The sequence below is a fragment of the Reyranella aquatilis genome (genome assembly GCF_020880995.1).
GTDB lineage: Bacteria > Pseudomonadota > Alphaproteobacteria > Reyranellales > Reyranellaceae > Reyranella > Reyranella aquatilis.
The window spans coordinates 115343-169775 of record NZ_JAJISD010000005.1; the positions used below are offsets into that span (position 1 = coordinate 115343).

Annotated in this window: 58 protein-coding genes (2 of these 58 cut by a window edge); 34 read left to right on the forward strand and 24 right to left on the reverse strand. The window is 67.4% G+C overall.

Translation table 11 applies throughout. From position 1 onward, the window contains the following. From LJ725_RS13040 to tldD, 3 genes are all read left to right on the forward strand, one after another. Positions 1 to 628, forward strand: the 3' portion of a protein-coding gene (locus LJ725_RS13040; RefSeq protein WP_230551101.1) for a zinc-binding dehydrogenase. The gene continues 344 nt to the left of window position 1, outside the view; 628 of the gene's 972 nt are visible here — the last part of the coding sequence; its start codon lies beyond the left edge, outside the window; it ends in the stop codon at positions 626 to 628. Positions 629 to 638: 10 nt separating this feature from the next. After that, positions 639 to 1562, forward strand: coding sequence for an NADP-dependent oxidoreductase (locus LJ725_RS13045; protein WP_230551102.1), 924 nt, complete (start codon positions 639 to 641; stop codon positions 1560 to 1562). 196 nt (positions 1563 to 1758) lie between these two features. Continuing rightward, positions 1759 to 3120, forward strand: coding sequence for a metalloprotease TldD (gene tldD / locus LJ725_RS13050; protein WP_230551337.1), 1362 nt, complete (start codon positions 1759 to 1761; stop codon positions 3118 to 3120). 62 nt (positions 3121 to 3182) lie between these two features. On the opposite strand, the gene LJ725_RS13055 is transcribed toward tldD, so the two are convergent. The 6 genes from LJ725_RS13055 to LJ725_RS13080 form a co-directional block, all read right to left on the reverse strand. Next, positions 3183 to 3587 carry a DUF1801 domain-containing protein gene (locus tag LJ725_RS13055; protein WP_230551103.1) on the reverse strand — a complete coding sequence of 135 codons (405 nt, stop codon included), beginning with the start codon at positions 3585 to 3587 and terminating at the stop codon, positions 3183 to 3185. A 17-nt stretch (positions 3588 to 3604) separates the two neighbouring features. Beyond that, a complete protein-coding gene (locus tag LJ725_RS13060; RefSeq protein WP_230551104.1) occupies positions 3605 to 4591 on the reverse strand; it encodes a ketopantoate reductase family protein in 987 nt (328 codons plus the stop codon). Between the two features lies 1 nt (position 4592). Next, on the reverse strand, positions 4593 to 5141 hold the full coding sequence (locus tag LJ725_RS13065; protein WP_230551105.1) for a hypothetical protein: 549 nt from the start codon (positions 5139 to 5141) through the stop codon (positions 4593 to 4595). Continuing rightward, on the reverse strand, positions 5138 to 5992 hold the full coding sequence (locus LJ725_RS13070) for a VOC family protein (protein ID WP_230551106.1): 855 nt from the start codon (positions 5990 to 5992) through the stop codon (positions 5138 to 5140). Before LJ725_RS13070 ends, LJ725_RS13065 begins: the two co-directional genes overlap by 4 nt. A 14-nt stretch (positions 5993 to 6006) precedes the next feature. Next, the gene (locus LJ725_RS13075; RefSeq protein WP_230551107.1) at positions 6007 to 7371 is read right to left on the reverse strand and encodes a glutamate--cysteine ligase; all 1365 of its coding nucleotides are present in this window, start codon (positions 7369 to 7371) and stop codon (positions 6007 to 6009) included. Positions 7372 to 7515: 144 nt separating this feature from the next. Next, entirely contained in the window at positions 7516 to 8304 is a 789-nt protein-coding gene (locus LJ725_RS13080; protein WP_230551108.1) for a 16S rRNA (uracil(1498)-N(3))-methyltransferase, read from the reverse strand. Positions 8305 to 8353: 49 nt separating this feature from the next. Between LJ725_RS13080 and ubiA the strand changes: the two genes are divergently transcribed. The 7 genes from ubiA to LJ725_RS13115 all read left to right on the forward strand — a co-directional run bounded on the left by ubiA (position 8354) and on the right by LJ725_RS13115 (position 13903). After that, positions 8354 to 9277: a 4-hydroxybenzoate octaprenyltransferase gene (gene ubiA, locus LJ725_RS13085; protein WP_230551109.1), complete on the forward strand. Its 924-nt coding sequence runs from the start codon at positions 8354 to 8356 to the stop codon at positions 9275 to 9277. 5 nt (positions 9278 to 9282) lie between these two features. Beyond that, positions 9283 to 9954 (forward strand): class I SAM-dependent methyltransferase, encoded by a 672-nt coding sequence (locus tag LJ725_RS13090; RefSeq protein ID WP_230551110.1) that lies wholly within the window; start codon positions 9283 to 9285, stop codon positions 9952 to 9954. 60 nt (positions 9955 to 10014) lie between these two features. Further along, on the forward strand, positions 10015 to 10767 hold the full coding sequence (locus LJ725_RS13095) for a hypothetical protein (RefSeq protein WP_230551111.1): 753 nt from the start codon (positions 10015 to 10017) through the stop codon (positions 10765 to 10767). 181 nt (positions 10768 to 10948) lie between these two features. Next, positions 10949 to 11851, forward strand: a complete 903-nt coding sequence (locus LJ725_RS13100) for a DMT family transporter (protein WP_230551112.1) — start codon at positions 10949 to 10951, stop codon at positions 11849 to 11851. 1 nt (position 11852) lies between these two features. Continuing rightward, complete coding sequence (locus tag LJ725_RS13105; protein ID WP_230551113.1) at positions 11853 to 12320, forward strand: CreA family protein; 468 nt, start codon at positions 11853 to 11855, stop codon at positions 12318 to 12320. Between the two features lie 21 nt (positions 12321 to 12341). Next, the gene (locus LJ725_RS13110) at positions 12342 to 13226 is read left to right on the forward strand and encodes an HpcH/HpaI aldolase/citrate lyase family protein (RefSeq protein WP_230551114.1); all 885 of its coding nucleotides are present in this window, start codon (positions 12342 to 12344) and stop codon (positions 13224 to 13226) included. Between the two features lie 17 nt (positions 13227 to 13243). Beyond that, positions 13244 to 13903, forward strand: coding sequence for a glutathione S-transferase family protein (locus tag LJ725_RS13115; RefSeq protein ID WP_230551115.1), 660 nt, complete (start codon positions 13244 to 13246; stop codon positions 13901 to 13903). A gap of 45 nt (positions 13904 to 13948) precedes the next feature. Here LJ725_RS13115 and LJ725_RS13120 read toward each other — a convergent pair whose 3' ends face one another. Beyond that, positions 13949 to 14671 (reverse strand): hypothetical protein, encoded by a 723-nt coding sequence (locus LJ725_RS13120; RefSeq protein WP_230551116.1) that lies wholly within the window; start codon positions 14669 to 14671, stop codon positions 13949 to 13951. 30 nt (positions 14672 to 14701) lie between these two features. Here LJ725_RS13120 and LJ725_RS13125 point away from each other — a divergent pair, with 30 nt between their 5' ends. The 3 genes from LJ725_RS13125 (at position 14702) to LJ725_RS13135 (ending at position 18405) form a co-directional block, all read left to right on the forward strand. Beyond that, a complete protein-coding gene (locus tag LJ725_RS13125) occupies positions 14702 to 16219 on the forward strand; it encodes a UbiD family decarboxylase (RefSeq protein ID WP_230551117.1) in 1518 nt (505 codons plus the stop codon). A gap of 27 nt (positions 16220 to 16246) precedes the next feature. After that, positions 16247 to 16822, forward strand: coding sequence for an HD domain-containing protein (locus LJ725_RS13130; RefSeq protein WP_230551118.1), 576 nt, complete (start codon positions 16247 to 16249; stop codon positions 16820 to 16822). Between the two features lie 161 nt (positions 16823 to 16983). Beyond that, positions 16984 to 18405, forward strand: coding sequence for an MATE family efflux transporter (locus LJ725_RS13135; protein WP_230551119.1), 1422 nt, complete (start codon positions 16984 to 16986; stop codon positions 18403 to 18405). Between the two features lie 16 nt (positions 18406 to 18421). On the opposite strand, the gene argC is transcribed toward LJ725_RS13135, so the two are convergent. Next, the gene (gene argC, locus LJ725_RS13140) at positions 18422 to 19399 is read right to left on the reverse strand and encodes an N-acetyl-gamma-glutamyl-phosphate reductase (RefSeq protein ID WP_230551120.1); all 978 of its coding nucleotides are present in this window, start codon (positions 19397 to 19399) and stop codon (positions 18422 to 18424) included. A 337-nt stretch (positions 19400 to 19736) separates the two neighbouring features. Between argC and LJ725_RS13145 the strand changes: the two genes are divergently transcribed. Beyond that, positions 19737 to 20375: a TetR/AcrR family transcriptional regulator gene (locus LJ725_RS13145; RefSeq protein WP_230551338.1), complete on the forward strand. Its 639-nt coding sequence runs from the start codon at positions 19737 to 19739 to the stop codon at positions 20373 to 20375. Between the two features lie 96 nt (positions 20376 to 20471). After that, the gene (locus tag LJ725_RS13150; protein ID WP_230551121.1) at positions 20472 to 20891 is read left to right on the forward strand and encodes a DUF2852 domain-containing protein; all 420 of its coding nucleotides are present in this window, start codon (positions 20472 to 20474) and stop codon (positions 20889 to 20891) included. Between the two features lie 60 nt (positions 20892 to 20951). Here the strand turns inward: LJ725_RS13150 and LJ725_RS13155 are convergent, their stop codons facing one another. From LJ725_RS13155 to LJ725_RS13170, 4 genes are all read right to left on the reverse strand, one after another. After that, on the reverse strand, positions 20952 to 21659 hold the full coding sequence (locus tag LJ725_RS13155; protein ID WP_230551122.1) for a hypothetical protein: 708 nt from the start codon (positions 21657 to 21659) through the stop codon (positions 20952 to 20954). A gap of 191 nt (positions 21660 to 21850) precedes the next feature. After that, positions 21851 to 22843: a Bug family tripartite tricarboxylate transporter substrate binding protein gene (locus LJ725_RS13160; protein WP_230551123.1), complete on the reverse strand. Its 993-nt coding sequence runs from the start codon at positions 22841 to 22843 to the stop codon at positions 21851 to 21853. 139 nt (positions 22844 to 22982) lie between these two features. Continuing rightward, positions 22983 to 23972, reverse strand: a complete 990-nt coding sequence (locus LJ725_RS13165; protein WP_230551124.1) for a Bug family tripartite tricarboxylate transporter substrate binding protein — start codon at positions 23970 to 23972, stop codon at positions 22983 to 22985. Between the two features lie 41 nt (positions 23973 to 24013). Beyond that, positions 24014 to 25219, reverse strand: a complete 1206-nt coding sequence (locus tag LJ725_RS13170) for a CaiB/BaiF CoA transferase family protein (RefSeq protein ID WP_230551125.1) — start codon at positions 25217 to 25219, stop codon at positions 24014 to 24016. 121 nt (positions 25220 to 25340) lie between these two features. On the opposite strand from LJ725_RS13170, the gene LJ725_RS13175 reads away from it, so the two are divergent. From LJ725_RS13175 to LJ725_RS13200, 6 genes are all read left to right on the forward strand, one after another. Then, on the forward strand, positions 25341 to 25643 hold the full coding sequence (locus LJ725_RS13175) for a hypothetical protein (protein ID WP_230551126.1): 303 nt from the start codon (positions 25341 to 25343) through the stop codon (positions 25641 to 25643). 429 nt (positions 25644 to 26072) lie between these two features. Beyond that, positions 26073 to 27776: a 2-isopropylmalate synthase gene (gene leuA, locus LJ725_RS13180; RefSeq protein WP_408015738.1), complete on the forward strand. Its 1704-nt coding sequence runs from the start codon at positions 26073 to 26075 to the stop codon at positions 27774 to 27776. 75 nt (positions 27777 to 27851) lie between these two features. Continuing rightward, positions 27852 to 28094 carry a hypothetical protein gene (locus LJ725_RS13185; RefSeq protein ID WP_230551127.1) on the forward strand — a complete coding sequence of 81 codons (243 nt, stop codon included), beginning with the start codon at positions 27852 to 27854 and terminating at the stop codon, positions 28092 to 28094. A gap of 22 nt (positions 28095 to 28116) precedes the next feature. Then, positions 28117 to 28386, forward strand: coding sequence for a hypothetical protein (locus LJ725_RS13190; RefSeq protein WP_230551128.1), 270 nt, complete (start codon positions 28117 to 28119; stop codon positions 28384 to 28386). A 16-nt stretch (positions 28387 to 28402) separates the two neighbouring features. Continuing rightward, positions 28403 to 29962 carry a metallopeptidase TldD-related protein gene (locus LJ725_RS13195; protein WP_268990641.1) on the forward strand — a complete coding sequence of 520 codons (1560 nt, stop codon included), beginning with the start codon at positions 28403 to 28405 and terminating at the stop codon, positions 29960 to 29962. Positions 29963 to 29975: 13 nt separating this feature from the next. After that, on the forward strand, positions 29976 to 31196 hold the full coding sequence (locus LJ725_RS13200) for a lytic murein transglycosylase (protein WP_230551129.1): 1221 nt from the start codon (positions 29976 to 29978) through the stop codon (positions 31194 to 31196). A gap of 51 nt (positions 31197 to 31247) precedes the next feature. Here LJ725_RS13200 and LJ725_RS13205 read toward each other — a convergent pair whose 3' ends face one another. Continuing rightward, a complete protein-coding gene (locus LJ725_RS13205; RefSeq protein ID WP_230551130.1) occupies positions 31248 to 32174 on the reverse strand; it encodes a diacylglycerol/lipid kinase family protein in 927 nt (308 codons plus the stop codon). A gap of 122 nt (positions 32175 to 32296) precedes the next feature. On the opposite strand from LJ725_RS13205, the gene LJ725_RS13210 reads away from it, so the two are divergent. The 4 genes from LJ725_RS13210 (at position 32297) to LJ725_RS13225 (ending at position 34979) form a co-directional block, all read left to right on the forward strand. Then, complete coding sequence (locus LJ725_RS13210) at positions 32297 to 33112, forward strand: UDP-2,3-diacylglucosamine diphosphatase (RefSeq protein WP_230551131.1); 816 nt, start codon at positions 32297 to 32299, stop codon at positions 33110 to 33112. A 4-nt stretch (positions 33113 to 33116) separates the two neighbouring features. After that, positions 33117 to 34169, forward strand: a complete 1053-nt coding sequence (locus LJ725_RS13215; protein WP_230551132.1) for a glycosyltransferase family 4 protein — start codon at positions 33117 to 33119, stop codon at positions 34167 to 34169. Positions 34170 to 34255: 86 nt separating this feature from the next. After that, positions 34256 to 34516, forward strand: a complete 261-nt coding sequence (locus LJ725_RS13220) for a hypothetical protein (RefSeq protein ID WP_230551133.1) — start codon at positions 34256 to 34258, stop codon at positions 34514 to 34516. Positions 34517 to 34598: 82 nt separating this feature from the next. Beyond that, the gene (locus LJ725_RS13225) at positions 34599 to 34979 is read left to right on the forward strand and encodes a VOC family protein (protein ID WP_230551134.1); all 381 of its coding nucleotides are present in this window, start codon (positions 34599 to 34601) and stop codon (positions 34977 to 34979) included. On the opposite strand, the gene LJ725_RS13230 is transcribed toward LJ725_RS13225, so the two are convergent. The 3 genes from LJ725_RS13230 to xseA form a co-directional block, all read right to left on the reverse strand. Continuing rightward, complete coding sequence (locus LJ725_RS13230) at positions 34976 to 35341, reverse strand: hypothetical protein (protein WP_230551135.1); 366 nt, start codon at positions 35339 to 35341, stop codon at positions 34976 to 34978. The two genes, LJ725_RS13225 and LJ725_RS13230, sit on opposite strands and share 4 nt — an antisense overlap. Positions 35342 to 35365: 24 nt before the next feature. Further along, positions 35366 to 36097, reverse strand: a complete 732-nt coding sequence (locus tag LJ725_RS13235; RefSeq protein WP_230551136.1) for a ribonuclease activity regulator RraA — start codon at positions 36095 to 36097, stop codon at positions 35366 to 35368. A 126-nt stretch (positions 36098 to 36223) separates the two neighbouring features. Next, positions 36224 to 37756 (reverse strand): exodeoxyribonuclease VII large subunit, encoded by a 1533-nt coding sequence (gene xseA / locus LJ725_RS13240; protein WP_230551137.1) that lies wholly within the window; start codon positions 37754 to 37756, stop codon positions 36224 to 36226. A gap of 57 nt (positions 37757 to 37813) precedes the next feature. On the opposite strand from xseA, the gene purD reads away from it, so the two are divergent. The 5 genes from purD to pncA all read left to right on the forward strand — a co-directional run bounded on the left by purD (position 37814) and on the right by pncA (position 43132). Beyond that, positions 37814 to 39091 carry a phosphoribosylamine--glycine ligase gene (gene purD, locus LJ725_RS13245; RefSeq protein ID WP_230551138.1) on the forward strand — a complete coding sequence of 426 codons (1278 nt, stop codon included), beginning with the start codon at positions 37814 to 37816 and terminating at the stop codon, positions 39089 to 39091. Positions 39092 to 39195: 104 nt separating this feature from the next. Beyond that, complete coding sequence (locus tag LJ725_RS13250; RefSeq protein WP_230551139.1) at positions 39196 to 40323, forward strand: MBL fold metallo-hydrolase; 1128 nt, start codon at positions 39196 to 39198, stop codon at positions 40321 to 40323. Positions 40324 to 40343: 20 nt separating this feature from the next. Next, positions 40344 to 41387 (forward strand): tRNA preQ1(34) S-adenosylmethionine ribosyltransferase-isomerase QueA, encoded by a 1044-nt coding sequence (gene queA, locus LJ725_RS13255; RefSeq protein ID WP_230551140.1) that lies wholly within the window; start codon positions 40344 to 40346, stop codon positions 41385 to 41387. Then, positions 41384 to 42520 (forward strand): tRNA guanosine(34) transglycosylase Tgt, encoded by a 1137-nt coding sequence (tgt, locus tag LJ725_RS13260; protein ID WP_230551141.1) that lies wholly within the window; start codon positions 41384 to 41386, stop codon positions 42518 to 42520. Before queA ends, tgt begins: the two co-directional genes overlap by 4 nt. 3 nt (positions 42521 to 42523) lie before the next feature. Beyond that, positions 42524 to 43132 (forward strand): bifunctional nicotinamidase/pyrazinamidase, encoded by a 609-nt coding sequence (gene pncA / locus LJ725_RS13265; RefSeq protein ID WP_230551142.1) that lies wholly within the window; start codon positions 42524 to 42526, stop codon positions 43130 to 43132. Between the two features lie 105 nt (positions 43133 to 43237). Here pncA and pcaF read toward each other — a convergent pair whose 3' ends face one another. From pcaF to LJ725_RS13280, 3 genes are all read right to left on the reverse strand, one after another. Next, entirely contained in the window at positions 43238 to 44440 is a 1203-nt protein-coding gene (pcaF, locus tag LJ725_RS13270) for a 3-oxoadipyl-CoA thiolase (protein WP_230551143.1), read from the reverse strand. Positions 44441 to 44549: 109 nt separating this feature from the next. Beyond that, positions 44550 to 45206: a class I SAM-dependent methyltransferase gene (locus tag LJ725_RS13275; protein WP_408015739.1), complete on the reverse strand. Its 657-nt coding sequence runs from the start codon at positions 45204 to 45206 to the stop codon at positions 44550 to 44552. Continuing rightward, positions 45203 to 46432 (reverse strand): DUF3419 family protein, encoded by a 1230-nt coding sequence (locus tag LJ725_RS13280; protein ID WP_230551342.1) that lies wholly within the window; start codon positions 46430 to 46432, stop codon positions 45203 to 45205. The genes LJ725_RS13275 and LJ725_RS13280 overlap by 4 nt, the downstream gene beginning before the upstream one ends. Positions 46433 to 46559: 127 nt before the next feature. On the opposite strand from LJ725_RS13280, the gene LJ725_RS13285 reads away from it, so the two are divergent. The 3 genes from LJ725_RS13285 (at position 46560) to LJ725_RS13295 (ending at position 49216) form a co-directional block, all read left to right on the forward strand. Further along, positions 46560 to 47111: a methylated-DNA--[protein]-cysteine S-methyltransferase gene (locus LJ725_RS13285; protein WP_230551144.1), complete on the forward strand. Its 552-nt coding sequence runs from the start codon at positions 46560 to 46562 to the stop codon at positions 47109 to 47111. A 10-nt stretch (positions 47112 to 47121) separates the two neighbouring features. Beyond that, entirely contained in the window at positions 47122 to 47760 is a 639-nt protein-coding gene (locus LJ725_RS13290) for a DNA-3-methyladenine glycosylase family protein (protein ID WP_230551145.1), read from the forward strand. 64 nt (positions 47761 to 47824) lie between these two features. Next, positions 47825 to 49216 (forward strand): malonyl-CoA decarboxylase domain-containing protein, encoded by a 1392-nt coding sequence (locus LJ725_RS13295; RefSeq protein WP_230551146.1) that lies wholly within the window; start codon positions 47825 to 47827, stop codon positions 49214 to 49216. Between the two features lie 45 nt (positions 49217 to 49261). On the opposite strand, the gene LJ725_RS13300 is transcribed toward LJ725_RS13295, so the two are convergent. The 3 genes from LJ725_RS13300 to paaG (LJ725_RS13310) are packed head-to-tail and all read right to left on the reverse strand — an operon-like array spanning position 49262 to position 51826. After that, complete coding sequence (locus LJ725_RS13300) at positions 49262 to 50194, reverse strand: SMP-30/gluconolactonase/LRE family protein (protein ID WP_230551147.1); 933 nt, start codon at positions 50192 to 50194, stop codon at positions 49262 to 49264. A gap of 31 nt (positions 50195 to 50225) precedes the next feature. Beyond that, positions 50226 to 51014: a 2-(1,2-epoxy-1,2-dihydrophenyl)acetyl-CoA isomerase PaaG gene (gene paaG / locus LJ725_RS13305; protein WP_230551148.1), complete on the reverse strand. Its 789-nt coding sequence runs from the start codon at positions 51012 to 51014 to the stop codon at positions 50226 to 50228. 14 nt (positions 51015 to 51028) lie between these two features. Beyond that, a complete protein-coding gene (gene paaG / locus LJ725_RS13310; RefSeq protein ID WP_230551149.1) occupies positions 51029 to 51826 on the reverse strand; it encodes a 2-(1,2-epoxy-1,2-dihydrophenyl)acetyl-CoA isomerase PaaG in 798 nt (265 codons plus the stop codon). A gap of 81 nt (positions 51827 to 51907) precedes the next feature. On the opposite strand from paaG (LJ725_RS13310), the gene LJ725_RS13315 reads away from it, so the two are divergent. Beyond that, on the forward strand, positions 51908 to 52354 hold the full coding sequence (locus tag LJ725_RS13315; protein ID WP_230551150.1) for a flavodoxin domain-containing protein: 447 nt from the start codon (positions 51908 to 51910) through the stop codon (positions 52352 to 52354). A 129-nt stretch (positions 52355 to 52483) separates the two neighbouring features. Here the strand turns inward: LJ725_RS13315 and LJ725_RS13320 are convergent, their stop codons facing one another. Continuing rightward, positions 52484 to 53617 (reverse strand): adenylate/guanylate cyclase domain-containing protein, encoded by a 1134-nt coding sequence (locus tag LJ725_RS13320; protein ID WP_230551151.1) that lies wholly within the window; start codon positions 53615 to 53617, stop codon positions 52484 to 52486. A 65-nt stretch (positions 53618 to 53682) separates the two neighbouring features. Beyond that, positions 53683 to 54433: the 3' portion of an SDR family NAD(P)-dependent oxidoreductase gene (locus LJ725_RS13325; RefSeq protein ID WP_230551152.1), read on the reverse strand. The gene runs 161 nt beyond the window's last position; only the last 751 of its 912 coding nucleotides appear in the window; its start codon lies beyond the right edge, outside the window — the gene reads right to left on this strand; the stop codon is at positions 53683 to 53685.

The following is a 54433-nucleotide window of genomic DNA, read 5'->3' on the forward strand; positions in this document are numbered from 1 at the left end:
CTGCATGCCGGTCGCCGTGCAGACCATGCACAACGCGCTGGTCGGCGCCGGGCGTCTCAAGAAGGGCGAGACCGTGCTGATCCAGGGCGCCAGCTCGGGCGTCGGCCTGCTCGGCATGCAGATCGCCAAGCTGATGGGCGCCTCGGTGGTGCTCGGAAGCTCGACCAACGACGCCCGCCGCGCGCGGCTGGGCGAGTTCGGCTGCGACGTGGCGATCGACACGCGCGATCCGAAGTGGCCGGACAAGGTCAAGGAAGCGACCGGCGGCAAGGGCGTCGACCTGATCGTCGACCAGGTCTCGGGCGGCGTGATGAACCAGAACATGGAGGCCGCCGCCATCCTCGGCCGCATCGTCAATGTCGGCCGCCTGGGCGGCATGAAGGGCGAGTTCAACTTCGACCTGCATGCGCTGAAGCGCATCGACTATATCGGCGTCACCTTCCGCACGCGCAGCGCCGAGGAAGTGCGCGACATCGTCCAGGCGGCCCGCAAGGACCTGTGGACGGCGATCGAGGAAGGCAAGCTCAGCCTGCCGATCGACAAGACCTTCCCGCTGTCGGAAGCCGCCGCCGCGCTGGCGCACATGAAGGCGAACGCGCATTTCGGCAAGATCGTCCTGGTGGTCTGAGAGGTCCCTCATGAAAGCCGCTTACATCGAGAAGTTCGGCGGACCCGAGGTGCTGAAGATCGGCGAGCTCCCCGATCCCGTCGCCGGCCCGGGCCAGATCGTCGTCGAGACGACGGCCGCCAGCATCAACGGCGCCGACGCGAAGGTCTGCGCCGGCGAGTATCCCGGCCAGCCCCGCTTTCCCCTGAGCCTGGGACGCGACTTCTCCGGCACCGTCGCGGCGCTCGGCGAGGACGTGTCGGACCTTCGTGTCGGCGACGCGGTGTTCGGCGTGCTGGAGACCGGCCGCGACGGCACCTACGTCGAGAAGCTGGCCATCGGCGCGGCCATCGTGGCGAAGAAGCCGGAGACGCTCACGCATGTCGAGGCCGCGGCCCTTGCGCTCATCGGTCTCACCGCCTTGTGCACCATCGAGAACAGCCTGAAGCTGCAGAAGGGCGAGACGATCCTGATCCAGGGCGGTGCCGGCGGCGTGGCGAGCTTCGCCATCCAGCTCGCCAAGCATCTCGGCGCCCATGTCATCACCACCGCGAGCGCTGCCAACGCGCCCTATCTGCGCGAGCTCGGCGCCGATCAGGTCATCGATTACAACGCGACCGACTTCACCAAGGCAGTGAGCCCGTGCGATGCGGTGTTCGATACTGTGGGTGGCGACGTCGCGATGCGATCCTTTTCGGTTTTGAAGCCCGGTGGACGCGCGGCCTTCATCGCCTCGGGGGCCCAGGCCCCCAAACCGGAGCGCGCCGACGTCACCGCCTTGCGGCCCGCGGTTCCCCGCACCCGCGCGCATCTCGAACGCATCGTGGAGCTTCATCGCATCGGCGCCGTTCGCGTGCCTCCGATCACTGAATTCAGCCTGGCCCAGGCGGCGGATGCGCTGCGGATCAGTGCCGGCCGTCACCTCAAGGGCAAGCTGGTGCTCAAACTGCGGTGAGCGGCGCTTGCGCCCCGGAAGGCCGATGCCCATTTTGCAGATCGGCCTCGTCGTCTGAGGCTTGGTGTCGTCCTGAGCGCCGCGAAGGACGACAAAGGAAAAGGTGTTCGCAATGAGCAAGTCGATCAACCATCTCGCAACCGCCGACGGCCTGTTCTTCGGCAAGGGCGGCCTCGACCAGCGCAAGACGGCCAGGATGGTCGACGACGCGCTGGCCGGTACCGACGACGGCGAGTTGTTCCTCGAATATGTCCAGAGCGAGAGCCTGTCGTTCGACGACGGCAAGCTGAAGAGCGCCTCGTTCGACACCTCGCAGGGCTTCGGCCTGCGTGCCGTCGCGGGCGACGTGACCGGCTTCGCCCACGCCTCGGCACTCGACGAGCAGGCGCTGAAGCGGGCGGCCGAGACGGTGAAGACCGTGCGTGCGGGTCGCGGCGGCAAGTCCGACGAATCACCGCGCGGCACCAACCGGCTGCTCTATGCCGACGACAATCCGATCGACGGCGTACCCTTCGCCAAGAAGGTCGCGCTGATGCAGGAGATCGACGCCTACGTCCGGGGCAAGGAGCCCAAGGCGCGCCAGGTCTCGGTCTCGCTGTCGGGCTCGTGGCAGGTCGTGGAGATCGTGCGGGCCGGCGGCTGGCGCGCTGCCGACGTGCGGCCGCTGGTGCGGCTGAACGTCAGCGTGGTCTGCGCCGACGGCACGCGCATGGAGGCCGGCGGCACCGGCAGCGGCCGCCGCGCCGCCTATGGCGACATCTTCCTCCCGGGCTACTGGCAGAAGGAGGCCGACGAGGCGATCCGCCAGGCGCTGGTCAATCTCGAATCGGTCGACGCGCCGGCCGGCGAGATGCCGGTGGTGCTGGGCGCCGGCTGGTCGGGCGTGCTGTGGCACGAGGCGGTCGGCCACGGGCTGGAGGGCGACTTCCACCGCAAGAAGACCTCGATGTTCACCCACCTGATGGGCGAGATGGTGGCCTCGCCCGGCGTGACCGTTGTCGACGACGGCACGCTGAACGACCGCCGCGGCTCGCTCACCATCGACGACGAGGGCACCCCGACGCAGCGCAACGTGCTGATCGAGGACGGCCGCCTGGTCGGCCTGATGCAGGACCGCATGAACGCCCGCCTGATGGGCGTGAAGCCGACCGGCAACGGCCGCCGCCAGGGTCATGCCTATTCGCCGATGCCGCGCATGACCAACACCTTCATGCTGGGCGGCGACAAAGACCCGAAGGAGATCATCTCCTCGGTGAAGAAGGGCCTCTACTGCGCCAACTTCGGCGGCGGCCAGGTCGACATCGTGTCGGGCAAGTTCGTGTTCAGCGTGACCGAGGGCTACCTGATCGAGAACGGCAAGCTCGGCCGCCCGGTGAAGGGCGCGACCCTGATCGGCGCCGGCTCCGATGCACTGACTCGTGTCGGCATGGTCGGCAACGACATGTCGCTCGATCCCGGCATCGGCACCTGCGGCAAGGACGGCCAGGGCGTTCCCGTCGGCGTCGGCCAGCCGACGCTGCGCATCGACGCCCTCACGGTGGGCGGCACCGCGACCTGATCTGAACTTCCCGGTTAAGCTCCTCTCCCCCGATAGGGGGAGAGGGACATGAGTGGCGGCAGCTACCGCTTCTTCTTTTTTGCGGCGCGCTCGGCGAGCGCTTCCTTGTTCGCGGCCACGGCGGCAAGGATCAGGGTCTTGAAAGCGGTTTCGTCCAGCTTGCCGCCTTCGGGGATGTCGATGGCGCGGCGGACGTTGCCGTCCAGGCTGGCATTGAACAGCTTCTTCGGATCGGGCAACGCGGCCCCACGCGGAAAGGTGAGCTTCACGACCTGCTTGTAGGTCTCGCCGGTGCAGACGATGCCGTCATCCTCCCAGACCGGCACGCCGCGCCACTTCCATTCCTCGACGATGTCTGGATCGGTCTCGTGGATCAGCGTGCGAACGCGCGCGAGCGTCTCGCCGCGCCAGTCGCCCAGCGCCGCGATGCGCGCGTCGATATTGGCCGAAGCGGCGGACTTCGCCATGTTCCCTCCCCTTGCGGTCAGGACCGATAGAGATTCTTCGATTCCGCGAGGCTGACGCAGATCGATTCGATCGCGTCGAGCGTGGGCGTGTCGAGACCGGCGCTGCGCGCGAAGGCGAGCGGCGCCCGCACGATCGCCTCGATCTCCATCGGCCGGCCCCCCTCGTAGTCCTGCAGGATCGACGGACGATGGTCGGGATAGACGCGCTTGGGGCCGTAGCGGACTTCGGGCGAATCGTCGAGCACGACGCCGTTCGCGGCGGCGATCGCCAGCGCCTCTGCATGGGCACGGCGCGCGAGCCGGTTGACCATCGGCGTCGCCTGGATGGTCGTGGGCTGGCGCAGGATCAGGCAGAGCGTCGAGCCGGTGAAGTTGGCCATCAGCTTGTGCCAGATGTCGTAGCGGATGTCGGTGGTCGAGGGCGACGAAATGCCGGCGGCGATCAGCGTCTCGCGCAACTTCTGGATGCGCGGCGTCTGGCGGTCGTCGGGCTCGCCCACCCAGAGCACGTTGCGGTCGGGCGAGATGTTGCGCACCACGCCGGGCTCGATCACATGGTTCGATGAGGTGATGACGCCGCCCAGCGTGCGGTCGAAGCCGACCGCCTTGAGCAGCGCCCCGCCCGGATCGAGGCGCGACAGGTCCGGCGCCTTGGGCCGCTCCTTGCCCAGCCCGTGTCCGTACCACCAGGGAATGCCGTTCTGCGCGAAGACGACCGGCGTGCCCGGTCCCAGCAGCGGCGCCACCGTGTCGGCAATCGCCGACAGGCCCGACGCCTTCAGCGTCGAGATCACCACGTCCTGCGGGCCAAGATCCGCCGGCCTGTCGCTGGCCTTCACCCGGGCGACGATCTTCCTGTCGCCGGTGATGAGCGTGAGGCCGTTGGCGCGGATCGCCTCGAGATGGGGACCGCGCGCCACGACGGAAACCTCGTTGCCGGCATCGGCCAGGCGCGTCGCATAGTTTCCGCCGATGGCGCCGGCGCCGAACACACAGATGCGCATCCTAGCTTCTTGTCTCCGCAAGCCGCAGCGACGCGAGGAAGCGGTTGGCGGCCGCGCGCGAATCCTCGTCGTTCTTCGCCGTGACCAGCAGGCGATAGAGCCGATCCTTCACGATGTAGGTCCGCATCATGACCAGCGCGTTCTCATGGTCGGCAATGTCGAGCGCATAGCCGTCCCAGCCCTGGAGCGTCACCGGCTCGTCGAGCACGTACTTGAACTTGTTGCGCGGGAACGCCTTCTCGGCCTCGCCGCGGCCCAGCTCGCGCGCCATCTCCTTGCTGTCCTTGGCGGAGAACCAGCCGGGCTCGTAGTCGACATAGTCGAAGTCGAACATCTCGCCGTTGCGCTTGGAGGCCCAGGCCACGCGCTCGCCGGCATGGCCCTTTTCCTTCTCGGCGGCCGAGGTCTTGTTGGCCGGCGCCGGCATCTCCAGCCGGAAGCGCAGGTCGGGGCCGACCACGGTCTGCCACTCGGCCGGCTGGGCCTGGGCGGCGAGCGGCAGGGCCGCCAGCATCGCGACGAGGGAACGGCGCTTCAGGTTCGAACTCATACCGGCGGCACCAGCTCTTCGCGGCCCGACCAGTCCCAGGCGAGACCGGTACGCGAGACGCCGAGCAGCAGGCCATGCAGTTCCTTGGGATGGATCCAGCCACCGTCGGGATCGGTAACGGGGTCGGAGCCGCGCGGCGTGTAGCGCGCATTGGCGTCCAGCAGGCGCTGGCGGACGTTCGGCCAGTCGTGGACCTCGACGTAGCACATGTAGAGCGAATCGCCGTGCTTGTGGGCGAAGCGACCCATCGCATGGACATTGTCGGTGACCTGGCTGAGTTCGATGCGATCCAGCCGGTTGGGTGGATCGAAAAGCGTCAGCGTGCCGATATAGCCGAAGCGCTCGCTGCCGATCTCGCTGAAGCGCGAAGGATCCAGCCCGAACAGGCCGGCATAGACGGCGGCGACACGGCGCCAGTCGCTCATCAGCGTGTTGGTCGTCTCGTAGAGGAAGGACACCGGACCGACGCGCGGCCGGTAGGTGCTCTCGGAGATCACGATCGGCAGGCCGAAGGTCGCGTCGTTCGCGAGGTAGAGCTGGCCGTTGTCGCGGTCGTAGCCGATACCGAGACCTTCCCAGCGCTTCACCATGCCATCGAGATCGGCGGTGCAGTAACCCGCCGTCATCAGCCCCTCGCCGCGGCGGCTCAGGAAATCCTGGGTGAGGCCCGCACCGTCGGGCTCGCACAGCTCGAACTCGCTTTCGCCGACGGCAAGGATGGTGCGCCGGGCCGAGAGGTGGCGGCTATGGTCCCGGCGGGCCACCTGGCTGCCAAGCAACTGGCCGAAGCGCTGCGCCGCTTTCGCGGCGTCGTGCACGGCGATCTGGACGCGGTCGCAACGATCAAGCATGCCGCGACCTTACCTCAGTAGGCGTAGTCGCGGAACAGCGCCGCGAAGGATCCCTTCCATTCGCCCTTCCACTTGGCGAGCAGTTCGTCGGCCGGCGCCTGGCCGCTGGCCACGGCGCGATCGAGCGGCGCGAGATACATCGTCTCGTCCGCACCGTGGGCATCGAGCCGCTTGCGGGCCCGCAGGCCGGCATGGGCGATCTCGACGACGTCGCGCGCCAGTTCCGACAGGACACGGCCGCGGAACATCGTGGAGAGACCCGACTTCGGCGTCTCGGCGCGCAGGAAGTCGTGATCCGCCGTGCTCCAGTCCTTCACCAGGTCCCAGGCCGCATCGAGCGCGCCCTGGTCGTAGAGCAGACCGACCCACAACGCCGGCAGCGCATTCAGCGCGGGAAGCGGCCCGGAATCCGCGCCGCGCATCTCGAGGTAGCGCTTCAGCCGCACCTCGGGGAAGGCGGTGGTGATGTGGTCGGCCCAGTCGTTGATCGAGGGCAGTTCGCCGGGACGCGCCGGGAGCTTGCCCTGCAGGAAGTCGCGGAAGCTCTGGCCGGAGGCGTCGATGTACTTGCCGTCGCGATAGACGAAGTACATGGGCACATCGAGCATGTAGTCGACATAGCGCTCGAAGCCGAACCCGTCTTCGAACACGAAGGGCAGCATGCCGCAACGGTCGGGATCGGTGTCGGTCCAGATGTGGCTGCGGTAGCTCTTGAAGCCGGCGTCCTTGCCCTCCTTGAAGGGCGAGTTGGCGAACAAAGCGGTGGCGATCGGCTGCAGGGCGAGCGACACGCGGAACTTCTTCACCATGTCGGCTTCGGAATCGAAGTCGAGGTTGGTCTGCACGGTGCAGGTCCGCAGCATCATGTCGAGACCGAGCTTGCCCACCTTGGGCATGTACTCGCGCATGATCTTGTAGCGGCCCTTGGGCATCCAGTGCATGTCCTCGCGCGTCCACTCCGGCGCGAAACCCAGCCCGATGAACGACGCGCCGATCTCGCCCGCGACCTGCTTCACCTCGTCGATGTGCTGGCCGTTCTCGGCCGCCGCCTCGTGCAGCGTCTCGAGCGGCGCGCCCGACAGTTCGAACTGCCCGCCCGGCTCCAGTGTGATGCTGGCCTTGCCGCGCAACAGCGCGATCGGATTGTTGCCCTCGATCACCGGCTCCCACCCGAAACGCGTCAGGCCTTCGAGCATGGCACGGATGCCGTCCGGCCCGTCATAGGCCAGCGGCTTCAGGGTCTTGGTATGGTAGCCGAACTTCTCGTGCTCGGTGCCCATGCGCCACTGCGCGCGGGGCTTGTTGCCGGCCGCGAAGTATTCGATCAGCTGCCGCCGATTTTCGATCGGCGCGCCGCCGCCCGACGGAGGTGCGGACATACGATCATCTCTCCCTGATCGCTCCACGCCTTCTGAGGGCTCGGGGAGCGGCCCGGTCGCATGAGAAAACCTCACGCGAGCCTGCGGCTGGTTCATCCTGTTCGATTCCCCCTCTCCCACATCGCCGGGGGCCTGCGCAAGCGCTCAGAGGGTAACCTTTGATGTGCGATAATCGCCGCTGAGACGGGGTGTCGGACGCCGCCAGTCGCCCAACAGCGCCTGCCAGCATGCCAGCGCTGCCAGCGCCGCCGTGTCGGCCCGAAGGATGCGCGGACCGAGGCCCACCGACGTTACATCCTTTATGCGACGCAGCGCCTGGAGTTCGACCTCGGCAAAGCCCCCTTCGGGCCCGATCACGATCGCCCAGGGCGCGGCCCGCGCGGCGTCATCGAGCTGCAGCAGCGCCTCCGTGATCGGCTGGCCGCCGCCGGTTTCGTCGCACATCATCAACCGCCGGCCCTCAGGCCAGCTCTCGAGCAGCCTCGCGAGATCGACCGAATCACGCACCTCCGGCACGGTCAGCCGCTCGGTCTGCTCCGCCGCTTCGATCGCGTTGGCACGCAGGCGGCCGACGTTGACCCGGTCCACCGCCGTATGGTGCGTCACCACCGGCTGCAACACGGAGGCCCCCAGTTCGGTGGCCTTCTCGGCGATGTAGTCGATGCGCGCCCGCTTGACCGGCGCGAAGCAGAGCCACACGTCAGGCTCGGGCGCCTGCGCGCGCGTCCGCTCGCCGAGTTCCGCCACGGCCGCCTTCTTGCCGCGCGCCGACAGCGTTCCGCGCCATTCGCCGTCGCGCCCGTTGAACAGCAGCAGCGGCGCGCCGTCCGGCCGGCGCATCACATGGCGCAGGTAATGGACCTGGGCCTCGTCGAGCGGGACTTCGCCGCCGGCCGCCAGATCGGCCTCGACGAAGAGGCGTGCGGCACTCATGAAGGTTCCTTCGATGGATCATTGACGCGCATCGCTGCATGATGACGCCATGACCACCGCCCGGACAACCGGCTTCACCGACATCGACACCACGCACTGGACGCTGCGCTATCTGCCGCCCTGGGCGCGGCCCTACGGGCGTCTGGCACGCTGGGACCGGCCGATCGGCATCTGGCTGCTGCTGTTTCCCTGCTGGTGGTCCTCGGCGCTGGCCGCCGCGCCGCACTGGGCCCAGCTGGCAGGCTACATGGCGCTGTTCGCGGTGGGCGCCATCGCCATGCGCGGCGCGGGCTGCACCTGGAACGACATCCTCGACCGCAAGGTAGATGCCGGCGTCGAGCGCACGCGCGGGCGGCCGCTGCCGTCGGGCGAGCTGAAACTGCACCATGCGCTGATCTGGATGGCGCTGCAGAGCGCGGTGGGCGCCGCCGTCCTGTTCAAGCTCAACAAGTTCGCGGGCGGCGTGGCGCTGCTCTCGCTGCTGCTGGTCGCCGTCTACCCGGCGATGAAGAAGATCACGTCGTGGCCGCAGGTCGTGCTGGGCTTCGCCTTCAACTGGGGCGCGCTGGTGGGCTATGCCGCCGTGACCTCGACGCTCTCCTGGGCCACCGTCGCGCTCTATCTCGGCGGCGTCGCCTGGACGATGGTCTACGACACGATCTACGCCATGCAGGACCAGCGCGACGATGCCGTGGTCGGCGTCAAGTCGACGGCGCGCCGCTTTGCCGCCGCCCCGCGCCGCTGGCTCACCTTCTTCGCCGTGCTGGCGCTCGTGCTGTGGACGGCAACCGGGCTGCTGGCGCTGCTGGGACCGGGCTACTTCGTCCTGCTGGCCTGCATCGCCGCGCACTTCGTGTGGCAGATCGCCCTGCTGAAGCCGCACGACCCGGCCGACTGCCTGATGCGCTTCAAGTCGAACCGGGCAGTCGGCTGGCTGATGCTGGCTGCGCTCGTCGCCGACAGGCTGTACTGAGGTTCATGGCGAGACTTCCCAAGGACCCCGAGAATTTCATCCGCACCAACACCGCGCTCGAGGCGCCTGCCATGGTGCCCGAATTCAGGCTGTGGCTTGCCAGCGAATACGTGCCGATCTGGCAGGCGACCGAGGCGTGGCTCGAGGAGCAGAACGTCGATCCCCCCTATTGGGCGTTCTGCTGGCCGGGCGGCCAGGCCATCGCGCGCTACCTGCTGGACAATCCCTCGCTGGTGGCCGGCAAGCGCGTGATCGACTTCGCCGCCGGCTCGGGCGTCTCCTCGATGGCGGCGGCGCGCTGCGGCGCGGCGTCGGTGGTGGCCAACGACATCGACAGGCTCTCGCTGATCGCGGCGAGCCTCAACGCCTCGGCCAACGGCCTGTCGATCGAGACGAGCGGCGAGGACTGGCTGGCCGGGGCGCCCGGAAGCCCCGAGGCCGACGTGGTGATCGCGGGCGACGTCTGTTACGAGCGGGAAATGTCGGTCCAGGCGCTGGCCTGGCTGCGCAGCCATGCCGAAAAGGGCCGGCTGGTGCTGCTGGGCGACCCGGGCCGCAACTATTTCAGTGCCCAGGGCCTCGAGGAGCGGGGTCGCTACGAGATCCCGACCACCCTCCAGCTCGAAAACCGAGGGATGCGCGAGACCGTGGTGTGGCGGGTGCTGCCGGTTTCATGACTCCGGGTGTTATAATTCCGTCACTGTTCTTTCACAGACAACTCGGGGTACAGCTAAGGAATGCCCCCTGCCGTTCAGAAATCAAAGATAAAGCCTGCCGATTTCGCGAGCCTCTACGAGGGCTTCAATGCCCCGGTCTCGCGCTTCGACTGCGGCCGCAAGTGCGCGCCGCTCAACGACGGCGAGCCGGTCTGCTGCTCGACGCAGAATGCGGTGCCGGTGGTGCACAAGGTCGAATGGGACCTGCTCAAGACCCGCACCGACCTGTGGTCGAAGTTCAAGCCCTACGACTACGCCACCAAGAAGATCGTCGAGGAACTCACGCCCGACTGCATGGCGATCCACTGCAAGGGCGCGCGCTTCTGTGAGCGCGACAACCGCACGATCGCCTGCCGCGGCTTCCCCTTCTATCCCTACCTGACGCGCAAGAAGGAATTCGTCGGCATCGGCACCTACTGGGTGTTCGAGGACCGCTGCTGGATGATGTCCCACCTCGAGATCGTCGACCGCACGTTCGTCGAGGAATTCATCGCCACCTACGAGGCGCTGTTCATCAAGGACAAGAGCGAGTTCGACACCTATGTCGACTTCTCGGCCTCGGCGCGTCGCGTCTACTCGCGCTGGAAGCGGGAGATTCCGCTGCTCGGCCGCAAGGGCGAACTGCTGATCGTGACGCCCTCGACCGGCGAGATCCGCCCCGGCAAGTCGAAGGACTTTCCCAAGGTCGAGCCGTTCAACTCCGAGAAGAACTACAAGCAGGCGATCAAGGATGCCGGCGGCGTCCCGCCGCCCGAGGGCCTGCGCCCCGCCTGAGACGGTTGCCGGTTGCTGGCACCGCCCAAGGGTCCCTCGCTTCGCTCGGGATGACATCTTTTTCGATTTGAACGAGGTGCGCCATATCGGGGGCGCACAACGCCAATACCCCAACGGTGTCATCCCGAGCGAAGCGAGGGACCCTTCCTCGGTGCCGGCGGCGTCGTGCTAGAACCACACCGTGTCGTTCTTCACCCGCCGTCGCATCGCCTGGACGCTGCTGCTGCTGACGCCGGCGATGTTCTCCGTGAACATGCTGGGCGCGCGCTACGCCACGTTCGTGCCGCCGAACGCGCTGGCGCTGGGACGCTGGTTCTTCGTCGCGCTGCTGCTGCTGCCGTTCGTCTGGCCCCGCCTCGTGCGCCACCGCCATGCCCTCGTACGCGAATGGCCCGACCTGCTGCTGCTGGGCGCGCTCGGCATGTGGATCTGCGGCGCCTGGGTCTATATCGGCGCGCGCTCCGTGCCGGCGCTCAACATCGGCCTGATCTATGCCGCCTCGCCGATCCTGGTGGTGGCGCTGGGCCGTCTCCTTTATCGCGAGCGCCTCACGCCGGGCCGCATCGCGGGCATCGTGCTCTGCCTCGCGGGTGTCGCCGCGGTGTTCGCCAAGGGCCGGATCGAGAACCTCCTGTCGGTGCGCTTCACCGAAGGCGATCTCTGGATCGCAGCTGCCTCGGCCTGCTGGGGACTCTACTCGGTGCTGCTGAAGGCGCGGCCGAGCGCCCTCGATCCGCTGACGCGGCTCTGCGCCATCTCCTTCGCGGGCGCGATCGTGCTGCTGCCGTTCACGATCGGCGAGGCGCTGTTCTGGCAGGCGCCCGACCTCGCCGACTGGCGCACCTGGGCCGCCTTCCTGGTGCTTGCGATCATCCCGGGCGTCGGCGCCTACGGCGCCTTCGGCTATTGCGTGCGCGAGCTCGGTCCGTCGGTCACCAGCGTGTCGATGTATCTCGGGCCGCTCTATGTCGGCGTCCTCGCCTGGCTGACCCTTGGCGAAACGCCGCAATGGTATCATCTGATGGGAACCATGCTGGTGCTGCCCGGCTTGTTCCTCGCGACCCGCCCTGCCAAAGGAGCCTGAGATGACCCGCCTTTTCCTCGCCGCCCTCGCCCTGCTCGTGGCGCTGCCTGTGGCACTTCCCGCCGCGGCCGAGGAGATCGGCTCCGTCGGCTACCGCTTCAAGTGGCTGGGGCCCAACGACAAGATCGTGGTCGAGGCCTTCGACGATCCCGACCTCGCCGGCATCACCTGCTACCTGGCGCGCGCCCGCACCGGCGGCCTCAAGGGCATGGTCGGCCTGGCGGAGGATCCGCCCTACGCCTCGATCTCCTGCCACCAGGTCGGCCCGGTCGATGCCGAGAAGGCCGAGAAGCTGAAGAGCCCGCACGAAGTGTTCAGCGAACGCGCCTCGCTGATCTTCAAGACCACCCAGGTCGTGCGCTTCTACGACCCCAAGCGCCGCGCGCTGATCTACCTCACCTATACCGACCGCGTGATCGAGGGCAGCCCGCAGAACTCGATCAGCGTCGTGCCCGTCGGCCTGCGCTGACTTCTTCCGGAGATCTCTGAAATGACAAGCCGCCCCCCGCCCAACTGGCGCTCGCTGATGTTCGTGCCCGTGCTGGCCGAACGCTTCATCGCCAAGGCGCACACGCGCGGTGCCGACGCGCTGATCCTCGATCTCGAGGATTCGATCATTCCATCCAAGAAAGCCGAAGCGCGCGCCGCCATCGCCGCCGCGGTACCGCGCGTCTCCCAGAACGGTGCCGACGTCGTGGTGCGCATCAACCGGCCGCTCGAACTGGCCGTGCCGGACATCGAAGCCGCCGTGATGCCCGGCGTGTCGGCCCTGATGCTGCCCAAGGTGATGGGACCCGAGCATGTCCGCCTGCTGGCCGAGCTGGTGACCGAGCGCGAGCGGCAGCTCGGCATGGAGATCGGCCATACGCGCTTCCTGGTGCTGATCGAGACCGTGGCCGCGCTGCCGAATCTCTTCGCCATCGCCGCCGAGCCGCGCATGGCGGGCATGTCGGTCGGCGGCGAGGATTTCGCGACCGACATGGGCGCCACGCCCTCGGCCGACAGCATGTACGTCTTCGCCATGCAGGGGCTGGCCGCCTGCCGCGCCGCCGGCATCCTGCCGATGGGCTCGATGGGCCAGCTCGCCAAGATCGACGATCTCGATTCCTATCGCGCCGGGCTGAAGCGCGGCCGGGAACTGGGCTTCACCACGGCCTCCTGCATCCATCCCGCGCACGTGCCGATCATCAACGAGGAATACGGCGCCTCCGACGCCGAGATCGACCGCGCGCGCCGCCTGCTCGCTGCCTTCGAGGTCGCCAAGGCCAATGGCGAAGGCGCGGTGGCCTTCGAGGGCAGCATGGTCGACCTGCCCATCGTCATCCGCGCCGAGCGCCTGCTCGCCCGCGCGGCGTCGTGGAAGAAATCGGGCTGAACGGGGAACGACCGCACATGTCGCTCGCGCTCTACGGCCATCTCTTCTCCTCCTACACCCAGAAGGTGCTGATGGCGCTCTACGAGAACGGTACGCCGTTCGAGTTCCGCGCGCTGGGCCAGGACGAGCCGGGCAATGTCGGCGCATGGCTGAAGCGCTGGCCGCTGCGAAAGTTTCCGCTGCTTATCGATGGCGATCGCACGGTCGTCGAAACCAGCATCATCATCGAGTACCTGCAGCTTGCTCATCCCGGCCCGCTGCGGCTCATTCCCGACGATCCGATGGCGGCGCTCGACGTGCGCTTCCTCGACCGGTTCTTCGACCTGCATGTGATGAACATGATGCAGATCGCGGTGAACGGCGCGCTGACCGGCGACCCGGTGAAGCGCAAGGAAGGGCACGACGAGTCCATCGCGAAGCTTGAACTCGCCTACGCCTGGCTGGACGGCGAACTCGCCGGCCGCACCTGGGCTGCCGGCGATGCCTTCACGATGGCCGACTGCGCGGCGGCGCCGTCGCTGTTCTATGCCGACTGGGTGCACCGGATCCCGGAATCGTATCCTGTGCTCCGCGCCTATCGCACGCGCCTGCTGGAACGCCCCTCCTTCGCGCGCTGCGTCGAGGAGGCGAGACAGTTCCGCCCCCTCTTCCCGCTGGGCGCCCCGGACCGGGATTGAGAGTCACACTCCTCTCCCCCGATAGGGGGAGAGGAAACATGAAAGTCACCGATACAGAAACGTCCCCAGCAGCACCCAGCGGCCGGCCTTTGGCGTGCCGACCAGCGGCGTCGTGTAGTGCCAGAACGGCAGCCGGTAGGCCGTCACGGTGGCGGGGCCTGCCACCGACACGATCTCGCTGAAATGGCCGGCGCGGCTGTAGACCAGCCACTGGTGTTCGACGCCAGGGCCGCACAGGCTGAGATGCAGGTCGATGTACCCGCCCTTGGCAGCATCGTTCTCCGGATGGTGGTCGTTGTGCGGGCCGGCATAGTCGCCCGGCCCGTAGCGCAGCACCTGGAGCCCCCAGCCCCCCTTGAGTCGGCGTCCCGCCAGCGCCTCGGCGAAGGCTCGGTAACTCTCCGATCGCATCATGCGCGCGAGGCCGATCCGTTCGGCGGCCTTCACGCCGGGTTCGCGGCGGCTCTCGAAGTAGATGGTGCGGGCGCGGCTGCTCTTGGGCAGCAGCTCGCCGTAATCCTGCGTCATCCCAAAGATCGTATCGGGGGGAATCGGCTTCTCGATCGGCTCGAGGGTATCCAACAGCTCGGCCTCCAGCGTGCGTCGAACGCGCGCGATCCTGGCACGGTCGAGCAGGTCCTCCGAGCTGAGGAAACGCGTGCGCGGATTGGCCAGCGCGCCGCACAGCGGATGGGTGCCCGCCAGTACGCGCCGGCCGGCGCGGCTCAACAGGTCCTCGAACTCCGCCGGAATGTCGTTTGATCTCATCGGTCGGCCCCTCTAAACGACGTCCCTAGCATGCCATACGCCTCGCTTCGCGACTTCATCGACCGTCTGGAGAAGAGCGGCCGTCTCGTGCGCGTCACCGCGCCGGTTTCGCCGCATCTCGAGATGACCGAGATCCAGACCCGCCTGCTGGCCGAGCAGGGTCCGGCGGTGCTGTTCGAGAACGTCGTGCGCCCCGACGGTACGCGCTCCGACATCCCGGTGCTGGTCAACCTGTTCGGCACGGTCGAGCGGGTGGCCTGGGGCATGGACCGCGAACCCGGCCAGTTGCGCGCCGTGGGCGAGACGCTGGCCTTCCTGCGCCAGCCCGAGCCGCCGGGCGGCTGGCGCGAGGCGCTCGAGATGCTGCCGATGGTGCGCACCGTCATGGCGATGAAGCCGAAGACGGTGAGTTCGGCGCCCTGCCAGGAGATCGTGCTCACCGGCGACGATATCGACCTCGCGAAGCTGCCGATCCAGACCTGCTGGCCGGGCGAGCCGGCGCCGCTCATCACCTGGCCGCTGGTGGTGACGCAGGGCCCGAACCCGAAGGGCGACAAGCAGGACAGTTTCAACCTCGGCATCTATCGCCTGCAGGTGACGGGACGGAACACGACGCTGATGCGCTGGCTGAAGCATCGCGGCGGCGCGCAGCATCACCAGCGCTGGCAGAAGTCGGGCAAGCGCGAGCCGCTGCCGGCCGCGGTGGTGATCGGCGCCGATCCCGGCACCATCCTCGCCGCCGTGACGCCGGTGCCCGACACGCTGTCGGAGTATCAGTTCGCGGGCCTGCTGCGCGGCCGGAAGGCCGAGCTGGTCGCCTGCAAGACCGTGCCGCTCAAGGTGCCCGCCGAGGCCGAGATCGTGCTCGAAGGCCATGTCAGCCTCGACGATTACGGCGATGAGGGTCCCTACGGCGACCACACCGGCTACTACAACAGCGTCGAGCAGTTCCCGGTCTTCACGATCAGCGCCATCACGATGCGGCGCAAGCCGATCTACCTCTCGACCTTCACCGGCCGGCCGCCCGACGAGCCCTCGGTGCTGGGCGAGGCGCTGAACGAGGTGTTCATCCCCCTCTTCCAGCAGCAGTTCCCCGAGGTCGTCGACTTCTGGCTGCCGCCGGAAGGCTGTTCCTACCGCATCGCCGTCGTGTCGATGAAGAAGGCCTACGCGGGTCACGCCAAGCGCGTGATGATGGGCGTTTGGAGCTACCTGCGGCAGTTCATGTACACCAAGTGGGTGATCGTGGTGGACGCCGACATCGACGCGCGCAACTGGAAGGACGTGATGTGGGCGCTGTCGACCCGCATGGACCCGGCGCGCGACATCACGGTGATCGAGAACACGCCGATCGACTATCTCGACTTCGCGAGTCCGGTGTCGGGCCTCGGCTCCAAGATCGGCCTCGATGCCACCGACAAGTTCCCGGGCGAGAGCAACCGCGAATGGGGCCGGCAGATCCGCATGGACGACGCGGTGATCGAGAAGGTCGACGCGATGTGGAAAAACCTGGGCCTGCCGGGATCGGGAAGGAAGATCTGGCGTTAACGGGGAGCCACAGCGAGGGTTACCCGGATGGACGACTTCAAGAATCTCGAGAACGCTTCGGTCGATGACCTCAAGGCCATCGCCAAGGGCCAGGCCGACATCGCCAGCAAGGTCGGCGATCACCTGATCGCGCATCTGAGCCTGCTGAAAGGCGACTTCGGCGGCTTTCCGATCGACCGCTACGACCATTGCATCCAGGCCGCGACCCGCGCCTTCAACGACAAGCGCAGCGCCGAGTATGTCGTCTGCGCCCTGTTCCACGACATCGGCGATACGCTGGCCCCCTACAATCACGCCGAGGTGGTCGCCGAGATGCTGCGGCCCTTCATCGACGACCGGCATTACTTCATCGTCCAGCGCCATGGCGTGTTCCAGGGCTACTACTTCTGGGGCAAGCTCGGCCTCGACCGGAACGCGCGCGACCAGTACAGGGACAGCCCGTACTACGACGACACCGTCGAGTTCTGCGAAAAGTACGACAGCCCGTCCTTCGACAAGGACTATCCGAATCTTCCGATCGAGACGTTTCGCCCGCTGATCGACGAGGTGCTCAAGTCACCGAAGCAGGCGTCGGTCTATACCGCGATCTTCAACAAGGCGTAGCGCGCGGCGCACGGAGGGCGAAGCGGCGCGGGGCCGGACGGTCCCGCCATCGCCGAAGGTTTACAGCGGCCCGGCTGACTGCACGGCCGCTGAGAGGAGCCCCGCACGCTTTCGAGCGTTGAGGCCCGCAGAAAACCTCATTTCGCGCTCAAGGGTCCCGCGTGCCTCCCCCCAGCAACAAACTCCTCGAAGGGCCGATCCTCCGGTCGCTCCTGACGCTCGCCGTGCCCATCGTGGCGGCGAACGTGCTGCAATCGGCCTACCAGATCATCGATGCCTTCTGGGTTGGGCGGCTGGGCGGCGCGGCGGTGGCGGCCGTGTCGATCAGTTTCCCCGTCCTATTCCTCACCTTCGCCATCGGCTCGGGCCTGTCGCTCGCGGGCTCCACGCTGATCGCGCAGTATGTCGGTGCCCGCAACGAGACGATGGTGGCGCATGTCGCGGGCCAGACGCTGCTGATGGTCGTCCTGGCCTCGCTGGTGCTGGGCACGATCGGCTATTTCTCGGCCCCTGCGCTGTTGCGGCTGATGGGCGTGGCGCCCGAGGTCTATCCCGGCGCGCTGGGCTTCATGCGCGTGTCGTTCGTCGGCATCGTCTTCAACTTCACGTTCTTCGTCTTCCAGTCGATCATGCGCGGCATCGGCAGGCCGACGCTGCCGGTCTACATCGTGCTGGGCACGGTGTTCCTCAATTTCGTCCTCGACCCGCTACTGATCTTCGGCTGGGGACCGGTGCCCGGGTACGGCGTGATGGGCGCGGCGATGGCCACGCTGTTCACGCAGGCGATCGCGGCGATCGTCGGCGTCGCCGTCCTGCGGCTCGGCCTGCACGGCATCCATGTGCGACGCCGCGATTTCATCCCCGACTTCGGCTACATCAAGCGCGCCTTCTTCCTCGGCTTGCCCGCCTCGATCGAACTGTCGGCCCGGGCGCTGGGCCTGATGGTGATGACGTTCCTGATCGCGAGCTTCGGCACGCTGACGCTGGCGGCCTATGGCGTCGGCTCCAACGTGCTGCAGGTCGTGATGGTGCCGGCCATGGGCCTGTCGATGGCGATCTCGACACTGGTCGGCCAGAACATCGGCGCGGGCAACATCGAGCGGGCGGCGCGAATCGGACGGCTGGGCGGGATGCTGGGCTTCGCGAGTCTCTCCTTATTCGGGATCCTCGTGTTCCTCTTCGCGCCGCAGCTCGTCGCGTTCTTCGTGCCCGGCGATGCCGCGGTGATCGCAGCCGGCGCCGGCTTCCTGCGCATCATGTCGCTGGCCTGGGGTTTCCTCGGCCTGCAGTTCGCACTCACCGGCGTGTTCCGCGCCTCGGGCAACATGGTGCTGACCATGGTGCTGACGCTGGTCTCGCAATGGGTGGTGCAGTTTCCGCTCGCCTACGTGCTCTCCAAGCACACCGACCTGCACGAGCAGGGCATCTGGTGGGCCCTGCCCATCGCCAATGTCGTGACGGCGCTGATCACCCTCTGCCTCTACGCAAAGGGTGACTGGAAGAAGAAGCGCCTGATCGAGCCCGAGGAGGAGATCGCCGGCAAGGTGACCGAGGACATCCTCGTCGGCGAGGTCTCGCGCTAGGTCGGGCGCATCGTCTTCACGGCCAGACCGGCGACCCGTCCAGTCCCGCCGTTTCCGGCAGACCGCAGATCAGGTTGGCATTCTGCACCGCCTGGCCGGCGGCCCCCTTGCCGAGATTGTCGACCACGCCCATCGCGATCACGAGATTGCGTTCGGGATCGGCGGCATAGCTCACGAAGGCGAGGTTCGAGCCGGTCGCCCACTTGGTCTGCGGCGGCGTGTCAGTCACGCGGACGAACGCGCGCCCGGCATAGAAGCGCCGGGCGGCGTCCAGGCACTGCTCCGTGGTGGTCCGGCCGCGACAATAGATCGTGGCGAGGACGCCGCGGGTCATCGGCACGAGGTGCGGCGTGAACACCAGACCGGCCGCGCTGCCGCCGCCGAGGCGCTCGATCGTGCTGGCCATCTCGGGCATGTGCGTGTGCTTCAGCAATCCGTAGGGCACCAGGTTCTCGTTGCTCTCGGCGTAACCGAACCGGCTGTCGTTGCCGCCACGGCCTGCACCGGAAATGCCGGTCTTGGCGTCGATCACGATGTTGGCGGGCTCGATCAGCTTGCCGGCCAGCAGCGGCGCCAGCGCGGTCAGCACCGAGGCAGGGAAACAACCGGGATTGGCGACACGGCTCTTTCCCTTGATCTCGTCCGGCCAGACGTCGGCCAGGCCGTAGGACCAACCCTCGACGTAGCGGTGGTCGCCGCCGATATCGACGATCTTCACGTCCTTGGGCACACGCGCCAGCGCCTCGGCCGAGGCGCCTGTCGGCAACGACGCGAACAGCACGTCCAGTTTCGGCAGGGCCGACGGATCCCACTTCTCGATCACGACGTCGGCCAGTTTGGCCGGCACGCCCGGGAAGCGGTCGATCAGACGGCTTCCGGCGCTGCCCTCGCCCGCCGCATAGACCAGTTCGAACGACGGGTGGCCCGCCACGAGGCGCATCGCCTCGCCGCCGCCGAACCCGCTGATGCCGACAATGCCGACCCGAATGCTCATGACGATGTTGTCCTGTGTGGTTGAGGCAAAAGAAAACCCCCGGAGCCGGGGGCTGCGGGGGTTCAGGAACGCGGGACCGTGGGTCCGCTCCTGCGGGCAGGGCCTACGATGAGGCCCTCACCATGCGGAGGGACGCCGATCGACGCGCAGCCAGAACGGCCGCCGCGGGGTGCAGCGACGTCGGCGTCGGTCGAAGAGGATTTCGTTCCTGAGCATGGGCCCGGACACTGTTTCGGCCGCCCCCGATCGTCAAGCGGATTGTCCGTCGACCGACCGGCCGGTGGACGCGGCCGATGGCGATGTTGCGATGGCCGCCTTTAATGTAAAGTCCGTTAACATGAGCTGGAAGCGCAACGACCGTGAGGAGCGGAAGTACCACCACGGCAGCCTGCGCGAGGCGCTGATCAAGGCTGCCCGCGAGCTCATCAAGGAAAAAGGGCCGGCAGGCTTCACCTTCGCCGACGCGGCGCGCTCCGCCGGCGTCAGCCCGGCCGCGCCCTATCGTCATTTCCGCGACCGCGATGCGCTGATGGCCGACGTGGCGCGCGAGGGGTTCGAGCGCTTCGCCGCCATGCTGTCGACCGGCTGGGCGAACGGAAAGCCGGATCCGGTGACGGCCTTCCACAATATCGGCAGGGCCTACCTCGCTTTCGCGCGCGCCGAGCCCGCCTACTACGCCGCCATGTTCGAATCGGGCATTTCCGCCGATGCCAATCCCGACCTGCGCGCCGCATCGGATCGGGCCTTCACCGTGCTGCGCGCCGCGGCCGACCAGCTGGTGACCCTGCTGCCCGCCGCCAAGCGGCCTCCGGCGCTGATGATGAGCCTGCACATCTGGTCGATGTCGCACGGGATCGCCTCGCTGTTCGGCCGCGGCGACGCCGGCCGGCGGCCCGTGCCCATGTCGGCCGAGGAACTTCTCGAGTCCGAAGTGCTGATCTACCTGCAGGGACTGGGTTTTCCCTGTCCACGCTGAAAGTTTGGGCCGGGCCCTTGACTCCCCGGGTCGCCGACCCCAATGTAAATGTCGTTAACATTCACATCGTTAACATCATCAAAAGGGGGCTCCCACATGGGCCTGATCGAAAAAATAGACGACCTCGGCAAGCCGGCGTGGATCGCCCTCATGGTGCTGAGCTTCATCCTCTTCTGGCCGGTCGGGCTGGCCCTTCTCATCTATCTCAAAGGGAGTGGACGCATGTTTTGCTCGAAGCGATATGGCCAGTGGAACATGCCCGACGGGCGCTCCTGCCGTGAGGAGTTCCGCGGCTGGAAGCGCCGCCATGGCTGGGGACGCCACAGCAGCAGCGGCAACGTCGCCTTCGACGAGTATCGCGAGGAGACGCTGAACCGGCTCGACCAGGAGCAGCGCGAGTTCCGCGACTTTCTCGACAAGCTGCGCGCCGCCAAGGATCGCGCCGAGTTCGACCAGTTCATGGCCGACCGGCGCAATCGCCCGGCGAACGAACCGCCGGCGCCGACCGCCGCCTGATCGCTACGGACAAGGCCTGTTCGGCGGAACGCCCGCGGCTCGACCGCGGGCGTTTTCGTTTCAGTGATCGAGTTTCATCGGCAGGCGCTCGGCTTCGGCCAGCCGCGCCAGCTTGCAGAACAGCGCGAAGGCGTAGCGCGCGCTTTCCTCCAGTCCGCCGCCCTCCGGCCGCGCCCGTCCCCACGCCTCGACCTCGGCGGCAGCGGCCTTCCAGGTTGCGGCATTCAGGTCGTTGAGCTGTCGCCGAAGGGTCGCCACCGATCCCATCATGAGGCGGCGCCCGCCGACATCCTCGCCTTCGAACGTGATCTCGAACGAGACCGGTAGCCACATCTCGACGTCGCGGACGAGATGCGAGTAGCGAGACTTGAATCCCACCGCCGTGGAGCGCGTCAGGGCGATGTCGTTCTGATCCCACTCTTCCGGCAGGGTCTGCGGCACGCGCAACGCAGGATGCTCGGCATAGGCAGCCCAGAGGACCAGGGCTCCGAAACCATCCCAGCCCGGCCGATCGGCAAACCAGGGCGCTGAGTCGGTTTCGTCCCAATCCAGCGGTACTTCGATACGCTTGCCGAGGGCCGTGGCCAGCCTCGCTCGCCATGCCAGAACCTGCGGGCGGATCCGCGCGAGGGACGTCACGGCCTGAGCCTGTCCGGACGGTTGCACCGGCCGCGGCGAACCCCGTTCGCGCGCCGCCTTTTCCATCGGGTTTTCCCAGGCACCCGCGTAGTAACGCGTAAGCGACCCGACATACACGTCGAGGGCCATGAAGGACCGGTTCCCCTTCGCACCAAAGCCGACCGCGACATTTGCAGTCGCCCTACAAGTACAATCCGGACGTGCAGAGAGGCAATCGCAAAGCGAAGAATCCGCGCAGAAATCTCGACCTGCGGCACGGTGCGCCGTGAAACAACTTGCGCGAGCAGCGCGCAAGTCGTGGATGAGGGACGAGGCAACCGCTATTGCGGCTCGAGATTGAGGCCCTTCACCAGTTCGATCCACACCGGGCCTTCTTCGGCAACGATCTTCTCGAAGAACACGTGGTCGCGCGCCGCATTGTCGATACCGAAGGTCTCGAGAATCTTCTGGATTCGCTCGCTCTTGCCGCCCTCGACCATCATGTCGGAAAGCTTCTGTACGATCTCCTTGGGCATGCCGGCGGGCCCGACCAGCCCGATCCATCCCTGGATCTGGAACGCCTTGTCCGTCACCCCCTGCTCGTAGAAGGTGGGCACGTCTGGCAGCTTCTTCATCCGTGCCTTGGTCGGCACGGCGATCGGGCGGCCATTGCCCGCCTGCAGCACGCCAGAGGCAGCCGCGACGCTGCCGCTGCCGCCCTGCACCGCCCCCGAGCCGACATCCTGCCACATCGGCGCCTCGCCGCGATAATGCACGGCCTCCATGCCGAGCTTGTAGTGACGGTTCAGCGCCTCGACCGCGACGTGGCTGTAGGAACCCGCGCCGTAGGTGCCGAGGCTCGTCTTGTTGGCGCGCGCATAGTCGGCCAGTTCGGCAAGGTTCTTCACCGGCAGCTTGCTGTTCACGATCAGCGGCAGATGGCCTGCGTCCATCCACGAGATCAACACGAAGTCCTTGTCGGGATCGTAGGGCAGCTTCTTGAACAGCACCTTGTTCATGATCAGCGTCGTGGAGATGGTCCACATGAGCGTGTAGCCGTCGGGCGCTGCCGCCTTGACCTGCTCGGCCGCGATCGCGCCGCTGGCACCGGTCTTGTTCTCGACCGAGACCGGCTGGCCGGTCTTCTGGGAGATGTATTCGCCGTAGACGCGGGCAAAGGTGTCGGTCAGACCGCCGGCCGGATACCCGCAGATGATCCGGATCGGCTTGTTGGGCCAGGCGGCCTGTCCGATGGCAGGAGCCGGCAGGGCCGCCGCGGCGGCAGCGGCGGAACCATAACGCAGCACATCACGTCGCGACGCACGCACGATCATCGATTGCCTCCCTGTGGCGCGGTATTTTTATGCGACGGTCGAACCGTCAGGTCGCGCCTGCCCGGGAGCATGGCCGCCATTTCGCACTGCGTAAAGCCCGGTCCGGCTCGAGGGACCAGGCTCGCGTCGTGGGCAGCGCCTATTGCGGCTCGATGTTCAGGCTCTTCAGGACCTCGATCGATACCGGCCCTTCCTGGTCGAGCACCTGGCGGAAGTAGGTCGCATCGCGCGCGCCCTCGTCGATGGCGAAGGTGTCGTTGATCTTCTGCACGCGCTCGGTCTTGCCGGCCTCGACCATCAGCGCCGACAGTTTCTGCACCACTTCCGGCGGCGTGCCGGCGGGCGTGGCGCAACCGACCCAGCCGCGGATCTGGAACGCCTTCTCGGTCAGTCCCTGCTCGTAGAAGGTCGGAACGTCGGGCAGCTTCTTCATGCGCACCATCGTCGGCACAGCGATCGGCTTGACGCTGCCCGCCTGCAGCACCGCCGCGCCCGAGGCGTAGCTGCCGGTGGCGCCCTGAACGGCGCCGGACGCCACGTCCTGCCACATCGCCGATTCGCCGCGATAGTGGACGGCCTCCATCTTGAGCCCGTAGTGCCGGTTCAGAGTCTCGGTGACGATGTGCGCGAAGGAGCCGATGCCGTAGGTGGCGAGCGAGACCTTCTTGCCCTGCGCCCAGGCCGCGAACTCCGCGACGTTCTTCACCGGGATGTCCTTGTTCACCATGGTCGGCAGGTGGCCGGTGTTGAACCAGGCGACGAGGGCGAAGTCCTTGTCGGGATCGTAGGGCAGCTTTTTGAACAGCGCCTTGTTCTGCACCATCGTCGTCGAATTGGTGAACATCAGCGTATAGCCGTCGGGCGGCGCCTGCTTGACGATCTCCGCACCGATCGCGCCGGCCGCGCCCGCCTTGTTCTCGACGATCACCGGCTGGCCGGTTTTCTCGGCGACATACTCGCCATAGGCCCGTGCGAAGATGTCGGTGAGCCCGCCGGCCGGATAGGTGCAGACGATCCTGATCGGCTTTGCCGGCCAAGCCTGCGCGATGGCCGGCGCGGGCAATGAAGCCGCCAGCGCCGACAGCGATCCGTAGCGCAGCAGGTCCCGCCGCGTTGGCCGCACGATCATGGTCGCCTCCCCCTCGGGCGGCGACTCGTTGTCGGAACGGCCTATTTGTTGGTGGTGGCCGTCCGGGTCGCGCCCGACTTCAGCATGGCGTCGATCTCGGCCTGCGTAAAGCCGGCCTCCGTCAGGACCTCGACGCTGTGCTCGCCCAGCCGCGGCTGCAGGCGCGTCACCTCCGCCGGGGTCTTGCTGAAGCGCGGCGGGATGTCGGGCATGCGCAGTTTGCCCTCGGTCGGGTGATCGACGTCCTTCCAGAAGCCGGTCGCCTCGAGCTGCGGATCGACGAACAGGTCCTCGAGCGTGTTCACCGGCCCGTGCGGCACGTTGGAGTTCTTGAGCAGTTCCACCCACTCGGCATTGGTGCGCTCGGCGCAGAGGCCGGCCAGCGTCGCATAGTACTGCTCGACGTTCTTCAGCCGGTTGGCCATGCCCTGGAAGCGCTCGTCCTTCGCGAGGTCCTCGCGGCCCACCAAGGTGCAGAACTCGCGCCAGTGGTTGTCGGTGTAGGGCAGCAGCGCGAAGTAGCCGTCCTTCGACGGATAGGGACGACGTTCCTTGTTGAGGACGCGCTTGTAGCCCGCCGTGTCGAGCGCGGGCTTAAAGGTCTCGCCGTAGAGATGCTCGACCATGACGAAGGATACAAGCGTCTCGTACATCGGCACTTCGACCGACTGGCCCTTGCCGGTGCGCTCCCGCGCGAACAGGGCCGCCAGCAGCGCCGAGACGACGCCGTTGGAACTGGTCTTGTCGGCGACGATGGTCGGCAGGAAGCGCGGCTGTCCGGCAACGACGGTCTGCAGCGCGGCGAGCCCGGACCCAGCCTGGATGATGTCGTCGTACGCGGCCTTCGATCCCATCGGGCCGGCGGCGCGATAGCCGTAGGTCGCGAGATAGACGATGCGCGGGTTGATCTTCTCGAACTTCTCGTACTCGACGCCGAGGCGCTTGGCGGGCTCGGGCCGGTAGTTGTGCATGATGACGTCGGCGGTCTCGGCCAGCTTGAAGAGCGCCTGGCGGCCGGCCTCCTGTTTGAGGTCGAGCACAATCGAGCGCTTCGAACGATTGCAGCCGAGATAGAAGGCAGCCATGCCGGGATTGCGCGCCGGTCCCAGCACGCGCGTCGTATCGCCCTCGGGCGGCTCGATCTTGATGACGTCCGCCCCGAGATCGCCCAATTGCTGCGCCGCCCACGGACCCAGCACGACCGTCGTGCAATCGAGGATGCGAACGCCGTCCAACGGACCTGCCATGTAGATTTTCCTCCCGCTTGTGAATCCGGCTTACCACAAGTTGGTCACCGTCCGAGGAGCAATTCGCTGGCAACATCACTCTCCTGCAGGCGTTTCACCCTGCAGCAAAGGAGTGCACAAAATGACTTTCGAGGTTCTGCGTCTGGCCGGTTCGCTCGTGATGGCGGGCGCCGTGATGCTCACGGCCTCCGCCGCCGTGGCCGGCGACTGGAAGAAGGGCCGCGGCCACAAGCATCACCATCACTACTACGATGGTGAAGTCATCGTCGTGCAGCCCCCGCGTCCGGTCTACTACGCGCCGCGTCCCGTGGTGGTCTACCCCGCCCCGGTCTATGCCCCGCCCGTCGCCTACGCGCCTGTCTATGGTCCCGCCTACCCGCGGGGCGGCAACCTCAGCATCGGCATCGACGTTCCGTTGCGCTGATCGCACTCGTACCTCCCCGCATCGGGGAGGTGTCGGCGTAGTGGCAGCCGGAGGGCGAGCACCTGCAGGTCATTGCTGGTCTCGTCGCGCACTGCGAGACCTCCTCCAGTCCTCAAGCCCTCCGTCGGCCATGATGCCGCCACCTCCCCTTGGCGGGATCCGCCAAGGGGAGGAAGGTTCTCCGCGGAACGGCGCGGATTCAGCGGGTTGACGCCGGCGGGCAAATCAACGATTGTCGCGCCCAACATGCTGCGACTGACGACGCTACGACTTATTGGCTGATCCGCCGCCCGACCGGGACAACCGGAAGGGCCCTGCGGATCGCTTGTCGTTCGTCCCTGTTCTTTCCCAACCAGTCGCCGCCTCCCCTTCATCCATCGCAGTGTTCGTTTGAGCCATACGGCCGTGCGCGGCGCGAGGAGCTACGTCATGTCATCCCATAATCGCCAGAAGCCCATGATGCCGATCGCGGCCGAGAAGTACGTGCCCTTCAAGCCCGTGCCGCTGCCCGACCGCAAGTGGCCGAACGCCGTCATCACCAAGCCGCCGATCTGGTGCGCGGTCGACCTGCGCGACGGCAACCAGGCGCTGATCGAGCCGATGGATTCCGACCGCAAGACGCGCATGTTCAAGCTGCTCTGCGAGATGGGCTTCAAGGAGATCGAGGTCGGCTTCCCGGCTGCGTCGGAGACCGACTTCGACTTCGTGCGCGAGCTCATCGAGAAGAAGATGATCCCCGACGACGTCACCATCCAGGTGCTGACGCAGAGCCGGCCCGAGTTGATCGAGCGTACCTTCGAGGCCTGCCGCGGTGCGAAGCGCGTCATCGTCCATCTCTACAATTCGACCTCGACCCTGCAGCGCCGCGTCGTGTTCGGCCTCGACTATGCCGGCATCATCGACATCGCCGTGTCGGGCGCGAAGCTGGTCAAGCAGCTGGCCGACGCCGACCCGAAGACCAAATGGGTGTTCGAGTACTCGCCCGAGAGCTTCACCGGCACCGAGCTCGAGTTCGCGCGCGACATCTGCGCCGCCGTGGCCGACGTCTACCAGCCGACGCCGCAGAAGAAGATGATCTTCAACCTGCCGGCCACGGTCGAGATGTCGTCGGCCAACGTCTATGCCGACCAGATCGAGTGGTGCCACCGCAACTTTAAGAATCGCGAGTCGATCATCCTCAGCCTGCATCCGCACAACGACCGCGGCACCGGCGTGGCGGCGGCCGAGCTCGGCTACATGGCTGGCGCCGACCGTATCGAGGGCTGCCTGTTCGGCAACGGCGAGCGCACCGGCAACGTCGACCTGGTCACGCTGGGCCTCAACATGTTCACGCAGGGCGTCGATCCCGAGATCGACTTCTCGAACATCAACGAGATCCGCCAGACCGTGGAGTACTGCAACCAGCTGCCCGTCCATCCGCGCCATCCCTATGGCGGCGACCTGGTGTTCACCGCCTTCTCGGGCTCGCACCAGGACGCCATCAACAAGGGCTTCAAGGCGCTCGAGGCGTCGAACAGCAAGGTCTGGGAAGTGCCCTACCTGCCGATCGACCCGGCGGATCTCGGCCGCAGCTACGAGGCGATCATCCGGATCAACAGCCAGTCGGGCAAGGGCGGCATCGCCTACATCCTGAAGAGCGACTACGGCATCGACATGCCGCGCCTGCTGCAGGTCGAGTTCTCCAAGCGCATCCAGCAGATCGCCGACGAGACCGGCAAGGAGATACAGCCGGCGCTGATCTGGGACACGTTCCGCAAGGAGTATCTCGAGAACACCTCGCCGGTCGAGTTCGACAGCCACACCACGGTGCCCGATCCGGCCCATCCCGATGTGCGTCTTCTCGATGCCAAGGTGACCTTCAACGGCAAGCCGGCCACCATCTCGGGCCGCGGCAACGGCCCGATCGCGGGCTATGTCGATGCGCTGGGCAAGAATTGCGGCATCCAGATCCGGGTCCGCGACTATCACCAGCACGCCACGGGCGCCGGTTCCGACGCCCAGGCCGTGAGCTTCATTGAGGCCGAGACGGCCAACGGCAAGGTCCTGTGGGGCGTCGGCATGGACTCGAACATCGTCGCCGCGTCTCTCAAGGCCGTGACCTCGGCGGCAAACCGGGCCGCGGCCGCGAAATAGGCCTGCCCGACGGGCCTGCGAACGATTAGCATCACGGGCGGGGCTCTCCCCGCCCGTTTTCGTTTGGAGCCAGCGATGAAGATCAATTCGTCCGTGAAGATTTCCGCCGTCAGCCTCGTCGTCGGTGCCGTCATCGGCGCCTGTGCCGCCGGCGCCAACCAGCCCAACATGCAGGCCGCCCTCAGCTCGCTGCAGGCCGCCCGCGCCGAACTCATCCAGGCACGCCCCAACAAGGGCGGACATCGCGAACGCGCCATCAACCTGGTCAACGCCGCGATCAGCGAGACCGAGGCCGGCATCAACTACGCCGGCGACTAGTCCGCAGGAGCGAGGGCGCATCATGCTGCCACCCGAACCCAGCGCCGCCCTGCGGCGTCAGGAGGGCGCGATACGGCGCGGCGTTCGCCATGTCTGGAACGCCGCCCTCTCGCTCATGCTGGGCACGATGATCGGCCTGCTGGGATACCAGTTCGGCGCCGAGGCCGTGGCCCGTCTGTGGCCCGACCAGACGATGCTCGCCGACATGGTGCGTGCCTTGTTCTGGACGCTCGGCATCGCGGCAACGGGCGTGCTGTTCTTTTCCTACTATCTCGACGACACGGGCCGTTAGCGCGTAGAACGGAGCCATGGCCAAAGCGAAAAAGACCGCCCCCAAAACGTCCGCGAAATCCTCCCCGAAGAAGCCGGCAGGCAAGTCGGCCAAACCCGCCACGAAGAAAGTGGTGAAGATGGCAGCGCCGAAGAAAGCGGCAAAGGCTGCTCGGCAGCCGGCCGCGCGTCCGGCACCCAAGGTGGCCCGCAAGCCCGTCGCCAAGGCCGTATCGAAGGTCGCGCGCAATGCTCACCCCGGTGGCGCCATCGACGTCAATCTCCTGTCCGACCTGCTGAAGTGGGCGAAGGGCTTCGGCGCCGATTCGGCCGACGCACTCTACGTCAACGGCGAGTCGATCTCGGTGGCGCAGCGGCTGGGCAAACGCGAGAAGCTCGAGAGCAGCGAGGGCCGCGATCTCGGCCTGCGCGTCTTCGTCGGCAGGCGCCAGGCGTTCGTCTCCTCGACGGATTTCGATCCCGCCTCGCTGCGGGAACTGGCGAGCCGCGCCGTCGACATGGCGCGCGCCGTTCCCGAGGACCCGACCTGCGGCCTCGCGCCCGAGGAGCTGCTGGCCCGCTCGTGGCCCGATCTCGATCTCGACGACCGGACGCGCCCCTCCGCGAAGAAGCTGCTCGCCATGGCAGGCGAGGCCGAGGACGCGGCGCGCGCGGTGAAGGGCGTCACCAACTCGGAAGGCGCCGAGGCCGGCTGGGGCCGCACCTCGGTGATGCTGGCCGCGAGCAACGGCTTTACCGGCGGCTATCGCCGCAGCGGTTTCTCGCTCTCGTGCTCGGTGCTGGGCGGCGAGGGAACCGGCATGGAGCGCGACTACGAATGGACCAGCGCGGTCCATCTCGAAGACCTGATGTCGCCCGCCAAGGTCGGCCGCAATGCCGGGAAGTTCGTGGTGCGCCGCCTCAATCCCCGCAAGGCGCAGAGCGCGCGCGTGCCGGTGGTCTACGATCGCCGCGTCTCGGGCGGGCTGGTTGGCCACCTCGCCGGCGCCATAAACGGCCGTGCCGTGGCGCGCGGCACCTCGTTCCTCAAGGACAAGATGGGCGAGCGTGTGTTCGCCGAGGGCATTCGCATCCTCGACAATCCGCTGCGCAAGCGCGGGCTGGGCAGCCGGCCGTTCGACGCCGAGGGACTGGCCACGTCGCGCCGCGCGGTGATCGACGACGGCGTGCTCACCACCTGGCTGCTCGACCTCGCGGCCGCGCGCCAGCTCAACCTGAAGCCCACGGGGCATGCCTCGCGCGGCGTCTCGGGCCCGCCCTCGCCCACCACCTCGAACTTTTATCTCGAGAAGGGCAAGCTCTCGGTCGACGAGCTGATCGGCGACATCAAGAGCGGACTCTACATCACCGACATGATCGGCTTCGGCGTCAACGGCGTGACCGGCGACTATAGCCGCGGCGCCTCGGGATTCTGGATCGAGAACGGCAAGCTCGCCTGGCCGGTGAGCGGCATCACGGTCGCGGGGAACCTGAAGGACATGTTCCTCAATATGACGGCGGCGAACGATCTCGAATTCAAGAGCTCGACCAACGCGCCGACCGTGAGAATTGAAGGGCTGACTGTCGCCGGCTCGTGATAAAGTGCCGGGCATGACCCTCATGCCCCACGCACGAATTCTCGCCGCAACGACGGCGCTTCTCTGCGGCACCGCGTTTCTCGCGGCCGGCCCCGCACACGCCCAGGATGGCGGCTTCCGCGACTGCCTGAACAACATCAAGGCCGACGCGCTGAAGCAGGGCGTGCCCGCTTCGGTCATCGACCGTGCCTTCCAGGGACTCACGCCCGACCAGAAGGTCGTGGACCTCGACAACCGCCAGCCCGAATTCTCGCTGACCTACGCGAAGTATGTCGGCGGCACCGTGTCGCTCGACCGCATCCAGAAGGGCCAGCAGAAGATGGCGCAGCATCGCGCGCTGCTCGACCAGCTGCAGGCCGAGTACGGCGTGCCGCCGCAATACCTGATGGCCTTCTGGGGCATCGAGACCAACTACGGCACCTACATGGGCGACTTCCGCGTCGTGCGCTCGGTGGCGACGCTCGCCTGCATGACCAAGCGACGGGATTTCTTCAGCAACGAAACCGTGCAGGCGCTGCGCATCCTCAACAACAACCACATGACCAGCGACCAGATGCGCGGCTCGTGGGCCGGCGCCATGGGCAACATGCAGTTCATGCCGTCGACCTTCACCCGATGGGCGGTCGATCGCGACGGCAACGGGAAGATCGACATCTGGAACAGCCTGCCCGACGCCTTCGCCTCGGCCGCGAACTTCCTGCGCGGCATCGGCTTCAAGCCGGGTCTTCCGTCGAGCGAGGAAGTCATGCTGCCGGCCAACTTCCCGCTCGACCAGGCCGACACCACGGTCGAAAAGCCGGTGAAGGCCTGGGCGGCGATGGGCGTGAAGAAGATGAACGGCGGCGCGCTGCCGGCGGTCGACGACTCCGCCTCGATCCTGCTGCCCGCCGGCTTTCGTGGCCCCGCCTTCATCATCTATCCGAACTTCAAGGCGGTGATGAACTGGAACCGCTCGACGCTCTATGCGCTCTCGGTCGGCATCCTTGCCCGCCAGATCGCGGGCGGCCCGCCGGTCCAGCAGCAGGCGCCAGCCGACGATGCGCCGATCTCGCGCGACACCGTCATCGACATGCAGAACCGGCTGGCGAGGCTCGGCCTCTACAAGGACGAGGCCGACGGCCTGCTCGGCCCCAAGACCCGCTCCGCGCTGCGCCTGTTCCAGCAGCAGCAGGCCCTGCCCGCCGACGGCCACCCCACGCAGGAATCGATCCGCCGCCTCCAGGCGGTGCGGTAGCGGCTCTGGCCTAACCGTTCCTCCCCCCGTACGACGCGGGAGGAGAAGAGTTTACTGTGGGCGCAGCAGCCGCACGGTCTCGCTCGAAACGCCGATCGATACCGGCAGGGTGAGAGCATCGTCGCCGTCGATCTGGACGGGCTGGCGACGGCTTTCGCCGGCATCGTTCAGGACCGAGATCCTGACCGCATGGCCCGAGGCCACACGATAGCCCGACGTGACGGGCAGCAGGCCGGTCACGAGAGCGGCTCCGAAGCGCAGCGCATGGATCCAGCCCCAGCGCTCGAACAGGCAGACGTGCAGCAGCGTCCCGTCGAGGGACGCCTCCGGTGCAACGACGTAAGGACCGGCATAGTGACGCGCGTGCGTCACGATCACCGACGCGGCCTCGTAGCGCTTGCCGTCGATGTCGACGGCATAGCGCACCGGCCGGTAGCGCCGCGCCTCGACCAGCGAGCGCCACACATAGGCGCCCTTGCCCCAGCGGCGCTTCAGCGGCGCGGTGACGCCCGCCACGACCTTGGCGTCGAACCCCGCACCGGCCATCAGCGAGAAACAGCGTGGCCCGTCGGCGTCGATCGCCAGCCCCGGATGCATCAGCACCTCCCGGCCGGCCATCATCGCCTCGGCCAGTGACGCGGCGCCGGAACCGAGACCCAGTTCATGGGCCAGTACGTTGGCAGTTCCGAGCGGTACCAGCGCGAGCGGCGGCGCGGTACGGGCGCGAGCGGCGAGACCGTTCACCACCTCGTTGATCGTGCCGTCGCCACCGGCCACGGCGACGACAGCGTAGCGCGTGGCATCACAGGTTTCCGCCATCCGCCGTGCATCGCCGGCCGCCTGGGTCTCCACGACATCGACCGTCCAGCCCGAGTCCCGCACGCAGCGCACCACGGCATCGACCAGCCCGCGCCGCCGCCGTCCCGCGACGGGATTGAGAATGAGCAGTACGGAATGCGTCGATGGGGCGAATGTCATCGAAACGTCACAACCGAGACACCTCCACGCAACGGCTCCCATACACAATCCAATGCGTATCGTGCAATCGCGCACGACAGATTTTGTGTCGGTCCAGTTCTTTTCCACATGACCGTGCCTCCATGAGCCCTCACGAGCGAAACGCGCAGCCCGCGCGTCACCGGGCAATCTTCCTGTCCGACATCCATCTCGGCACGCGCGGCTGCCAGGCCGACCTGCTGCTCGACTTCCTGAAGCGGAACGAGAGCGAGCATCTCTACCTGGTGGGCGACATCGTCGACGGCTGGCGCCTGAAGCGCTGGTGGTACTGGCCGCAGAGCCACAACGACGTGGTGCAGAAGATCATGCGCAAGGCCCGCAAGGGTACCAACGTCGTCTACATCCCCGGCAACCACGACGAGGCGGCGCGGCAATACTGCCAGCTCACCTTCGGCGACGTGCGCGTGCAGGACGAGGCGATCCACGAGATGCCGGACGGGCGCAAGCTGCTGGTGATCCATGGCGATCAGTTCGACGGCATCGTGCGCTATGCCCGCTGGCTCGCCATCCTCGGCGACTGGGCCTACGCCGCCGCCCTGCGGCTGAACACGATCTTCAATTGGGGACGACGCAAGCTCGGCCTGCCTTACTGGTCGCTATCGGCCTTCCTGAAGCATCGCGTGAAGAACGCCGTGCAGTTCATCGCCGACTACGAGAAGGCGGTCGCGAGCGAAGCCCGCCGGCGCGGCGTCGACGGCGTGGTGTGCGGCCACATCCACCACGCCGAGATGCGCACCATCGAGGGCATCCTCTATTGCAACGACGGCGACTGGGTCGAAAGCTGTACCGCGCTGGTCGAGGATTTCGACGGCCGCCTGCGCATCGTGCACTGGGCCGAGGTGGTAGCGCGTCGTTCCTCGCGCCTCCCCTTCGCGCCCGTCCAGCTCGCCGCGGAGTAACGGCATGCGCATCGCCATCGTGTCCGATGCCTGGCGGCCGCAGATCAACGGTGTCGTACGGACGCTGGAGACGGTGGCCCGCATCCTTCGCGCCGAGGGCCACGAGGTCGAGGTCTTCGGTCCCGACCGTTTCCGCACCCTGCCCTGTCCGACCTATCCCGAGATCCGCCTCTCGCTGTTTCCCTCGGCGCGTCTCGGGCACATGCTGAAGCTGTTCGCGCCCGACGCCATCCATCTCGTGACCGAAGGGCCGCTGGGCTGGGCGGCGCGCGCCTTCTGCCTGCGCCGAAGGATTCCCTTCACGACCGCCTACCACACGCGCTTTCCCGAGTATGTCCGCGCGCGCATCTTCGCGCCGCTGTCGTGGAGCTACGCCTTCGTGCGCCGCTTCCATGCGCCGTCGGCGGCCGTGCTGGTCGTGTCGCCGGCGATCCGCGACGAACTCGCGGCACGCGGCTTCCGGAATCTGGTGCCGTGGTCGCGCGGCGTCGACATCACGGCCTTCCGCCCGCAGCCGCGCGAGGAATTCAGCGAGCCGCGACCGATCTGGCTCTATGCCGGCCGCGTCGCCATCGAAAAGAACATCCGGGCCTTCCTCGATCTCGACCTGCCGGGCAGCAAGTGGGTAGTCGGCGGCGGCCCGCAACTCAAGTCGCTGCAGAAGCGCTATCCCGGCGTCCACTTCTTCGGCTCGGTCGACACCGAGGAACTTTCCTACCGCTACGCGCAGGCCGACTGTTTCGTGTTTCCCAGCCTCACCGACACGTTCGGCCTGGTGATGGTCGAGGCGCTGGCCTCGGGCGTTCCGGTCGCCGGTTATCCCGTGCCGGGATCACTCGATGTCGTCACCGACCCGAAGGTCGGCGCGATCGATCCAGACCTGCGGACTGCCTGCCTCGCCGCCGTGTCGCGCGCTGCGGTGGATTGCCGCCGTCATGCCGAGACTTTCACCTGGGAGCGATGTGCACGGCAGTTCCTCGACACGCTGCAGCCCATTCCGCGCGAACACTGGCAACCGTTGCGCCGCCGGGTCGTCCCGGATGCCGCCGCCTCCTGAAAGCCACCGTGCGACCGGTTCATTCGGGTTGCGGCTCCGCGCGCGGGAGGGTAAGTGCGGCGTCCGAATCGCAAGGGCAGACCGGCATGGCCATCCAGTATTTCGCCAAGGTGACCGCTTCCGACCACGAAGTGCTCCAGCGCACCGTGAAGCACTATCCGCTCAGCTCCTATGCCGACTGGCATATGAAGGAGATGAGCCGCATGGCCGACTGGCGCAGCCGTCGCCACGCCATCAAGATGGTGCCCGTGACGCCGGAAGAATTCGAGGACTACTGCAAGAAGAAGGGCGTCCCCAGCGACATCATCACCTTCAAGGCCTTCGTCTGCGAAAAGGGCGGTGGCTGATCTCTCCGCCGATCACCGGCGCGTAACCGGTTGAAGTCGCCTGCGGCCTGCCTACGTTCGGGAGAGACTGCAGGAGACTCTCATGCCAGCTCTCAATCACCTGATCGTCCATGCGAAAGACAAGGATGCGTCGGCCGAGTTCCTGGCCGGCATCCTGGGCGTCGAAGCCGGCCCGCAATGGGGCCCGTTCCGCCCGGTGCAATTGTCGAACGGCGTGACCCTCGACTTCATCGGCACACCCAACCCCAGCACCACGCACTACGCCTTCCTCGTAAGCGATGCCGAATTCGACGCCTCATTCGCACGCATCCGAAACGCCGGCATTCCCTACTATGCCCATCCCAACAAGAGCGGCCCGGGCGAGATCAACCATCTCTACGGCGGCCGCGGCGTCTACTTCGAAGACCCGAACGGCCACATGCTCGAACTCATTACCAAGCCCTACGGCGACTATCCGGGTTAGGCGCCGCCGTCGGCATTCGGCAGCCAGCTTCGCCGGCCCGCTCTGATCATTGCCTCTTGCTCGCTGATCTCACGGCCATAGCGAGCGATGCCGATGGTGGCACTCGAGAGTTCTGCTTCCGTAAGCTCTGTGTCGACAACCAGCGCCAGCCAGTCGGTGATCCGATCGCCCGCAAAGTTCCGGCTGTTGCTCGGCCTGTGAACGACACAGTCGTGAAGCCTTGCATCCTCGTCACTCAGTGCGATCTCGCATGTGGCTTCACAATAGCTGTTGAAGCGAACGTGATCGGGAATGGCAGTCATCCTGCAGAGCAGGATCAGGAACCGTCCCGCTGCCCAAGGCGTGACGGCCATTATCGCCATGTGCGGATTCCGTCGTCCACCGCCTCAACCGCCGGCAGGTTCGCCGGCCGCGATCCACGCCTGGTAGAGCTTCTTCGTCTCGTCGTTCGGCGGATAGGTGCCGGCGACCGGATGGCCCTGGCCCACGCGGATGGCGACGAACTTCTCCAGCCGCTCCTGCTCGAACGAATCGCGCGCCACCTCGTCGGCCAGATGCCGCGGCACGACGATGGCGCCGTCCTCGTCGGCCACGATCACGTCGCCGGGATAGACCGGCACGCCGCGGATCCCGACCGGGACCTGCACCTCGACCGGCCGCAGGTTGGCCATGCTGGGCGGCGCGGCGACCGCGGCGCAATAGACCGGGAAGTCGAACCTGCCGATCACCGGCGCATCGCGCATCGCCCCGTCGCTCAGCACGCCCGCCAGCCCGCGCACCTTGAGCCGCAGCGCCAGGATGTCGCCCAGGGTGCCGGAGCGCGTATTGCCCTCGGTGCCGATCACCAGCACCGAGCCCGGCGGCGATTCCTCGATCGCGGTGCGCTGCGCGTTCGGCGGATCGCTGGGGCTCGGCGCCTTGTCGATATCCTCGCGGCTCGGAATGTAGCGCAGCGTGTAGGCCGGCCCGACGATCCGCGCCGCCGCCGGATTGAGCGGCTTCACCCCGTTCACGGCGACATTGCGGAAACCCCGCTTCAGCATCTGCATCGAGACCGTCGCCGTGCTGGCATACAGGAAGTTCGCGATCGTCTCGGCCGACAGTGGTTCGCTGGTCATTGGCGCTCTCCCCTCGCTACACCATTGTTGTCATCCCGAGGCGAAGCCGAGGGACCTTTAGGCGACAGGAAAGGTCCCTCGGCTTCGCCTCGGGATGACAGTTTTTGCTTCATTCAGACTCGTGCGTCACAACAACGACCCTTGGCTTCCACCCCCGTCACGGCGGCGAGGTGGTGCCGGCACCGCAGCAACGGGCTTCGGCGGACCGGCGCCCTCGGTCACACGCGCGCCCACGCGGCCGTCGCTGAACTGAATGCTGATCGTCTGGCCGGCGCTGGTGCCGGCGGCGGCCAGGACCGGCTGACCGTCCTGGTCGCGCACCAGGGCGAAGCCGCGGTTCAGCACCGAGTGGAAGGAGTAGCTCTCCAGCAGCTTCGCCGCCTGGTCGACCTGGCGCTGGCCGTTCAGCAGCAAATCGTTGCCGTGCCGCTTGAGCCGGTCGCCCAGCTGATCCAGTCGGTCGAAGGCGCGTGCGTACTTCTGCAGCGCGTCGCTCTTGAAACGGTCGACGGCGCGCGTGAGCGCGCGGCCCTCAGCGACCAGCGCCTGCTCCTTGGCGGCGATCACCGCCTGCGGGCTGACGAGGCGCGCGGCCGAGAGTTGGTGCGCGCGACGCTCGACGAGCTGGCGCGTTGCCAGCGAAAGCCGCTCGCCGCTCACGTCGACGCGCTGCTGGCGTTCCTCGATCAGGCGGCGCGGATCGCCCAGCCCGCGCGCGAGACCGGCCAGTTCCATCGACTGTTCGCGCAAGAGGCGCGTCATGCCGCCGACCAGGCGCTTGGCGTAGTCGAGCGTCTCGGTCATCAGGTCGGCACGCACCGGCACCGCCATCTCGGCGGCGGCGGTCGGTGTGGGCGCGCGGCGGTCCGAGGCGAAGTCAATCAGGGTCGTGTCGGTCTCATGGCCGACGGCGGAGATCAGCGGGATCTCTGAGTTCGCGGCGGCGCGCACCACGATCTCCTCGTTGAAGGCCCACAGGTCCTCCAGCGAGCCGCCGCCGCGCGCCACGATCAGCACGTCGGGGCGCGGCACCTTTCCGTCCGCCGCAAGGCGATTGAAGCCGGCAATCGCCGCCGCCACCTCGCCCGCCGCCTTCTCGCCCTGCACCGACACCGGCCAGACCAGCACGTGGCAGGGGAAGCGGTCGCTCAGCCGATGAAGGATGTCGCGGATGACGGCGCCCGACGGCGAGGTCACGACGCCCACGGTCTGCGGCAGATAGGGAAGCGGGCGCTTGCGATCCGGATCGAACAGGCCCTCGGCCTGCAGCTTCTTGCGCCGGTCCTCCAGCAGTTTGAGCAGCGCGCCCTCGCCCGCCAGTTCCAGCCGGTCGACGATGATCTGATAGCGCGAGGAGCCGGCATAGGTCGTGAGCTTGCCGGTGGCGATGACCTCCAACCCCTCCTCGATCCTGATGCCCAGCCGCGGGATCGTGCCCTTCCAGCAGACGCCGTCGATCACGGCATTCTCGTCCTTCAGACGGAAGTAGCAGTGGCCCGAGCGCGGGAACGACGGTTGGCTGATCTCGCCACGCACGCGCACGCGCGGAAAGGCGCTCTCGATCTCGCGCTTCAGGGCGAAGGAAAGCTCGGAGACCGAAAATTCCGGGACGTTCGAAGGGGGGGCTCCGGGCGCGGCGGGGGCGTCGAAATCATCCATGGGGACCCGAACCTAGCCGCTTGTGCCCCCGGCGCAAACTGTGGTCAAAGCCTCGCCATGCGAATCCTCGTGGTAGGCGGCGGTGGCCGCGAACATGCCCTGTGCTGGGCCATTTCAGGCTCGCCCCTGTGCACCAAGCTCTACTGCGCGCCCGGCAATGCCGGTATCGCCCAGGTCGCCGAATGCATCGATGATGTCGGCGCCGAGGACATCCCCGGCCAGGTGGCGCTGGCCCGGCGCCTGAAGATCGATTTCGTGGTGATCGCGCCCGACGCGCCGCTGGTCGCCGGCATGGCCGACGCCTTCGCCGAGGCCGGCATCAAGGCCTGGGGCCCGTCCAAGGCGGCCGCCCGACTCGAAGGCTCCAAGAGCTTCACCAAGGAACTCTGCCGCGCCAACAACATCCCGACGGCCGCCTACGAGCGCTTCACCGAGGTCGGACCGGCCGAGGCGTATGTTCGCGCACAGGCCCTGCCGATCGTGATCAAGGCCGACGGGCTCGCGGCCGGCAAGGGCGTGATCATCGCCGAGACGATCGACCAGGCGATCGAGGCGGTGCGCGACATGCTGTCGGGCAACCGCTTCGGCGCGGCCGGCGCCTCGGTGGTGATCGAGGAGTTCATGCAAGGGGAGGAAGCGAGTTTCTTCGCCCTGACAGATGGCGAGCATGTGCTGCCGCTGGTCGGCGCGCAGGACCACAAGCGCGCCTTCGACGGCGACAAGGGACCGAACACCGGCGGCATGGGCGCCTACTCGCCCGCGCCGGTCTTCGACGCCGCCATGCAGCAGCGCACGATGGACGAGATCGTGCTGCCGACCGTGCGGGCCCTCGCCAAGGCCGGCACGCCGTTCCGGGGCGTGCTCTATGCCGGGCTGATGATCGACGCCAGGGGGCCGCGCCTGGTCGAATACAATTGTCGCTTCGGCGACCCCGAGACGCAGGTGCTGATGATGCGGCTCAGGTCGGATCTCCTGCCGGCGCTGCTCGCCAGCGCCGAGGGCGGCCTGAAGCATCTCGACCTGCGCTGGTCGCCCGACGCGGCGATCACGGTGATCATGGCGACGAAGGGCTATCCCGATTCCTACCCCAAGGGCAGTGAGATCCGCGGTCTCGACGCGGCCGCCCGGGTCGAGGGCGTGCAGATTTTCCACGCCGGCACCAAGGCCGGTCCGGACGGCAAGATCCTGGCCAACGGCGGCCGCGTCCTGAACGTGAGCGCCATGGCCCCGACCGTCGAGGAAGCCCGCGCCCGTGCCTACCGCGCCGTGGCGCTGATCGACTGGCCGGAGGGCTTCTACCGCAAGGACATCGCCTGGCGGGCGCTCAAGTCCTAACCGGACTCCTTTCCACCGACAGGGTGGGAGGAACATGAGCTTGAAAAGCTGGCATGCACCCGCCCCCCGGAGACGGCGGCAGGAGAATCCTCTAGTTTCGCCCCATGCCTGACGCCCTCTCCGAGTCCCAGCGCCTGCTGGCCCAGCTTCGCTTTCCCTGCGGTGACGTGCCGGAACCCGGCGACATCAAGAACGTCGCCCCCGGCATCCACTGGCTGCGCATGCCGCTGCCCTTCCAGCTCAACCACATCAACCTGTGGCTGATCGAGGAGAAGGACGGCTGGACGATCGTCGACACCGGCATCAATTCGCAGGACACGCGGGCGCTCTGGGAAAAGATCTTCGCCGAGAAGCTCCAGGGCAAGCCGGTCGTGCGCGTGATCGGCACGCACCTCCATCCCGATCACATCGGGCTCGCGGGCTGGCTTTGCGAGAAGTGGAGCGCGCCGCTCTACATGACGCTCGGCGAGTACATGAGCGCCCAGGCGGCGCGCAACGACTTCGTCGAGAGCGAGGAGACACGCGCGGAGCATGTCAAGCGCAACGGCGTGCCGGCCGAGCGGATCGCCAATTTCCACCGCCACAAGGGCGGCTATGCCAAGGGCGTGGTGCCGTTGCCCACCTCCTACCGACGCATGATCCATGCGCACCCGATCATCATCGGCGGCCACCGCTGGGACGTGATCGTCGGCCGCGGCCACGCGCCGGAGCACGCCTCGCTGTGGTGCCCCGAACTCAACGTGATGATCGCCGGCGACCAGGTGCTGCCCAAGATCAGCACCAACGTCGGCGTCTGGCCCAACGAGCCGCTTGCCGATGCGCTGACCTGGTTCCTCGACGGCTTCTCGCGCTTCCGCCGCCTGCCGGCCGATGCGCTGGTCCTGCCCAGCCACGGCTTCCCGTTCATCGGCCTGCACACGCGCCTCGACCAGCTCGTCGCCCATCACGACGCACGGCTGAACGACATGGAGCTGGCGATCGCCCGCATGGGCCCGAACGGCGCGACCGCCTGGGACATGGTCCCCGTCCTGTTCCCGCGCCATCTCGACAACAACCAGATCGTGTTCGCCTTCGGCGAGACGCTGGCGCACCTGCACTGTCTCGAAACGCGTGCGCGCGTGAAGAGGAACTTGGTCGACGGCGTCTATCGGTTCACGGCCCTGGCCGACCTCAATGCCCAGCCGCCCGCGGACGATACCGACGGCGTGGTCATGGACATCGGCCAGACCTGACGAAAGCCGCCGCGACCTAGATGCGTGTCGATCTCTTCGACTTCGAGCTGCCGGACGAGCTGATCGCCCAGCGGCCCGTCTTCCCGCGCGATTCCGCGCGCCTGCTCGACGTCACGGGCGAGACGCTGCACGACCGCACGGTACGCTCCCTGCCCGGCCTGCTGCGGCGCGGCGACCTGCTGGTGTTCAACGACACCAGGGTCATCCCCGCGCGCCTCAAGGGTACGCGGCCGGGCGGTGGCCTGCGCCAGGACGTGGCCGTCGAAGCGCTGCTGATCCGCGATCTCGGGGCCCGCCGCTGGCGCGCCTTCGCGCGTCCTGCCAAGCGCCTGCGCGAGGGCGACGTGCTGCAGTTCAGGGGGCTGGGCGCCACGGTCGAAGCCAAATCGGATGACGGCTCGCTGGTGCTGGCCTTCGACCAGGAGGGTCACGCCTTTCTCACCGCCCTCGAACAGGAAGGCGCGGTACCTCTGCCTCCCTACATCCGCGGCGGCACCGCCGACGCCCAGGACCGCAAGGACTATCAGACGTTGTTCGCCAGGCATGACGGCTCCGTCGCCGCCCCCACCGCCGGCCTGCATTTCACGCCGGAGCTGATGGCCGCGCTCGCCGACAGCGGCATCACCACCGCGGGCGTCACCCTGCATGTCGGCGCGGGCACCTTCCAGCCGGTGAGGGTCGACGACACCGACGCCCATACGATGCATGCCGAATGGGGCGAGGTCTCGGAGGCCACCGCGCGCGCGGTCGAGGCGACGCGCATCCTGGGCGGCCGCATCGTGTCGATCGGCACGACCTCGCTACGGCTGCTGGAATCGGTGGCCCGGCTGCATGACGGCGCGATCAGGCCGTGGAGCGGCGAGACGGACATCTTCATCACGCCGGGGTTCCAATTCCGGGCCGTCGACCTGCTGCTGACGAACTTCCACCTGCCGCGCTCGACCCTGTTCATGCTGGTCTCGGCCTTCGCCGGACTGGATCGCATGAAGCAGGCCTATGCCCACGCCATCGAGAAGCGATACCGCTTCTATTCCTACGGCGATTGTTGTCTGTTGCGCCGATGAGCCTTTCCTACCAACTGCTGGGCAGCGACGGCGCCGCCCGCCGCGGCCGCATCACGACCGCGCACGGCACCATCGAGACCCCCGCCTTCATGCCGGTCGGCACCGCCGGCACGGTGAAGGCGATGCTGCCCCAGTCTGTCGCGGAGACCGGCGCGCAGATCGTGCTGGGAAACACCTTCCACCTGATGCTGCGGCCGGGCGCCGAGCGCGTGGCAGCCCTTGGCGGTCTGCACAAGTTCATGAACTGGCCGGGCCCCATCCTGACCGATTCCGGCGGCTTCCAGGTGATGTCGCTGAAGGAGCTGCGCAAGCTCGACCCGGACGGCGTCACCTTCCGCTCCCCCAAGGACGGCTCGCAGCATCGCCTGACGCCCGAAAGCTCGATCGAGATCCAGCGCCTGCTCGACGCCGACATCACCATGTCGTTCGACGAATGCACGAGCTGGCCGGTCGAGGAGCCGGAAGCCGCCTTCTCGATGCGGCTGTCGATGAAGTGGGCCGCGCGCGGCCGCAAGGCCTTCACCGAGCGCCCCGGCTACGGCCTGTTCGGCATCGTCCAGGGCAGCACCTTCCCGGCGCTGCGCGAGGAGAGCGCGAAGGCCCTGATCGACATCGGCTTCGACGGCTACGCGGTCGGCGGACTCGCGGTCGGCGAGGGCCAGGAGCTGATGTTCTCGACGCTCGACTACACGGTCCCGATGCTGCCGGCCGACCGGCCGCGCTACCTGATGGGCGTCGGCCGGCCCGGCGACATCGTGGGGGCAGTGAAGCGCGGCATCGACATGTTCGACTGCGTGATGCCGACCCGGTCGGGTCGCACGGCGCAGGCCTTCACGCGGCGCGGCGAACTCAACATGCGCAACGCGCGCCATCGCGACGATCCGCGGCCGATCGACGAGCACTGCGCCTGCCCGGCCTGCAAGCATCACAGCCGCGCCTACCTTCATCACCTCATCCGCGCCGACGAGATCCTGGGCGCGATGCTGCTCACCTGGCACAACCTTCAATACTATCAGGATGTGATGCGCGGCCTGCGTGGCGCCATCGAAAGCAGGACCCTCGACGACTGGATCGCGTCCTTCGAACGCGACCAGGCGCTGGGGGACATCCCGCCGATCAGTAACGGAGCGTAACGGATGCCGAACGAGGCCCTGGTCGTGGTCGACATGCAGAACGATTTCTGCGAGGGCGGCGCGCTGGCCGTCGCCGGGGCCCACGCCATCCTCCCGCTGGTCAATCGCCTGATCGGCCGCCACGACCATGTCGTCCTGACCCAGGACTGGCATCCCGCCGGCCATGCATCGTTTGCGAGCTCATGGGAAGGCGCGGAACCCTTCTCCTCGATGCGCTTTCCCTACGGCGAGCAGACCCTGTGGCCGGACCATTGCGTGCAGGGTACGCCGGGAGCGGAATTCCATCCCAACCTCGAAGTCACCAAGGCGCAGATGATCGTGCGCAAGGGCTATCACACCGGCATCGATTCCTATTCGGCCTTCCGCGAGAACGACCGCATGACGCGCACCGGTCTGGACGGTTACCTGAAGGCGCGCGGCTTCACGAAGCTGGTTTTCTGCGGCCTGGCGCTCGACTACTGCGTCGCCTGGTCGGCGATCGACGCGCGCCAGGCCGGGTTCGACGTCGCCGTGGTGGTCGAGGCGACCGCCGCCATCGACCTCGACGACAGCCGCAAGCGCATGATGAGCGACATGCGCCGCGCCGGGATCAACCTGAACGCTACGGCGTAGGTGCTGCGCCGCCGGCGCAGCACCGGCGGCGCATAGCGCTGCAGGGAGCGAAGCGACCGAAGCGCCGGCGCCGCACGCCTCGGAAAAGGTCTCGGTGTCGAGACCTCAGACACGCTCCAGCGCGAGCGCGATGCCCTGGCCGACGCCGATGCACATGGTGGCGAGAGCGCGCTTGCCGCCGGTGGCTTCGAGCTGGTTGAGCGCGGTGATCATCAGACGGCCGCCCGAGGCACCCAGCGGATGGCCGAGCGCGATCGCGCCGCCATTGGGGTTCACGTTCTCGGCGTCGTCGCTGAGGCCGAGCTGGCGCAGCACCGCCAGCGCCTGGGCGGCAAACGCCTCGTTGAGTTCGATCGTGTCGAAATCGCCGATGGTCATGCCGAGCTTGGCCAGCAGCTTCTGCGTCGCCGGCACCGGGCCGATGCCCATGACGCGCGGCGGCACGCCGGCCGACACGGCGCCGAGGATGCGCGCACGCGGCGTCAGGCCGTTGGCGCGAGCGGCGGCTTCAGAGGCGATGATCATGGCGCAGGCGCCGTCGTTCAGGCCCGACGAGTTGCCGGCCGTCACCGAGCCGCCGTCGCGGAACGCGGCCGGCAGCTTGGACAGCGTCTCCATCGTGGTGTCGCCGCGCGGATGCTCGTCCTTCTCGACGATCACCTCGGTCTTGCCCTTCTTCACGCAGACCTTGACGATCTCCTTCTCGAAGAAGCCGCGCTCCTGGGCGGCCTTGCAGCGGCGCTGGCTGCGATAGGCGAAGGCATCCTGGTCGGTGCGGCTGATCTGGTGCTCGGTGGCGACGTTCTCGGCGGTCTGGCCCATCGGGTCGACGCCGTAGGCGGCCTTCATGCGGGGATTGACGAAGCGCCAGCCCAGCACCGTGTCCTCGAGCTTCATCGAGCGGTCGAAGGCGCCCTCCGGCTTGCCCATCACGTAGGGCGAGCGGGTCATGCCCTCGACGCCGCCGGCGATCATCAGGTCGGCCTCGCCGAGCTTCACGGCGCGGGCGGCATGGCCCGCGGCTTCGAGGCCGGAGCCGCAGAGGCGGTTCACGGTGGCGCCCGCCACCTCGACCGGCAGGCCCGCGAGAAGCCCCGCCATGCGCGCCACGTTTCGATTGTCCTCACCGGCCTGATTGACGCAGCCATAGATCACGTCATCGACCGAACCCCAGTCGACATTGGCATTGCGCTGCATCAGCGCCTTGATGGGGTGGGCGGCGAGATCGTCGACCCGCATGGCGCCCAGGCCGCCGTTGTAGCGGCCGACAGGGGTGCGGATCGCGTCGCAAATGAAGGCTTCGGTCATCTTGGGTTACTCCCGACTCACGGCAATTCGTTGCTGTCGGGTTAGCACCGGCCACGGCCGCTTGCCAATGGCCCGGCCAATGCCCCTGAGGCAGAGGGGTTATGTGTCTTTAGGCAGGGAGGCGGCGGCAGACCGCATACTGGGCATACCCCCGCCGGGGGCGGTCGAAGGTCCGGACCTCGATGGCCGCCGGAAGCCGGGCCAGGGCGGATTCGAGCCCGTCGCGCGGGGTGACGTGGAACATCGCCAGCCATTGCCTCAGGCTGCCGCGGAACCAGCCTGGCAGGCGCTCCTGCCCGCCGAAATCGACGATATGCAGTTCGCCGTCCGGCTGCAGCCATTGGACGGACTGAGCCAGCGCCCTCTCCCACTCGGGGATCATCGACAGGGTGTAGGAGAAGAGGATGCGCGAGAAGGCCGGCACGCCGAACAGCAGCGCCGGGTCGAAGCGCGTGGCATCGGCATGGGCGAGGCGCACCCGGCCCGCGAGCCCTTCCCGATCCAGACGGCGGCGCGCGGTGTCGAGCATCTCCCGCGAGAGATCGATGCCGAACAGCGGCACGTCGGGATGGCGATGCGCCAGCGCGATCAGGTTGCGCGCGGTACCGCAGCCCACTTCGAGCACGCGCCCACCCGGTGGCGGCGCCAGCCCCTCGATCAGCCGGTCGCGGCCCAGCAGATAGTATTTGCGGCTGAGATCGTAGACATGACGCTGCCGGCGATAGATCCGGTCCATCAGACCGGCGTGGGCGACCGTCGCGCTCACGGCTTCAGCACATAGAGATGGAAGCCACCGTAGATCGCGGAGCGGTCGCGCGCCGTGAAGGCGCGCGATGCTTCGGCTTCGTAGTGCCACTGGTCGAGAAGCGCCGGCGCGACACGCCCCGGCAGCAGCGAGGGCTCGGCGGCGGTGCGGAAGATCACGCGGGCACCCGGTCGCGCCGTGCGCGTGATCTCGGCCCACAGCGCATTGAGTTGCACGTCGGTCATCCAGTCCTGCGCATCGAGCAGCACGTAGCGGTCGCGCGAGCCCGCCGGACAGGCCGCGAGATAGTCGGTGACGGAGCGGTTCAGCACCTCGACCCGCCCGGCACCATGCTTCACCGCGGCAAAATTCTCCTGCCTGAGATAGGGGGGCAAGGGGCCGCGGGCGTCACGCGCATAGCCGCGGCCGAAGGCCTGCCAGGCGAAGTAGTTTTCCTCAAGGCTAAACCCGCAGGCCAGCCGCTCGACCCGGTCGCGCAGCACAGAGCCCATGTCGCGGCCGCCGGCCAGCGCCTCGTACTGTGCCGGCGGGATGCCGAGCCCGTAGAGCGACAGGCGGTTCGAGGTGGCCCAGCGCACGGCGGGCTTGTCGAACAGCGGCGCCAGTACCGTATCGAAGAAGCGCTGCTGCTCCTCGATCGTCCGCGCCGCGAGGAGCTTGCGAAAGTCGACGCCATAGGCGCGCGCGGCCACGTGCGCCGCGCCGATGAAGCGGCCGAGCACGCCATGGCGATAGGCGTTCGCTGCAAAGATCGAGATGCGGCGCCGCCCACCCCGATGCAGGCTGCGGCCCTCCCAGTACGCGCGGCTTTCGGCGTCGAGATGGGGTGCGATGTGCAGGTCGTAGGCGCGCGGGTTGACGCGGGAATTGGCGGCGCCGAAGAAACGATAGTAGTCCGACCAGGACGGCAAGCGCTGTGCCGCCGCCAGCTTGAGACGGTTCAGAGCGACATGCGCCTGGCTGAGATCGATGGCGGTGATGCGTGCCGGATGGGCGGTGAGATAGGACAGGACGTTGCAGCCGCCCGACGCGATCGCCACGACGTGGCACTCGGGCGTCAGCGCCATCGCCTCCAGATCGACCTCGGGATCTTCCCAGATCTGGGCGTAGACCAGGCCGCGGAACAGGCGCTCGAACAGCTTCTCCAGCAAGCCCTCGCGGGACATGACCCTGTGGCGGCGCACCGCCTGCTTAAGAAGCGAATGGCTCTCGGCCCGCGGATAGATCAACCCATCGACTCCGGCTTTACAGCGACACACCGAAGCTAGTCCCGGTCGGTGCCAGTTTGATGACGTCCCTTCCCGAAGTCGCCAGACTTGACGGGATGACCGGTTAGGTAGAAGGATCGAGCCCATGAGCGCCCAAGGTTTTGCCCTGTTCGACACGCCGATCGGCACCTGCGCCCTCGTCTGGAGCGGGCGCGGAATCACGGGACTTCAGCTCCCCGAGCCGACGCCGGCGGCCACGCGGGCCCGCGTGAAGCGGCGCTGGCCCGATGCCGTCGAAGCAGCCGCCGTGCCGGCCGGCGTGCAGCGCGCGCTCGACCGCGTGCAGGCGCTGCTGGCAGGCGCCAACATCGATCTCGCCGACATCCCGCTCGATCTCGACGCGGCGCCCGAGTTCAACCGCCGCGTCTATGAGGTCGCACGCACCATCCCGCCCGGCCGCACCATGACCTACGGCGAGATCGCCAAACGTCTCGGCGTGCCGCACGAATCGCGCGAGGTCGGCCAGGCGTTGGGCAAAAATCCCGTCGCCATCATCGTACCGTGCCATCGCGTGCTGGGCGCCGACGGAAAAATGGGTGGCTTCTCGGCCAACGGCGGCGTCTCGACCAAGCGGCGCATGCTCGAGATCGAAGGCGCGCCCGAGGTCGGCGCCGGTCCGCTATTCGCGGCACGATGATGACAGGGCGATGAGCGGCTTCCGCTTCAAGCCTGCCAAGGCGGTCGCGCATCTCAAGCAGGCCGACCCGGCAATGGCCGCGATCATCGAAACGGTCGGTCCGTTCCGCATGCAGCTGAAAGTGTCGCGCAGTCTGTTCGGCTCGCTGGCCGAGGCGATCGTGTATCAGCAACTCTCCAACAAGGCGGCCGCCACCATCTATGGCCGCGTCGAGGCGCTCTATCCCGAGGCGATTGACGGCTTCACACCGCGCCACATCCTGAAGACGCCGGACGAAACCTTGCGCGGCTGCGGCCTGTCGCGCGCCAAGGTGCTGGCGATGCAGGATCTCGCCCGCCGCGTCGAGAGCGGCGAACTGCCGACGCTCGACGAGACGCACACGATCGCCGACGCCGAGCTGGTCGAGCGCCTGGTGAAGGTGCGCGGCATCGGCCGCTGGAGCGCCGAGATGTTCATGATGTTCCGTCTCGGCCGCCCCGACGTGCTGCCACTCGACGACTACAGTCTGCGCAAGGCCTATGCGAAAGCGTTCCGCAAGCGTGCATTGCCTTCGCCGAAGGCGCTGGAAAAGGCGGGCGAGAAATGGCGCCCCTATCGCACCGTCGCAAGCTGGTATCTGTGGCGCGTGCTGGATCAGCCGCCCGCGTAGCGTGGTAAAGGCGCGTTCATGTGCCGCCACTGGAGTGACACGTTTGCTGTGACATACTCCGGCCATGGCCCTACCGTTTTCCGATACAGTCGACCGTACCCTCGAACGCCTGCGCACCGCCTTCGTCGATACCGCGCGTGGTGCGCGCGAAGTCGTCGGCGCCCCTCTGCGGCCCGATCTTCCCGATGACGATATTCCCCGGCTGAAGGGCCGCATCGACGCCTGTCTCGAAGGCAAGGGCGGCGAGACGGCGCGGCGCGGGCGCGCGGCGGAGCTGGGACAGGCCTACCTGTCGCTCTCGGCCGCCGGCCGCAAGAAGTTCCTGCTGACGCTGGCGCGCGAGTACGGACTGCCGCGCGAAGCCGCCCTGAAGACCGTGGAGCATTGGCGTGCCGGCAAGGATCCCGCGCGGGCGCTGCGCCGCGAGCTGGAACCGCCCGCGGTCCGGCTGCTGCGCGAGTTCGTCGGCGTCCCGCAGGGCGTGAAGTTCGTGGTCGACCTGCGTGCCGAGCTTCTGTCCCTGGGCAAGAGCGACGCCGCGGCCAAGGCGCTGAGCGAGGACCTGCGCTCTCTGCTGGGCGCCTGGTTCGACGTGGCCTTTCTCGACCTGGTGCGCATCGACTGGCGCTCGCCGGCCTCGCTGCTGGAAAAGCTGGTGACCTACGAGGCCGTGCACGCGATCCGTTCGTGGCGCGACCTCAAGAACCGCCTCGATTCCGACCGCCGCTGCTTCGCCTTCTTCCATCCGCGCATGCCCGACGAGCCGCTGATCTTCGTCGAGGTGGCGCTGGTCGATGGCATGGCGGGCAACGTGCAGCGGCTGCTCGACGCGCGCGACGAGACGCACGATGCCAAGCGCGCGAACACGGCCATCTTCTATTCGATCTCGAACTGCCAGCAAGGCCTCGCGGGCATCAGCTTCGGCAACTTCCTGATCAAGCGCGTCGCCGACCAGCTCTCGCGCGACCTGCCCAACATCAAGGACTTCGCGACGCTCTCCCCCATTCCCGGCCTGCGCCAGCATGTCGAGCACCGGGCGAAGACCGAGGGCGATGCGATGCTGACCCAGAGCGAGATCGCCTCGCTGGGCCCGGTGACGGATGAGGCTTATGGCGCGGCGGCGGTCCTGAAGCTGCTGGCCAGGCCCAGCTGGTGGGAAGTGCCGGCCATCAACAAGGCGCTTCGCCCGATCCTGACGCGCCTCGCCGCCGTTTACCTCACCGCCACCGACAAGGGCCGCGCGCTCGACCGCGTGGCGCACTTCCACCTCGGCAACGGCGCCGTCGTCGAGCGGCTGAACTGGCTGGGCGACACCAGTGCCAACGGCTTCAAGCAGTCCTACGGGATGATGGTGAACTACCGCTACAAGCTGTCCGACGTCGACGCCAATCACGAGTCCTATGCGAACGGCAAGGTCGTCGCCAGCCGCGAGGTGCGGGCGCAGGCGAAGGGATAGAGACGAGCCTCCCCGTTTGAACGGGCGGCAGGCTCTCGGCGCAGCCTACTTGTTCAGATATTCGAGCTTCAGACCCGGGCGCGGCCACTCGAAGCTGACCAGCTTGCCGGTCATCGACAGGGTGGCGTAGGCGGTGCGCAGGTCCTTGCCGCCGAAGCAGACGTTGGTGACCATGGCGTCGGGGAACTTGTACTGCGTCACCGACTGGCCGTCGGGCGAGATGTCGGAGACGGCGCCGGTGATCAGGGTGGCGACGCAGATGTGGCCCGCCGAATCGACGGCCAGCGAATCGAACATCTGATAGCCGCCGAGGCCCGCGACGACGCGGCCCTTCTCGCCGCGATAGGCGCCGTTGGCGTCCTTGATGATGCCGGGCGCCGAAAGATCGAAGGCCCAGAGGCGCGCAGTGGGCGTCTCGACGACATAGAGCGTCTTGCCGTCGGGCGAGAGGCCGCAGCCGTTGGGCCGCTCCAGCGGAAACACCTTCTGCTCGATCTTCGAGCCGTCGGCCTTCGCGTAGTAGACCGCGCCGCGGTCGTTGTCGTACTCGCGGGTCTTGCCGAGATCGGTGAACCAGAAACCGCCGGCATCGTCGAAGACAAGGTCGTTCGGCCCGTTCAGCTTGCGGCCGTCGCAGCTGTCGTAGAGCGTCTCGAACTTGCCGGTCTCGGGATCGACCACCTGGATCGAGCCGCCCTTGTAGGAGGCAGGCTGCGTGCCGGGGAACAGGCGGCCGTCGGGCCGCTCGATCCAGTTGAAGCCGCCGTTGTTGGTCACGTAGATCTTGCCGCCGGGCCCCATCGCCGCGCCGTTGGGGCCGCCCCCCAGCTTCGCGACGATGTGCTGCTTGCCGTCCGGCGTGACGCGCGTGAGCGTCTCGCGCGCGATCTCGACCAGGATGACCGAGCCGTCGGGCATCGCGACGGGACCTTCGGGAAACTTGAGGCCCGAGGTGATCTCCTTGAACGGCGTCGTCATGGCGTCTCTCCCGTCGTGTTCTTGTCGTTTCCTACTTGCCCTTGAATTCGGGCTTGCGCTTGGCGAGGAAGGCCGCGACGCCTTCCTTGAAATCCTCGCTCTTGCCCAGCTCGCGCTGGAAGTCGCGCTCGACGTCGAGCTGCTGGGAAAGCGTGTTGCCGCTGGCGCGATTCATCGCCTCCTTGATCCGTGCGAGCGACATCGTCGGCCCGTCCGCGAGACGGCGCGCGAGGTCGCCGGCCGTCTTCATGAGATCGGCATCCTCGACCACGTCCCAGATCAGGCCCCAGTCCTTGGCCTGCTGCGCGCTGATCTGCGGCGCCAGCATCGCCAGCGCGCGGGCGCGCTGCTCGCCCACCAGGCGCGGCAGGAACCAGGTGCTGCCGCCGTCGGGCAGCAGGCCGATGCGCGCGAAAGCCTGAAGGAAGGAGGCGGACTTGCCGGCGATCGCGATGTCGGAGGCGAGCGCGAAGCTCATGCCGACGCCGGCCGCCGGACCGTTCACCGCCGCCACGATCGGCTTCGGCACGCTGCGCATCAGGCGGATCACAGGATTGAAGAACTTGTCGAGCGCCTCGCCCGAATCCGACGTGTTGCCCTTCGCGCGGTCGGGATCTGCGAGGTCGGCGCCGGCGCAGAAGCCGCGGCCCGCGCCGGTCAGCAGCACGGCCCGCACGGACTCATCCGCCGCGAGTTCCTCCCAGCACTGCTTCAGCTCGGCGATCATCTTGCGCGACACCGCATTGAGCCGGTCGGGCGCGTTCAGCGTCAGCGTGGCGAGGCCGTTTTCCTTGGCGATCTGGATCTTCTCGTAGGTCATCTGCTTCTCGTCTCTCAACGTCCGGTGAAATTGGGGGCACGCTTGGCGAGGAAGGCCGCGACGCCCTCCTTGAAATCCTCGCTCCTGCCGAGTTCGCGCTGGCGGTCGCGCTCGAGATCGAGCTGCTGGTCGAGCGTGTTGGTGGCGGCCGCGTTGATCGCGCCCTTGATCGCGGCATAGGAACGGGTCGGGCCGCTGGCGAGCCTTCGCACGATCTTGCCGGCCTCTTCCATCAGGGCGGCATCCTCGACGACCTGCCAGACCATGCCCATGCGTGCAGCCTCCTCCGCCGGCACGGACGTACCCAGCATCCCCAGCGCCCGGGCGCGCGCGTCGCCCACCGTATGCGGCAGGAACCACGTGCCGCCGAGATCGGGGATCAGCGAGATCCGCACGAAGGCCTGGTCGAAGCGGGCCGAGCGCGCGGCAATGACGATGTCGCAGGCGAGCGCCAGGTTGGCGCCGCCGCCCGCCGCCACGCCGTTCACCGCCGCGACGATCGGCTTCGGGAGATCGCGCATGGCGCGGATCATGGGATTGAAGATGCGGTCCATCGCGGACCCGAGGTCGCGCGGCCCCTGTGGCGAGGCATCGCCCGGACCGCCACCCGCCAGGTCGGCACCGGCGCAGAAACCGCGGCCGGTGCCGGTCAGCAGCACGGCCCGAACGGCATCGTCCTCGCGGGCGCGCTTCAGTTCGGCGTTCATGGCGTCGATCAGCGCCTCGCTCATCGCGTTCAACCGCTGCGGCCGGTTGAGCGTCAGGGTCAGCACGCCGCCCTCGAGGGCGGCCAAGACGGGCGTTTCTTCCATGGCGGACAGACTGGCATGGCGGAATTTGCCGCGCCATCCGGTCGCGTCGCATCGCGGTACGCGCTACCGTATCCCAGTCCCATGGCAACGATCCTGATCCTGGTCGGCACCGAATCGGGCAACGCCCAGATGGTGGCCGACGCGCTGCAACCCGTGCTGGCGGGAGCCGGGCACGCCGTCGACGTCACCGACAAGGCGGCCACCGCCGCCGACCTGCAGGCGCACGACGTGCTCCTCGCGGTCTGCGCCACGCACGGCTCGGGCGACATCCCGACCAACATCCTGCCGCTGGTCGAGGCGCTCCACCGCGACAAACCCGACCTGTCGGGCCATCGCTACGGCGTCATCGCTCTGGGCGACATGACCTACCAAGACACGTTCTGCGGCGGCGGCAAGAAGGTCGACCAGGCCCTCGAACTGTGTGGCGCGAAGCGCGTCGGCGACCGGCTGGAGATCGACGCCTCCGAGCAGCCGCTGCCTGACGAGGAAGCCCTCTCCTGGATCGAAGGCTGGAAGACGCAGGTCTGATCATTTCAGACTCCTCTCCCCTGGTAGGGGGAGAGGTTGGGTGAGGGGGTTGCGTACCGCATCGCTTCGAGTAGCCCCCTCACCTAGCCTCTCCCCCTAGCGGGAGAAAGGAACATGAGATGAAGATCATCAATCCGGCAGCGTGAAGATCTCGACCGGATCGCGGACGCCGCGCAGGCGGTGCTTGCCCAGCGACTTCATCGGGCGCGGACAGTTTTCGTTGAACTCGGCGGAGGCGCAGACGCGGACGCCCAGCGCCTTGGTGAGGCCCTCCAGCCGCGACGCGCGGTTGACGGCCGAGCCGATGACCGTGAAGTCGAGCCGGTCCTCGGTGCCGATGTTGCCGAAGGTCACGGTACCGACATGCAGGCCGATTCCGAACTTGATCGGTTCGGCGCCGCCCGTGGCGCGCGCCTCGTTGGCGGCCTCGGCGTCATCGATCAGCTGGCGCGCGGCTTCGAGCGCGGCGGCCGTCACCATCGGCATGAACAGGGCATCCTCGGCCGGGAAATAGGCCATCACGCCATCGCCGATGAACTTCAGGATCTCGCCGCCGTGCTTGGCGAGCGCGTCGCCCACCAGCTGGAAGTAGTTGTTCAGCAGCTCCAGCACCTGGTCGGGCGGCAGGCGTTCGTTGAGGCCGGTGAAGTCGCGCAGGTCGGAAAACCACAGGACGGCGCGGATCTCCTCGCCGTCGCCGCGCCGGATCATGCCGTGCAGGATGCGCTCGCCGACCTGTCGGCCGAGATAGGTCTGGGCGACGGTCTGGGCAACGCTCTCCTCGATGTGCATCTCCGTCACGGCGCCCATCATGTCGACAAGGCGCGTGAGATCGTCGATGTCGGCGTCGCTGAAGCCCCCCTTGCGGTCGGTCGCGAAGGCCACGACCGGCAGCGGACCATCGCGGCGGACGCGCATGGGCAGCGAGAAGTAGTCGGTCCCGCCCCCGCTGCTGACCTCGTGCAGGACCTCGTGGTGCCGGTCGGTCAGACCGTCGAGCCGGTACCGGACCGCGGTGCCGCCTTCCCTCACCTCCTGCAGCGGGCTGCCGATATAGGCCGGCGTGAACTGCACGCCGTAGGCGCGGGCTATGGTTTCCACCGTCTGGCCGCGACGCCACAGAAAGCCCATCGCCTGCAGCTGCGGATGGACGAGCTGCAGGCCGATGTAGGTCCGCCAGACCGGAAGGCCGGCCTCGAGCACGCGGTTCATCAACTGCTCGAGGAAGGTGTCCGGACGCCGGACGAGCCGGCCTTCCCGCAACAGCCACTTCTCGACCGGCAGCAGGCGATCCGCCGCCGGTGGATTGACGGAAGGTCCCGCGTCGCTCAGGAGCCGCTCACGACGGCGGCGACTTCCTCGCCGGAGGTGCGGAAGACGCGGCTGGCCGAGACGTCGGCGATCTTCTCGATATTGTCGGCCACGTCCTCGATCGTGGGTGCGCGCCCGTCGATCCTCAGGCCCTCTGCCTCGCGATACTCGATGCGCGCAAACGACCCGGCGCCCGCGCTCCAGATATCGCCGGTCCGCTGGCACTGCTCGCTGCACAGATAGGCGACCATCGGCGAGACATATTCCGGCCTGAGCTTGGCCAGTGCCTCCGGCGTCATCAGGCTCTCGGTCATGCGCGTGGCGGCGATCGGCGCCAGCGCGTTCATCATGATGTTGTACTTCTGGCCCTCGAGCCGCAGCGCGTTCATGAAGCCCACGACCGCGAGCTTGGCGCCGCCATAGTTCGACTGGCCGAAGGTACCGTAGATACCCGAGTTCGACGAGGTCACGACGACGCGGCCATAGGCCTTGGCGCGCATGATCGGCCAGGCGGCGTGCGTGACATAGGCTGTGCCGAGGAAATGGACCTTCACGACGAACTCGAAATCCTCGGTCGTCATGTTGTGGAAGGTCTTGTCGCGCAGGACGCCCGCATTGTTCACCACGATGTCGACCGAGCCGAAGGCATCGACGGCAGTCTTCACGATGTTGGCGGCGGTCGCGGCCTCGGCGACCGAATCGTAGTTGGCGACGGCGATGCCGCCCGCCGCCTTGATCTCGTCCACGACCTTGTCGGCGGCGGCATGA

Coding starts and splice junctions, on each gene's coding strand:
- LJ725_RS13045 (WP_230551102.1), top strand. CDS start 639: ATGAAAGCCGCTTACATCGAGAAGTTCGGCGGACCCGAGGTGCTGAAG.
- tldD (WP_230551337.1), top strand. CDS start 1,759: ATGGTCGACGACGCGCTGGCCGGTACCGACGACGGCGAGTTGTTCCTC.
- LJ725_RS13055 (WP_230551103.1), bottom strand. CDS start 3,587: ATGGCGAAGTCCGCCGCTTCGGCCAATATCGACGCGCGCATCGCGGCG.
- LJ725_RS13060 (WP_230551104.1), bottom strand. CDS start 4,591: ATGCGCATCTGTGTGTTCGGCGCCGGCGCCATCGGCGGAAACTATGCG.
- LJ725_RS13065 (WP_230551105.1), bottom strand. CDS start 5,141: ATGAGTTCGAACCTGAAGCGCCGTTCCCTCGTCGCGATGCTGGCGGCC.
- LJ725_RS13070 (WP_230551106.1), bottom strand. CDS start 5,992: ATGCTTGATCGTTGCGACCGCGTCCAGATCGCCGTGCACGACGCCGCG.
- LJ725_RS13075 (WP_230551107.1), bottom strand. CDS start 7,371: ATGTCCGCACCTCCGTCGGGCGGCGGCGCGCCGATCGAAAATCGGCGG.
- LJ725_RS13080 (WP_230551108.1), bottom strand. CDS start 8,304: ATGAGTGCCGCACGCCTCTTCGTCGAGGCCGATCTGGCGGCCGGCGGC.
- ubiA (WP_230551109.1), top strand. CDS start 8,354: ATGACCACCGCCCGGACAACCGGCTTCACCGACATCGACACCACGCAC.
- LJ725_RS13090 (WP_230551110.1), top strand. CDS start 9,283: ATGGCGAGACTTCCCAAGGACCCCGAGAATTTCATCCGCACCAACACC.
- LJ725_RS13095 (WP_230551111.1), top strand. CDS start 10,015: ATGCCCCCTGCCGTTCAGAAATCAAAGATAAAGCCTGCCGATTTCGCG.
- LJ725_RS13105 (WP_230551113.1), top strand. CDS start 11,853: ATGACCCGCCTTTTCCTCGCCGCCCTCGCCCTGCTCGTGGCGCTGCCT.
- LJ725_RS13110 (WP_230551114.1), top strand. CDS start 12,342: ATGACAAGCCGCCCCCCGCCCAACTGGCGCTCGCTGATGTTCGTGCCC.
- LJ725_RS13115 (WP_230551115.1), top strand. CDS start 13,244: ATGTCGCTCGCGCTCTACGGCCATCTCTTCTCCTCCTACACCCAGAAG.
- LJ725_RS13120 (WP_230551116.1), bottom strand. CDS start 14,671: ATGAGATCAAACGACATTCCGGCGGAGTTCGAGGACCTGTTGAGCCGC.
- LJ725_RS13125 (WP_230551117.1), top strand. CDS start 14,702: ATGCCATACGCCTCGCTTCGCGACTTCATCGACCGTCTGGAGAAGAGC.
- LJ725_RS13130 (WP_230551118.1), top strand. CDS start 16,247: ATGGACGACTTCAAGAATCTCGAGAACGCTTCGGTCGATGACCTCAAG.
- argC (WP_230551120.1), bottom strand. CDS start 19,399: ATGAGCATTCGGGTCGGCATTGTCGGCATCAGCGGGTTCGGCGGCGGC.
- LJ725_RS13145 (WP_230551338.1), top strand. CDS start 19,737: ATGAGCTGGAAGCGCAACGACCGTGAGGAGCGGAAGTACCACCACGGC.
- LJ725_RS13150 (WP_230551121.1), top strand. CDS start 20,472: ATGGGCCTGATCGAAAAAATAGACGACCTCGGCAAGCCGGCGTGGATC.
- LJ725_RS13155 (WP_230551122.1), bottom strand. CDS start 21,659: ATGGCCCTCGACGTGTATGTCGGGTCGCTTACGCGTTACTACGCGGGT.
- LJ725_RS13160 (WP_230551123.1), bottom strand. CDS start 22,843: ATGATCGTGCGTGCGTCGCGACGTGATGTGCTGCGTTATGGTTCCGCC.
- LJ725_RS13165 (WP_230551124.1), bottom strand. CDS start 23,972: ATGATCGTGCGGCCAACGCGGCGGGACCTGCTGCGCTACGGATCGCTG.
- LJ725_RS13170 (WP_230551125.1), bottom strand. CDS start 25,219: ATGGCAGGTCCGTTGGACGGCGTTCGCATCCTCGATTGCACGACGGTC.
- LJ725_RS13175 (WP_230551126.1), top strand. CDS start 25,341: ATGACTTTCGAGGTTCTGCGTCTGGCCGGTTCGCTCGTGATGGCGGGC.
- leuA (WP_408015738.1), top strand. CDS start 26,073: ATGTCATCCCATAATCGCCAGAAGCCCATGATGCCGATCGCGGCCGAG.
- LJ725_RS13185 (WP_230551127.1), top strand. CDS start 27,852: ATGAAGATCAATTCGTCCGTGAAGATTTCCGCCGTCAGCCTCGTCGTC.
- LJ725_RS13190 (WP_230551128.1), top strand. CDS start 28,117: ATGCTGCCACCCGAACCCAGCGCCGCCCTGCGGCGTCAGGAGGGCGCG.
- LJ725_RS13195 (WP_268990641.1), top strand. CDS start 28,403: ATGGCCAAAGCGAAAAAGACCGCCCCCAAAACGTCCGCGAAATCCTCC.
- LJ725_RS13200 (WP_230551129.1), top strand. CDS start 29,976: ATGACCCTCATGCCCCACGCACGAATTCTCGCCGCAACGACGGCGCTT.
- LJ725_RS13205 (WP_230551130.1), bottom strand. CDS start 32,174: ATGACATTCGCCCCATCGACGCATTCCGTACTGCTCATTCTCAATCCC.
- LJ725_RS13210 (WP_230551131.1), top strand. CDS start 32,297: ATGAGCCCTCACGAGCGAAACGCGCAGCCCGCGCGTCACCGGGCAATC.
- LJ725_RS13215 (WP_230551132.1), top strand. CDS start 33,117: ATGCGCATCGCCATCGTGTCCGATGCCTGGCGGCCGCAGATCAACGGT.
- LJ725_RS13220 (WP_230551133.1), top strand. CDS start 34,256: ATGGCCATCCAGTATTTCGCCAAGGTGACCGCTTCCGACCACGAAGTG.
- LJ725_RS13225 (WP_230551134.1), top strand. CDS start 34,599: ATGCCAGCTCTCAATCACCTGATCGTCCATGCGAAAGACAAGGATGCG.
- LJ725_RS13230 (WP_230551135.1), bottom strand. CDS start 35,341: ATGGCGATAATGGCCGTCACGCCTTGGGCAGCGGGACGGTTCCTGATC.
- LJ725_RS13235 (WP_230551136.1), bottom strand. CDS start 36,097: ATGACCAGCGAACCACTGTCGGCCGAGACGATCGCGAACTTCCTGTAT.
- xseA (WP_230551137.1), bottom strand. CDS start 37,756: ATGGATGATTTCGACGCCCCCGCCGCGCCCGGAGCCCCCCCTTCGAAC.
- purD (WP_230551138.1), top strand. CDS start 37,814: ATGCGAATCCTCGTGGTAGGCGGCGGTGGCCGCGAACATGCCCTGTGC.
- LJ725_RS13250 (WP_230551139.1), top strand. CDS start 39,196: ATGCCTGACGCCCTCTCCGAGTCCCAGCGCCTGCTGGCCCAGCTTCGC.
- queA (WP_230551140.1), top strand. CDS start 40,344: ATGCGTGTCGATCTCTTCGACTTCGAGCTGCCGGACGAGCTGATCGCC.
- tgt (WP_230551141.1), top strand. CDS start 41,384: ATGAGCCTTTCCTACCAACTGCTGGGCAGCGACGGCGCCGCCCGCCGC.
- pncA (WP_230551142.1), top strand. CDS start 42,524: ATGCCGAACGAGGCCCTGGTCGTGGTCGACATGCAGAACGATTTCTGC.
- pcaF (WP_230551143.1), bottom strand. CDS start 44,440: ATGACCGAAGCCTTCATTTGCGACGCGATCCGCACCCCTGTCGGCCGC.
- LJ725_RS13285 (WP_230551144.1), top strand. CDS start 46,560: ATGAGCGCCCAAGGTTTTGCCCTGTTCGACACGCCGATCGGCACCTGC.
- LJ725_RS13290 (WP_230551145.1), top strand. CDS start 47,122: ATGAGCGGCTTCCGCTTCAAGCCTGCCAAGGCGGTCGCGCATCTCAAG.
- LJ725_RS13295 (WP_230551146.1), top strand. CDS start 47,825: ATGGCCCTACCGTTTTCCGATACAGTCGACCGTACCCTCGAACGCCTG.
- LJ725_RS13300 (WP_230551147.1), bottom strand. CDS start 50,194: ATGACGACGCCGTTCAAGGAGATCACCTCGGGCCTCAAGTTTCCCGAA.
- paaG (WP_230551148.1), bottom strand. CDS start 51,014: ATGACCTACGAGAAGATCCAGATCGCCAAGGAAAACGGCCTCGCCACG.
- paaG (WP_230551149.1), bottom strand. CDS start 51,826: ATGGAAGAAACGCCCGTCTTGGCCGCCCTCGAGGGCGGCGTGCTGACC.
- LJ725_RS13315 (WP_230551150.1), top strand. CDS start 51,908: ATGGCAACGATCCTGATCCTGGTCGGCACCGAATCGGGCAACGCCCAG.